The following is a 57671-nucleotide window of genomic DNA, read 5'->3' as shown; positions in this document are numbered from 1 at the left end:
GCATAATCTATCCCAATTCTTTTAGTTGTTATTATATTAAAATCTTTAAATTTATCATAGGTTAAGTATAAATCACCCTTTTCATAAAGCTTACACCAATTTAAATCCCTTTCTATTGAAAAAGCCTTACATAACTTCCCAGGACCATTTGTAAGTGCAACTTTTTGAGAGTTTTTTAATTCATCATATCCTTTATTAAACCTTTTTTTAGAAATATAGTCAAACTCATTAAGAGGTTCAATAGCTCTAATTAATACAGCCCCTGCTTCCTCCCTTATTCCTGAAACTATATTTAGACAATTATACATTCCATATATGAGATAAATATAAGCTACTCCACCTTCTGAATAAAGTATTTCAGTTCTTTTAGTTCTTCTTCCATTATAAGCATGACAAGCTTTATCTCCATTACCAATGTAAGCTTCAGTTTCAACAATTCTACCCTTTATTATTTTACCATCTATCTCTCTAACTAAAACTTTTCCAAGTAAATCCTTTGCCAAATCTAAAGCATTATTTTTAAAATAATCTTTATTTAATACCATACTATCTTCTCCTATTTATATTAAAATGCATAAACTTATTATATGTTACATTATTTTATTTAATATAACTTTTTATAGTATTTGTAAATTCACTTAAATTATAATAATATATATTACTATTTAAGTATACATTTTGTATAAAAAAGCTTAAGGAACTCTCCTTAAGCTTTTTTTCTAATAGTTTAGAGAAATCTGTGATAAATATTTTTTTATACATTTAATTATATTTACTTGAATTTCTAAACTCTTTATAGAATCACCTTCAACATTTAAAGCATGATTTGCACCACTTATACTTATAAATTTTACTCCATTTATATTCTCTATCTTTTCATCATTTTCTTTTGATAATAAGGGATCAGCTTCTCCTGTAATTACTAATGAATTTTCCTTTATTCCAATATCTACAGTTTTATTTATAGGGCTTATATAAATATTTACCATATTATAACCAACTATGCTATTATTTAATATACTTTGAACGCAAGTTCCTACACTTTTCCCTATAAATACTATATTTTTATATTTACAATTTAATGTGTTTTTAAGTAATGCAAGAGATTCTTCTACAATAATATTAAATTCACTTTCTGGATGAAATGTATCTCTTCCAACTTGGAATCCATATTCTATTTTCAGTAAATCAAAACCAAGTTCTAAAGCTAATGATGATGAATACTCTAGTGTTGCCCTATCTAAAGTATATCCTATTCCAGGTAGCACAACAGCTAATGTATTGCTTCCTTTTCCTACAACTAAAGGCTTTAAATCCATTCCCCAATATGATTTTACTATATTACACATATTCTCATCTTCCTTCTAATATTTATATAATAATATTTTCCTTTTTTAAAAGTATATCATAAATAAATATATAAACTTTAAACATATTGTTTCAAGTTATAATTTATAAATCTTTTTTTAGATTTATAAGATCATCACTAACATCACTTGCTTTTTTTAAGCATTTTAATAATAAAATATTTTCATAAGATTCCTTATGTCTTATATTATTTATATTTATACAATAATCCTTTATTTCCTTTAATTCATTGTTAAAGGATTCCTCCATATAATCAAAAATATCATTTATATTGCTTATACATTCCTCTATATATATTTTATTTAAGTTATGCTTATTTTCATTAGAAAATATAATACAATTGTGAGCTAATAAAGTCACTAATTGATTATTTTCAAGTAATAATTTTTTAAAATTTTCATTACTCCTTTTAGAGTAATGCATTTCTAATTTACCACTTATTAAATAAGAAGAATATATTATAAGCCTTAACTCACTTTTATTAAAATCACCATTTAATATATCTTTAATTTTACTTAAAAGTATTTTATCTAATTCAATTAATTTATTTATCATAGTTATAAGCTCAATGTGATTTCTATTTTTCAATATAAAATTATTAGCAAATAATACAGTAACTGCTGCTATAGCTGTATATAAAAATCTTAATATTATAGCTTCATTATCTCCCATTGATATTGTAGTTATAGCTAAAGAATAACATGTTAAATAAATTGTCATTGTTCCATAATCACTAAATGCATACATTAAAAATGTAGTAATTATAAGTATTATTATATGTGATACTTTTCCTGTAAAAATTGAAAATAATATAAATGAAATACATAAGCCTAAAATTGTCCCATTAAATCTTTGTTTTACTTTAATTTTACTGTCTTCATAAAAAGGTAAAGTTAAAATAAAGATTGTCATAGGTATCCAATATCCTTTAGGAATAGAAAACATCTTTTCTACAGAAAATGATATTGCTATAAGTAAGGCAAGCCTTATTGAAAATCTTATTTTAAATCCATTTAAGGAGAAATTATATTTACTATACTTTTTAAAATATTCCTTTGAATCTTTAAAATTAAGATATCTTTTTAATCCTTCTTTATTTGATTTTTCAGCTTCAATTAATGCCAAAGAATAATAATTTAACATGTAATGAATATAATAATTTATTTCTTCATTATTAAATGAATTTTTTGAGCAAAAGTCTAAAATCATATTACTATAATTTCTTTTGTTTTTAATTAACATTTCAAAATTTAAAAATAATTTTCTAAGATTTTTAATACTCTTTTCATTTAAGTTATCTTTATTTTCTACAAGTTCTGATACTATATTAATCATATGATGAAATACAATTATAAATGGATAGTATTTTTTCTTTCCACTTGAATAAACAAACCTATTAAGCTCTTTACATATTTCAAATAATTCATATTGTTTATTTTTAATATCTTTAAAATTTCTATTAATTATAAACTCTAATTGAATGCTTATATTATCCATACCATCTTTAATTAATTGAAATATTTTAGAATGCACTCCCCTTGGAGATATAATTCTCAATGCAATAAATACTATTATGTAAGATACAAATATAGCTAATAGTCTTCTAGGAATCTCATGTATACTTGTAGGGAATATTTGAAGAAATACAAATGCCATTAAATATGGGAAGTAACTACTTGGATTATATTCATCTGTTAAAAAATATGCTAAAACAAAAACTGCTATTAAATTTATAATAAATGTTCCTGCCGAAAGATCACTTGCAACTGAAGCTAAAACTCCTATAAATAAATGAATAAATAAAGGCTTAAATACATTTTTTTCTATTGTTAGATAATTTTTCATTCTTATAAAAGTTAATGTCATATATGGTGCAATTATAATATTATTTAATCCAAAAAACATTAAATTTACACATAATATTGTAAGTGATACTATAGCTTGTGGATATGCCTCTTTAAGTTTTTCTTGTAAATTTTTAATAATCATTTTAATTTTCCTTTTATTAATTATTCTAATGCTTTATTATACTAAATTTTATGAATTAATTTGTTAACAAATAATTATAAATATGTTAGTTTAGCAAAAATACAATCTTTAATACTATTATTATATGACAAAATAAATTGATTTTTTTCTTTATCTGACATTTCTTTTATAATATAATATTTAATGTAAGCAATTTTGAAGGGAGGCAAGTTACTTTAAGTCTACTTAAGGTAATGACTATTATGAGTAAAGTAAATATCGATTGGGGAAATTTAGGTTTTGATTACATGAAAACTGATTTTCGCTACATATCAATTTGGGAAGATGGCAAATGGGATGAAGGTAAATTAGTAACAGACAATAAACTTACTATCGAAGAAGGTGCACCTGCTCTTCATTATGGTCAACAATGCTTTGAAGGATTAAAGGCATATAGAACAAAAAATGGAGACATTCAATTATTTAGACCTGATAGAAATGCTAAAAGGTTAAATGATAGCTGCAACAGACTTCTTATGCCAGAAGTTCCAGAAGAAAAATTTATTGATGCATGTATGAAAGTTATTAAAGCTAATGAAGATTATGTTCCTCCATATGGAACAGGTGCTACATTATACTTAAGACCATTTATAATTGGGGTTGGAGATAATATCGGTCTTAAGCCAGCTAGTAAATTTATATTTTCTATATTTTGTATTCCTGTTGGACCATATTTTAAAGGTGGCATGAAACCTGTTAACTTTATGGTATCTGATTATGATAGAGCTGCTCCAAATGGAACAGGAGCTCAAAAGGTTGGAGGAAACTACGCTGGAAGTCTTATTGCTCAAAAGAAGGCTAAATCTCTTGGTTTTGCTGATGCAATATTCCTAGACCCTGCAACTCACACAAAAATTGAAGAAGTTGGTTCTGCAAATTTCTTTGGTATAACTAAAGATAATAAATTTGTAACTCCACTTTCACCATCAATACTACCTAGTATTACTAAATATTCTCTTCTTGAACTTGCAAGAGATTATTTCGATATGGAAGTAATTGAAGGAGATGTATTTATAGATAAATTAGATATATTTAAAGAAGCAGGTGCTTGTGGAACAGCTGCTGTTATAACTCCTATTGGTGGAATCTTTTATAAAGATAATCTTCATGTTTTTTATAGTGAAACTGAAGTTGGTCCTATAACTAAGAAACTTTATGACACTTTAATTGGAATACAATTTGGTGATGTAAAGGCTCCAAAAGGATGGATATACAAAGTTAAATAAAAAAATAAATATCAATTATTAATTATAAACCCCAAATGTTAAATTAAAGTATATGTAACATTTGGGGCTTTTACTTTATATAAATATTATTTTCTATTTATAAGAATCTTCTATTATTTTTACTACTTCATCTTCAGTTAATGGTCTTCTATCTTGTGCAAATACCCTTGTCATAGATGACATTGCTTTTTCGGCAAACATTCTACTTTCTTCTTTTTTAATTCCATAGTCTGACATCTTTAAATCATTAACATTACATTTTTCTCTTAAATCATTTAAAGCTTTTATAAATGCTTCCCCACCTTCAACATCACTCATAGAAGATACATCTACACCTGCTGCTCTTGCCATATCTTTCATTCTATTTGGTGCAATTGTATTATAGAATTTATAAAATGCATCTGAAATCATTAAAAGACCTGCTCCATGTTCTAATTTTGGATAAAAAGCACTTAAAGCATGCTCTATTCCATGAGAAGAAATACTTGAAGAAATTGAAAGCATAAATCCTGATAAAGTATTAGCAATAGCTACCTTTTCCCTAGCTTTTATATTATTTCCATCTTCATAAGCTATTGGTAAATATTTAAATATAAGTTCAATAACTTTAAGCGCATACATATCTGATATATCAGAAGCACATTTAGCTAAATATCCTTCTGTTGAATGGAATAATGCATCAAATCCTTGAAATGCAGTTAATCTTTTAGGAACTGTAAGCATTAATTCAGGATCTACAATAGCTATATGTGGGAATAATTTTTCATTTTTTATTCCAATCTTTTCATTAGTTTTGCTATTTGAAATAACTGCAATACCATCTGCTTCTGTACCAGTACCTGCTGTTGTAGTAATAGCAATAACCTTTAATGGATCATTTTCTATTTTACGTCCCTTTACATATTCCCAGAACTCTCCATTATTTGTTGCCATTAAACTAATTGCTTTTGCAGAATCAATTGAGCTTCCGCCACCCATTCCAATTATAAAATCACAATTTTTCTCTCTAGCTAAATTAGCACCTTCTGCTACATGTTCAATAATAGGATTTTGAAGTATTTTATCAAAAACAACATATTCACAATTATTTTTTTCTAAAAGACTTTTTAGTCTATCTAAATATCCAAACTTTTTCATTGATGTACCAGATGTAATTACAATTAAAGCTTTTTTACCTGGTAAATCTATATTACCTATTTCGTTAAGTTTTCCTTCTCCAAAAAGTATTTTTGTTCCAATATAATAATCTAAATTCATATATAAGTCTCCTTTTTAAATGTCTTTTTTTGTATATTATATCACTTGAATATTATTATTTATATAATTTATAAAGATTATATTTGTGAACATTATGTTCATTTTTTATTTTATTACTTCCATAATTTATATTATGGAAGTTTCCTATTAAATTTTATATTTTTTAATTTTTTGTGTTTCTTAGTTTTTTTGTTTTTATTTTAATCATCATTTACGAGTATTTTATTTAAGAAATATAATTGTATTTTTTAATATTAATTAGCTCTTATTAAAATATGCCTAACACACAAAAAACAGATAACACATTATTTTGTGCTATCTGTTTTTTGTGTGTAATTATCATTAAATATAAATGAAGTTACAAAATATAATACTAGTAAACTAGAACCTTTAATTAAAAGCTTCATCTTATCTTCGCCTAATAAATATCCACTAAATATTTTTTCTAAAAATATACAAATTACAATTAATATTACTGATATTAATGCTAATATTATCTTAGTGTTTTTTTTATTTATTATTTTATTTGAAGCTATAGATTTATATAATTTACTATGTCTCCAAAAAAGATCTAGAATATAAAACATTCCAGCTATAGCTAGTACATTTAATACATAATTCATATTACTCTTCTAAAGATTTCTCCTTAGTTCCCTCCTCTTTTTCATTATTTAGTATTTCTAAAATTTTATCCATATTTATATGTTCTTCAAAAAATTCACCTAAATTATCATATTGTTCTAATTTATATTTTTTATAATGTTCTTTTTCTTCCTTGCTGTTTTCAATAACTACATTATATTTTTTCTTTAAATCATTTATCAAATTTTTTCTAAATTCTTCGCCTTCTAATATTCCATGAATATAAGTTCCAAATACATCGCCCTTTTCATTGCAAAGACCTATTACATTATTATTTTTATCAATAATAAATACTTCTCCATTATCTAGCATTTCTCCAAAACCATTATGAACTTCATATCCATAAACTCTTATGTTAGAAAGACTTTTTAATTCATTTTTCATAGAACAGACAATTCCATTTGAAATAGCTGTTTTTTTATCAGAAGATAATGTAGTATTAAGGGGTAACATATTAAAACCCTTTATAATCTTATTATCTTCTTCATTAGATGAGGAGTCAATTATATTTTTACCTAACATCTGGAATCCACCACATATACCCATTACTGTAGCCCCATTTTTTTGTAATTCTATTATTTTATCATATAATCCATTTGATTTAATATATTCTAAATCATAAGTTATACTTTTGCTTCCAGGTAATATTATTAAATTAGCTCCTTCTAGCTCATTTGGAGTTTTTACATATCTTATATTAACATTCTTTTCAAGTTCTAAAGGATAAAAATCTGTAATATTTGATATATGCTGCAATTTTATTATAGCAATATTAAGTCCGCTTCTCTTATTGCTTCTAAGCCTTTTTGTAACTGTTTCCTCATTTTCTATTGTTAATTCTTTATAAGGTAATACACCTAAAACTGGTATATTTAACTTTTCTTCAAGAATAGCTATATTATTCTTAAATTCCTTTATATCACCTTTAACTTTATTTATTATTATTCCTTTTATTAATTTTCTCTCTTCCTCTTTAAGTAACATTACAGTTCCATAAATTGATGGAAGTGCTCCACCTTTTTCATCATTCCCTACTAATATTACATCTGAATTTGTTAAGTTTGCTATATAAAAGTTTGACATTTCATTGCATTTTTCATTTACATCAAAGGCACTTCCTCTTCCCTCAACAATTATATTATCATATTCTTTTGATAATTTTTCAAAACCTTCCTTTAAAAACTCCTTTAAATCTTTGTTTACTTCATCATCATTACAATTTTCTTTATTACAATAGGATTTTCCATTAACAAATATTTTAGCTTTATTATCTGAAGATGGCTTAATTAAAATAGGATTCATTATTCCTTTTGGAGTTATTTCACAAGCTTCTGATTGAATAAATTGAGCTTTAGCAATTTCTTCACCCATTTTATTTTTAGTTGAATTTAAAGATACATTAATTCCTTTAAAAGGTGCTACATCATATCCTTTTTTCTTTAAAACTCTACATAAAGCTGTCAAAACAGTACTCTTTCCTACAGAAGATGCAGTTCCTAAAACCATTATATTCTTTTTCATTATATTCACCTCTATAAATTATCTGTAATTAAAATATGATTATAATTATTATTTTTAAATTTCTCACCTATTTTAAAATTTATTTCATTTTTAAAAATAGGTCCATCATAAACAAAGGTATGATATTCTCCATTTTCACCACAAGGATCTGCACCTGTTTTTTTTATTTTTTCTACAAGAGAATGAGTTAAAACCTTTCCTAAATAGCTTTCATCTAACTCAGTATCATTACAACATTTTATTATGCTTTTAAATCCATTATCTATAAATTCTTTAGTTAGTTTTTCTCTATCTTCCTGCCAAAGAGGAAATTTTGCTTCCATATTTACATTGTTACATCTATCTGTACACCAAGTTCTATGTCTATCTATATCTATATCTCCAAAGGCACAAAACTTAGCTCCCATAGCCTTCCCTTTGTTTAATGCTTCTTCAAAAGCTTTTTCATATTCATCTCCTACACAATTAACCTTTATAAGAGGAATAGACAATGCTTCTGATACTTTGTCTAATATATCACTTGGTATTCCATGGAACCAAGATTTATCTTCATCTTTATTCACCGTTACAATAAGGCCTACTGGAATATATCCTTTTTCTATTAATCTATATAATGATAATGTGCTATCTTTTCCACAACTATATGATAAAATAAACTTTTCCATTTTTTCTTCTCCTTAATTCCACTTTTCTAAAACTTTTAACATAAATTCTCTTATATTTATTCCATAAACATCTTCAAGTTTTTTAGACTTTAAAATATTTTCACTATAATCTATATCTACTATTTTCCCATTATCTATAAGGGCAACTCTATCTGCATATAAATTTACTAAATTTAAATCATGTAAAACACCTATTACTGCTCTGTCTCCTGCTTTACACCACTTTTTTATATTATCCAAAAGTTCTATTTGATGTTTAAAATCTAAATGATTAGTTGGTTCATCTAGTAATATAACTTTTGGATCTTGTACTATTGTTCTTGCCAAAAATACCCTTTGAAGTTGTCCTCCTGAAAGTTCACTAATATATTTATCTTTAATATTAGTTAAAGATAAATCCTTAATTACATTTTCAACAATTATTTTATCATCTAAACTTAAAGTAGAAAAGGCTCCATTTATATGAGAATACCTTCCTAAAGAAATAGTATCATATACAGTATAAGAAAAGTATATTTCTGTTATTTGAGACATTAATGCTATATTCTTAGCTAAATCTTTTCTATTAAAATCCTTTATCTCTTTATTAAATATTTTTATGCTCCCTTTATAATCATTAATATTTGCTATTGCTTTTAATAAAGTACTTTTTCCACATCCATTAGGTCCTATTATACAAAATAATTCATTTTTATTCACTTTAAAACTTATATCTTTAATAATATTAATTTTATTATATCCTGTATATACATTTTTAACTTCTATCACTTTTACACCTACTTCTTTTTAAAATATATATAAGCAAAAAATGGTGCCCCTATTAATGCTGTAATTGCTCCTATTGGAAGTTCTGATGGTGATATTATAGTTCTAGATATTAAATCTGTAATTACCATTAAACTTCCTCCTAATATAAAAGACATAGGTATTACTAAATTATGTTTAGCTCCAAAAATCTTCCTTACAATATGTGGCGCTATTAAATCTATAAATCCAATTATACCACTTAAAGATATTGCACTTCCTGCTAAAACTGCAGTAAAAACAAAAAGCCTTGTTTTTACTTTGTTAGTATCTACTCCAACTGACTTTGCATTATCTTCACCAAAGGTTAATATATCCATTTCCTTTGTATAAAGTGAAATCCCAACCATTCCTATAAGTAAAAAAGGAATAAATGCGCAAACATAGCTCCAGCCTTTCATGGAAAAGGATCCCATCTGCCAAAGTGAAATTGCCTTTAGGCTATCTCCATTTAAAGCTCCAGCTGTTGTAAGTATGGCATTTAAAAATAAGGAAAACACCATTCCTGCTAATATTATAGTGTTATTAGATAAAAATATATCTACTCTTTTTGAAAATGATATTACTATTATAACCGTAAGTAACCCAAATATAAAGCCAACTATTGGTAAAGTAAAATCTCCTAAAAATGAAACATTAAATCCAAAAATTATTACTAAAGCAGCTCCAAGGCCTGCACCTGATGAAACACCTAAAGTATAAGGAGATGCTAATGGATTTTTTAAAATAGATTGAATGGCTGCACCACTTACTGATAAAGCCCCTCCTATTAAAAATGCTAATAAAACTCTTGGAAATCTAAGTTCCCATATAATTGCAACCTCTTGCCCTGTTATTCTATAACCTAAAGGAATATTTAAAACTTTATTTCCTATTATTGAAAAAATATCAAATAAATTAATATTGGAACTTCCAATAGAAGTTCCAATACATATTATTAAAAAAGCTATAGGAATAGTTAATAAAGCTTTTTTTCTCTTACTAAAAGTTCTTGTACTCATTTGGATATATATCCTTTGCCATTTCTTTTAAAGCTTTTATAATATGCTGTGATGGACGTGATGATGAGTTTGTATCTATTTGATATACAGCTTTATTTTTAACAGCCTTTATAGTATTCCATCCTTTTCTTTCTTCAATTTTTTTAACAGGGTCTTTTATATAATTTACATTTGTTAAAATAACATCTGGATTTTTTTCTATAACTGATTCTGCACTAGGTGAAATCCATCCTTTATCGCTACTAAATATATTTTTTGCTCCAATTATATCTATCATTTCATTTAAGAAAGTTCCTTCTCCAAAACTATAAAGTGAAGGACTTGAACCTATTTCAAAATAAACAGTCTTTTTATTTTTTATTTTATCTCCAACTTTTTTTATACTATCTATTTCCTTTTTCATATTAGAAACTAATTCTTTTCCTTTATCTTCTGTATTAGTTAGTTTAGCTAAAAATTCAATATCTCCATATATTCCTTCTATGTTTTCGCTGCTTTTAATATATACAACTGGTATTTTTGCATCTTTAATAGCTTTAAATGGATCGCTACCACCTGCTTTATTATGAGTTGATGCAATTATTATATCTGGTTTAAGGGATACTATCTTTTCAGCATCTGGATGTAAAAAGTCTAATGTAGTGGCATCTTTATTTACACCCTCTATATCTTTTGAATATTTATCTGTTGCAATTATTTTATCTCCAAGACCTAATGCTACTAAAATTTCTGTATTAGATGGTGCAGTAGATATTATTCTATCCATTTTCTTAGGTACATTAAAGTCATTTCCTGCTCTATCTTTCATAGTTTTAGTTTTGTTTGTACAACCTGCAAAAATACCTAAAACTAGTATAAGAGAAAGTATTAAAGCAGATATTTTAAAATTTTTTAAATTTCTCATATATGTAACCTCCTATGTAAAACTTATTTATTTTTAAATATTAGATATACTACTAATTCTAATATTTTCATTATTTATTAATATGTTAAGTACATAACCTCTTCCACAAGGTGGCTGCCATTTAAATAAATCTTTTTCATTACTATAAAACTCTTCTAAAATAGTTCCTATAGTTCCTCCATGACATACTAATATAACATTTTTTTTATTTTCTTTTATAAGTTTATTTATAAAGGATTTAAATGTTAATTTTGTTCTTTCCCTATATTGTTTTTTACTTTCTCCATTTTTAATAATATAATTTCCTTCTGTATCCTCTATCCAATTTATATAATCCTTTAAGGTTTTTAATTCTTCATAACCTTTCATTTCAAAATCTCCAAAATTATATTCTCTAAAACCTTCCTCAACTACATACTTACAGGTATCAAATAATATATTCATTGTTTCATTAGTTCTTTTTAATCCTGTTGTATAATATCCATCTATATCCCTATAAGGCTTTTTTAGTTTTACTAACTCTTCTCTTCCTTCTTTTGTAAGAGATATATCTGTTACTCCACAATATAATCTTTTTTCATTAGCTTCAGTTTTTCCATGTCTTATTAAATATAATTTTAATTTATACATCCTTTAAAACCTTCTCTATTCCTAAAAATACTCTTATAACCTTTTCACTATTTAAAGTTAAATACTGAATAGCTCTTCCATGTTCATCTCTCCATACTCTATCTTTCTTTTCAAGAGGAACTATTCCAGAACCTATATCGTCAGTAATAATTATCTTATCTTTTAAATTCTCTATATTATCTTCTATGTACTTTAAAACATCTTTATTATTTAAAATTCTTTCCCTAACAAATATGTGAAATCCTGATATAACTTTTTTATTAAAGTTAAGTTTGTCACAATTACAGTAAAATATATCTTCATTACTTATTTTATATTTATTTTTTACATAGGATAACTTACCATTATAAGCTCCTCCAAAAACTAATATCATATTTTTCTCTCCTATATTAATGCTAATAATAATAATCCTGTAGCTTCACCAATAATTAACCCATAACCTGCTACATCACCATTTATTCCCCCAAGTTCCTTAATATTTCTATCTGTTTTATATAACATAGCTAAGCACATTATAATTAAAATTCCGTCATATAATATTCCCATAGTAAAAAATATAATAATTAATAGAACTATTAATATTATAACTTGCAGCCCTCTATCAAAGGAATTTGTCTTAGTTTTAAAAATTTTTACTAAGGTACTTTCTTTTATTTCTTTTTTTATTAATATTATAAGTGCCATAAAGCTTCTTGATATTATAGGAATAAATAATAAAAATAAAACATTTTTATTATCACTTAATATTGTATAAATAGATGCAAATTCAATTATTAATAATATTATTACACTTATTACAGAAAAAGCTCCAGTACAAGAGTCTTTAAGTATTCTAAGCTTTTCTTCCCTATCTCTTCTTGATAAAATTGCATCACATATATCCATATACCCATCTAAATGAAGCATTCCAGTAATAAATATAGGAAATATTAAAAGTATAGCACTTATTAGTACAATATTTATATTAAAATATTTAAGTATATTATAAAGTGCAAACCAAAGTATTCCTATTATTAATCCAACTGCTGGATAAAACTTTAATATATGCCTTGTATTTTTATCATCCCATTTATATCTTGGAGCAGGTATTACTGAAAACATTGATACTGCCATAAGAAAACTTCTAATATATTTCATTTATTAATTTTCTCCCTTCTACTTCTCCTTTATGTATTTCATAATTGTTGTAAGTACATTCAATAACAACATCACAAAATTCTATAATATTTCTATTTAAATAGGCAAGCTCTCTTTTATAATTTTCACTAAAAGATTCATATATAATTGAATCACTAAAAATATAATCACTTACAATTACAATATTTTTGCAAAGTTCACTTAATTCTTTTATGTCTTTAGCTATTTTTTTATGTAGCTTTTCTTTTATTCCATCTTTTGTAAACATTTCATTGTTTAATAAAGTTGTAACACTATCTAATAATAAAGTATCATCTTCTTTAATTTTACCTTTTATATTATTTATATCCTTAAAAGCCTCTATAGTTTTAAAGTTTTCCCCTTTTCTTCTATTTAAATGACCTTCTATCCTACTTAAATCTTCACTGCAATTTGGTTTCATTGTTGCAATATATATTATGTTATCTGAAATATTTATTTTTTTACATAATTTTTCACCAAGAAATGATTTTCCACTTCTAGTTCCACCTATTATTCCTATCTTCATTTATATTCTCCTAAATTTTATGTAAATTATATTTTATAACATTTTTCATCTCTTATTTCATCTAAATATTCACAATTAATTCCTGACTCTTCAAAAGTAGCCATATTTCTTAAAATAGCATTTGCTGTATCTATTATAGAAAAGGCTATTGGACATCCACTTCCTTCTCCAAGTCTCATATCTAAGTTAACCATAGGTTTTAATTCTAACTCATTAATTGCCAAAGAATATCCTATTTCCTGTGATAGATGTGATGCAAATAAATAATCTTTTATATTTTCATTTAATTTAACTGCTAAAAGAGCTGCAACTACTGATATAAATCCATCTATAACTATTGGAATTTTATAATAACCAGCTCCAATAAAGGCTCCTGTCATTGCAGCTAAATCAAAGCCTCCAACCTTCATTAATATATCTATTGGATTATCTTTATTTGGTTTATTAATTTCTAAAGCTTTTTTAATAACCATCTTTTTCTTATTAAATGCATCATTTGTAAGACCTGAGCCTCTTCCTACAGCAGCTTCAATATCACATTCTTTTAATGCTATTAAAACTGAACTACTAGTTGTTGTATTCCCTATACCCATTTCCCCAACACCTAGTACATCATAACCTTCATCATAAGCTTTTTTAGAGGCTTCTATACCTGTTAATATAGCCTGTATACATTCATCTTCAGTCATTGCAGGTCCCTTTGCTATATTATTAGTTCCCCTTCTTATTTTTCTATCTATTACCCCTTCAATTTTAAGTGAACTATTTATTCCTACATCAACAATCATAAGGTCACTTCCATTTTCCTTTGCAATTACCCCAACACCTGATAACCCTTTAGTAAAATTAATAGTTTGGGCAACAGTTACATATTGAGGAGTACTTGCAACGCCTTCCTCAAAAACTCCATTATCAGCAGAAAATATAATAACACATTTCTTTTTAAATTTATTTTTAAGAGAACCTGTTATTCCAGTTATTTTAATCCCTATCTTTTCAAGTTCTCCAAGACTTCCTAAAGGCTTTGCTAAAGAATCCATCCTCTCTTTAGCTTCATCCATTATATTTTTATCTGACTTTTCTATATTATTTATTATATTATATAACTCATTTTTTTTATTTTCCATTTTATATTACTCCTTAATAATATATATTCTCATCTTTTAATTAAATTTTTAACATATTTAAATTAAAAATTAGCTGAATACATACCTAATGCATTCAGCTTAAATAGTTATCTTGATTTTATAACTTTACTTGCCAAAACTAAAAATACAAATGTAATTAATATTGATACTGGCATTATAAATACTGCATATTTTATTCCTATTGAATCTGAAATTACTCCTACAAGTAAACTTAATACTGTATTTACAACACTTCCAAGGGCTATTATTATTCCAGTAATATAAGCTGTATTTTTCTTAAATGTATTACTTATAATAACAACTATAGTTGGAAACATTATTGAAAAGAAAAATCCTGCAGATGATACTATGTATAATCCATTTTTACCAACTAATAATCCAATAACAAATAAAATACCTCCAATTAAGGAAAATATTTTTACAGCTTTCATTGAACCTATCTTTTCAACTATAAATCCACCAATTAATCTTCCTATTGTTAATAACAAGAAAAAAATTGATATATATGAAGCTATTTTTGATTCTGTCATATTATTATATGTAGATTTTATATATGTAGGAAGCCATCTTCCTGTACCTTGTTCTGCCATTATATAAAAACCTAATCCTATAAAAAAGAACCAAACTAACTTATCTTGTAACACTACTAATAAGGAAGTTTTCTCCTCTTCTTTTTCTCTTTTTACAGAAGGAAGTTTAATAAATAAAAACATTACAAATACAATTATTGTAAGAATTGCTGCTCCTATATAAATTCTTCTCCAACCTACACCATCTGTCATAAGTACTCCAGACAGCTTTTGTGATGCTGAAAGACCAACTCCATATGCAAAGTGAGTTAAATTCATTGCTATGGCCTGTCCTGTAATCCATATTATAGGTATTACTGTATTTGCAGCTATAGACATTAATCCTAAAAATCCTTGAATAATTGCAAAGGCAATTAAAAATATTGTAAAGTTTGGAGACCAAGCTTGTAGTAAATTAGTTAATGCTGCTCCAAATAATCCTATTAAAAATAATTTCTTTTGACCTATTTTTTCGCAAAGTGCTCCCCCTACATAATTACATATTAAATATGCTATTGTACCAAACATAAACATTAATGATAGCTTTGTATCTGTTATATGAAAATCATTTTTTATTGGAACTGTAAATATGTTTATTAATCCTTCTGTTATTGCAGTTATTATCATAACAAAATAAATTAATGTAGTTGCTATAATTTTACTTTTTTTATTCATTTTTTCATTCCCTCATTTCTATACAAACAAATGTATTATAGCATAGATTTGTTTGTATTATAAAGGGAAAAACTAGAAGTTAAAATATATAACTTCTAGTTTTAATAGTTAATTAAACGTTAATTTCACTTTTAACTTCTATAGCATCTTTGTTCTTATCTATAATTGGAGTTACATATTCATCAATAAATTCTACAACTTGACTTGGAGCTCTACCAATAAATTTATTTGGATCTATAATTTCTCTAATTTCTTCTTCTTTAAGACTAAAAGTATTATCACTAATTATTCTTTCTATTAGATCATTATTAAGACCTTCTCCCTTTACTCTTTGAGCTGCAGCCATTGAGTGAGTTCTTATTTGTTCATGAAGTTCTTGTCTATCTCCACCTCTTTTTACAGCTTCCATCATTATATTTTCTGTAGCCATAAAAGGTAATTCATTATTTACATGAGCTGCAATTACTTTATCATATACAACCATGTTTTCAGCTATATTTATATAAAGATTTAAAACACCATCTAACGCTAAAAATCCTTCAGCTATTGATAATCTCTTATTTGCTGAATCATCTAAAGTTCTTTCAAACCATTGTGTTGAAGCTGTAATTGCTGGATTTAAAGCATCTACTATTACATATCTTGCAAGGGCTCCCATTCTTTCACTTCTCATAGGATTTCTCTTATATGCCATTGCAGATGATCCTATTTGATGTTTTTCAAAAGGTTCTTCAACTTCTTTCATACTTTGAAGTAATCTTAAATCATTACTAAACTTATAAGCACTTTGTGCAACCTCTGATAGTGTGTTTAACACTATTGAATCAAGCTTTCTTGGATAAGTTTGACCTGTTACACCATAGCACTTAGAAAAGCCCATCTTTTTTGCTACTTTTTCATCTAATAATTTAACCTTTTCTTCATCATTTTCAAAAAGATTCATAAAACTTGCCTGTGTTCCTGTTGTTCCTTTAACTCCTCTAAGCTTTAAAGTGCTTAAAAGGAAATCTATATTTTCTATATCCATTACTAAATCTTGCATCCATAATGTTGCTCTCTTACCTACTGTAGTAAGCTGTGCTGGTTGAAAATGAGTAAATCCAAGAGTTGGCATATCTTTATATTTTAAAGCAAACTTGCTTAATCTATCTAATACAGTAACAATTTTCTTTTTAACTAAAAGTAATGCATCTCTCATTATGATAATATCTGTATTATCTCCAACATAGCAACTTGTTGCTCCAAGATGTATTATTCCCTTAGCATTTGGACATTGTAATCCATAGGCATAAACATGGCTCATAACATCATGTCTTACTTCTTTTTCTCTTTTTATAGCTTCTTCATAATTTATGTTATCTACATTATTTTTTAACTCTTCTATTTGTTTATCTGTTATGTTAAGTCCTAATTCTTTTTCACCTTCTGCTAAGGCTAACCATAATCTTCTCCAAGTTGTAAATTTCTTATCATCAGAAAAAATATAACTCATTTCTTTTGATGCATATCTTGAATTTAATGGTGTGCTATATAAATCTCTCATCTAAAAGTACCTCCGTACGAATATATTTTTAATATCACATAATATAGTTCGTATTATAACATAATATTTTTTTATTTTCACCTTTTTGTTAAAAAATTTTTTATAAGGTTATTATTTATTTAATGTTTTCATATATATATTTTAGATAGTAATTGGAGGAGATTTTTATGTGTAAAATAAACATATTAGACAAACTGTCCTTTATACTAGTTGTAATTGGAGCTTTAAATTGGGGTTTTGTAGGTTTATTAAACTTTAATTTAGTTACATTTATAACTTGTGGTATCCCTATAATATCTAGAATAATATATATACTTATCGCTTTATCTGGAATTAATTTAATAAGTCTTTTATTTAGATGCAAATTAATATCTCTAAAATAAAATATATGTAGTTTAATTTATACATATATTTTTACAAAAAGAAAAAGGTTCCTACAAAATAGGAACCTTTTATCTTTAATAATTAATCTTCTAAGTTTTCGATTAATTTTGAAATTTCTTCTACAGCTAAAGCTTCGTCATCTCCTGAAGCAATAACGTTTACTGTTGAATTAGCTGTTACTGCTAATGAAAGAACTCCAATTAAGCTCTTAACGTTTGCTTTCTTTCCGTTGAATTCTATGCTTACATCTGATTTGAATGAAGACGCTTTTTTAACTAATAAAGTTGCTGGTCTAGCATGTAAACCTGTAGCGTTCTTAACTAAAACCTCTTTAGATATCATGTAAATACACCTCTTTGCTTTATTTTTATAGGTTAATTTTCTATTAACCATTTCATTATAAATGTTTTTTAGAAAAATTTCAACCATTGAATAATTTAATTAAACATAATTTAATTAAATATAATTTATTTATAACTTTTAATTATCTAGGTTGTACAATAAGTTTTATTGCAGTTCTTTCTTCTCCATCTATAATAATATCTGTAAAGGCTGGTACACATATTATATCTTTTCCGCTTGGTGCCACAAAGCCTCTTGCTATAGCAATTGCTTTAATTGCTTGATTTATTGCTCCTGCTCCTACTGCTTGAATTTCTACAATATTCTTTTCTTTTATTATTGCAGCTAATGCTCCTGCTACTGAATTTGGGTTTGATTTTGTTGAAACTTTTAATACTTCCATTCTTATTTCTCCTCCTACATTTTACTAATCGTTTACATCAATGCTATATTTGCTATATCACGACACAATATATATTATTCTACTTTTATTTTAAAACTCCTTTATTTTTCTTTTATAATATAAAAAATACATTTTGTAAAACAAAATGTATTTTAATGTTTATTATTTTATTTAGCAAAATCAGTTGCTCTAGTTTCCCTAATAACATTGATTTTAATTTGACCTGGATATTCTAATTGTTCTTCTATACTCTTTGCAAGATTTCTAGCAAGTTCAACTGATCCAGCATCGTCAATTTGATCTGGTTTAACCATAATTCTAATCTCTCTACCAGCTTGAATGGCATATGACTTTTCTACACCTTCATATGAGTTAGCTATTTCTTCTAACTTCTCTAATCTCTTTATATATGCCTCCAATGTTTCTCTTCTTGCTCCTGGTCTTGCTGCTGATATTGCATCTGCTGCCTGAACCAATATTGCTTCTAAAGATTGCATTTCAACATCTCCATGATGGGCTCCTATAGCATTTACTACTAATTTTGATTCACCATATTTCTTAGCAAGGTCTGCACCAATAATTGCATGTGGTCCCTCTTGTTCTTGATCTACAGCTTTTCCTATATCATGTAGTAAACCGCTTCTTCTAGCTAAAGTAACATCTAAACCTAATTCTGAAGCCATCAAACCAGCTAAGTATGAAACTTCTATGGAATGCTTTAACACATTTTGGCCATAACTAGTTCTATACTTTAATCTACCAAGTAATCTTGTAAGCTCTGGATGAAGTCCATGAACAGCAGTTTCAAGTGTTGCTTGTTCTCCTTCTTCCTTAATGTCGTTTTCAACATCTCTTTGAGCTCTTTCTACCATCTCTTCGATTCTTGCTGGATGTATTCTACCATCTACTATTAACTTTTCTAGTGCCATTCTAGCAACTTCTCTCCTAATTGGATCAAAACTTGATAAAATTACTGCCTCTGGAGTATCATCTATAATTAAGTCAACTCCTGTTAAAGTTTCTAGGGTTCTAATGTTTCTTCCTTCTCTACCTATTATTCTACCCTTCATTTCATCATTTGGTAATGCTACAACGTGTACAGTAGTTTCTGAAACATGATCAGCAGCACATCTTTGTATTGCTGTTGTAACTATTTCTCTCGCCTTTTTATCAGCTTCTTCTTTAGCCTTGCTTTCAATCTCTTTTATCATGATAGCAGATTCATGAGAAACTTCTTTCTTTACTTCATCTAAAATGATTTGACGAGCTTCTTCACTTGAAAGATTAGCAACTCTTTCAAGTTCCTCTCTCCTCTTTTCATGAAGATTATTAGCTTCTTTCTCTAACTGTTCAATGTCATTCATTCTACCATTAATGGTTTCTTCTTTCTTTTCAAGAAAATCACTCTTTTTATCAAGAGATTCTTCTCTTTGTAAAACTCTTCTTTCAAGCCTTTGGATTTCATTTCTTCTCTCACGAGAATCTTTTTCTAAATCACTTCTTAATCTATGAACCTCTTCCTTTGCTTCAAGGATAGCTTCTTTCTTCATAGCTTCTGCTTCTCTTTTTGCATCTTCTACAAGCTTTTCAGCCTCTCTCTCAAGAGATTCTACTTTGTTTTTTGATGTACTTTGTATTGTTTTGTAAAGTACTATTCCTAATATTAACAGCACAACTATATCAATTATAATCATTGGTACAATTTGTGGCATATTAACACCCCCTCGCTTATTTTTAAGTGAAAGCGTAGTAGGTGTCATAATGTGTTCTCACTGTTATCTTTGGAATATGATAAACCAGTATTTGTTATTATTGTATAGTAAAAATAAAATTATGTCAAGTTGAGTAACTTTAAGTACTAAACCTACCTTCTTCTTTATTATTCTCACAAATTCTCTTTTTTACTCAACATTTCAACTTCTTATATTTAATTTAAGTAAACCTTTACCTTATAATTTTTATCCTTTTCTATAAAAAAAGTAAGGCTAACCTTTTTAGGACGCCTTACTTTAAAAATTTTATTTTATTAGTTAACTAATAAATTTATTTATTCTCTTTTTCTTTTGCCTTTGTTTCCTCTTTTGGTTGCTCTACAGCTTTAGCAAGAGGAAGATTATGTTTAGCTCTAATTTGATTTTCAATATCTAAAGCTACTTCTGGATTTTCCTTTAAATATCCTTTTGCATTTTCTCTACCTTGGCCTAATCTTATATCTCCATATGAGAACCATGCCCCACTTTTTTGTACAATTTCTTCTTTGACACCGACATCAATTATATTTCCTTCTCTTGAAATACCTTCATTGTACATAATATCGAATTCTGCTTGTCTAAATGGTGGTGCAACTTTATTCTTTATTATCTTAACTCTTGTTCTATTACCTACAATATTTTCACCTTGTTTTATTGAATCTATTCTTCTTACATCCATTCTAACTGATGCATAGAACTTTAAAGCTCTTCCACCTGGAGTTGTTTCAGGATTACCAAACATTACTCCAACTTTTTCTCTTAATTGATTTATAAATACTGCAACACAGTTTGTTTTACTTATTGTTCCTGCAAGTTTTCTAAGTGCTTGTGACATAAGTCTTGCTTGAAGACCTACATGGGCATCTCCCATTTCTCCTTCAATTTCAGCTCTTGGAACAAGTGCTGCAACTGAGTCAACAACTATAACATCAATAGCTCCTGAACGAACTAACGCTTCAGCTATTTCTAATCCTTGTTCTCCTGTATCTGGTTGAGATACTATTAAATTTTCTGTATCAACACCAATTTTTCTAGCATATGAAGGGTCTAAAGCATGCTCAGCATCAATAAAACCAACTGCTCCTCCTTGCTTTTGAGCTTCAGCTACAATATGAAGTGCAACTGTTGTTTTACCTGAACTTTCAGGTCCATATATTTCAATAATTCTTCCTCTTGGAACTCCACCTATTCCAAGTCCAATATCTAAATCTAAGCAACCAGTTGATATACAATCTACATTTAAAGTAGATTCTTCTCCTAATTTCATAACTGATCCTTTACCAAATTGTTTTTCTATTTGCCCCATGGCAGCTTCAATTGCTTTTAATTTATTTGAATCTATATTATTCATAAATACACCATCCTCTCATCGAACTTATGTTCTGTATATAATTATAAATTACTCATTATATATAGTCAACCATAAATATAGATAAAAGTTCCAACTTTTTAGTAGGAACTTTTTATATCATTGACATATATTATATTTTTTAATCACTTTATCTTTTAGTTGATATAACTTTTTTATTTTTTATAAAATAATCATATCCAGAAATTATAGTTATTATAACTGCTGCATATAAAGCTATAGTTGGAACATATTTAAAGAAATTGATTAAAAACTTACTATTCATTACAAAATTATTTAAAATTTCACTTTGTGCTATGTTAACCTTTATTAAAAGTAATATTATAGCAATTATTTGTATAACTGTTTTAATCTTTCCCCACCAGCTAGCGGCAATAACTTTGCCATCTGCTGCTGCTAATGTTCTAAGTCCTGAAACTGCAAATTCTCTTGCAATAATTATTATAGCTGCAAAACTTGGAACAACTCCAAACTCTACAAGTGCAATTAATGCAGTTGTAACTAATAATTTATCCGCTAAAGGATCCATAAATTTACCAAAATTAGTTATTTGATTTCTACTTCTTGCAATATATCCATCAAGCTTATCTGTTATTGAAGCAATAACGAAAATGAAAGTTGCAACAAAAGTTCCATAAGGTATACCTTTAACAACAATAAATATTAAAAAAATTGGTACTAAAAGCATTCTTAATATTGTTAATTTATTTGCAAGATTCACATATACCAACTCCTATTAAATCATACTCTGTATTCTCTAAAACTTTAACTGTAACAATATCTCCATTATTAACCTTGCAATGTTTTTTGAAGAATACATTTCCATCTATTTCAGGTGCCATTTCATAATTTCTTCCATAGTAATATTCACCATTATATCCTTCAACAAGAATATCATATATCTTACCTATTTTCAAACTATTTATTTCTTTTGAAACTTCTCTTTGAATTAACATAAGTTCATTTTCTCTTAAATCCTTTATGTTTTCTAAAATTTGTCCTTCCATTTTGGCAGCTGGCGTTCCTTCTTCCCTAGAATATTTAAACACTCCAACCTTTTCTAGTTTATATTCCTTTAAGAATTCTTTAAGTTCATTAAAGTCTTCTTCTGTTTCATTTGGAAATCCTACTATTAATGATGTTCTTAATGCTATTTCAGGCATTTCTTCTCTTAATTTATTAATTTTATTTATTATATCTTCTTTTGTTGTTTTTCTTCCCATAAGTTTTAATATATTATTACTTATATGTTGAATTGGAAGATCTAAATACTTTAATACTTTATCATTATTTGCCATCTCTTTAATAAGTTCATCATATATTTCTTCTGGATAACAATATAAAACTCTAATCCACTTAATTCCGTCTATCATTGATAATTTATGTAGGAGGATATGAAGACTCTTCTTTCCATATAAATCACTACCATAAAGAGTTGTGTCTTGGGCTATTAATATTATTTCTTTAATTCCTTTTTTAGCTAAATCTTCTGCTTCTTTTAAGATGCTTTCCATTTCTCTACTTCTAAATTTTCCTCTTATTTTAGGAATTATACAGTAAGTACAGAAATTATTACAACCTTCTGCTATTCTTATATATGCAGTACCACTATCTGTTGTAAGTACTCTTTCACCTTCATTTATATTTTCATCTGAATAATTTACTTCTGTAAATTTATTTTCAATATTTTCTTTTGTTATAAATTCTTTTATTAATTTATCTATTTTAGTATAATCATTTACTCCAAGCATTATATCTATCTCAGGCATTAAATCCTGAAGTTCCTTACCATACCTTTGAGTTAAACAACCAGTTGCAATTAATAATTTACAATTATTTTCTGTCTTGTACTTTGCCATTTCTAAAATAGTATCAATTGACTCTTGCTTTGCTTTTTCAATAAAACCACAAGTATTAACTATAATTATATCTGCTTCTTTTGGATTGTTTGTTATTTCATATTCTTTGTTCATTACTCCAAGCATTATCTCAGAATCTACTCTATTTTTGTCGCATCCTAAGCTAACCATTCCTACTTTATATTTTGCCAAAACTTTTTTCCTCCTATGTTTTAAAAAAATACTTTCATACCTAAATATTTTATAACTGTTTTTATTCTATTACAAGATAAAATTTATTTACATCTATTTAAATATTATCTTCTGTATTATTTGTTCCTACTAAATCATTTTTTGTAATTAACACCTGTCTTGGTCTGCTTCCATCTTTAGGAGATATTATACCCCTATTTTCTAAATCATCCATTATTCTAGCTGCTCTATTAAATCCAATTCTTAATCTTCTTTGTAAAAATGATGTTGATGCTTGTCCATAATCTACAACTATATTAATAGCTTCATCTAAAAGTTCATCTACATCATCCCCTTGTAAGTTAGAACTTGTTCCTTCAGCTTCATTATTAATATGTTCTATAATATCTTCTTTATAAACAACTTCATCCTCTTTATTTTTTATAAAGTCAACAACTTTTTCAACTTCCTCTTCTGAAATAAAACATCCTTGAACTCTAAGAGGTTTACTTTCTCCAACTGGATAATAAAGCATATCACCTTTTCCTAAAAGTTTTTCTGCTCCTCCACTATCTAATATTGTTCTAGAATCTATTTGAGAGGAAACAGCAAAGGATATTCTAGATGGTATATTAGCTTTAATTACTCCTGTAACTACATCAACTGATGGTCTTTGAGTTGCTATAACTAAATGCATTCCAGCGGCTCTTGCCATTTGAGCTAATCTTCCTATATAATCTTCCACATCATTTGGACAAACCATCATAAGATCTGCAAGCTCATCAACAATAATAACGATATATGGTAATTTTTCTTCAATTGTTCCTTTATCATAAAGGGCATTATATGAATCAATATTTCTTGCGCCTGAATCTGCAAAAAGCTTATACCTTCTAGTCATTTCATTTACAGCCCAATTAAGGGCTCCTGCTGCTTTTTTAGGATCTGTTACAACTGGTATTAAAAGGTGAGGTATTCCATTATATACACTTAACTCAACTACCTTTGGGTCCACCATTAAAAGTTTAACTTCATCTGGAGAATATTTATAAAGTAAACTTATAATTAATGTATTTATACATACACTCTTACCAGAACCTGTTGCACCAGCTATTAATGTATGTGGCATTTTACTTAAATCACCAACAACACATTGCCCTCCTATATCCTTTCCTAAAGCAAAGGCTAATTTTTTATTAGTATTTAAAAACTCCTGAGATTCTAAAACTTCTCGTAAAAAAACAGGAGTCTGTTCCCTATTTGGAACTTCTATCCCAACAGCTGCCTTTCCTGGTATTGGAGCCTCTATTCTAACTCCTGAGGCAGCAAGACCTAATGCTATATCATCAGAAAGATTTACTATTTTACTTACCTTAACTCCAGGACTTGGCTGAAGTTCAAATCTTGTTACTGAAGGTCCCTTAGTAACTTGAGTAACCTTTGCATCTACCCCAAAACTTCCTAGTGTTTCTGATAATTTATTTGCACTATCTATTAATTCTTGTTTATCATTACTATTTAATTTTGTGCCACTATTAATATTAAGAAGAGCAGTGTCTGGATAAACATATTGTGTTTTTTCCTCTTCTTTTCCTTCTAAAATACTATTTTCAATTTCATCGTGAACTACAGCTTTAACTGAATTTTCTAATTTTTCTTTATTAGATTTTATACTTTGCTTTTGAATAGGCACCTTTGGTACAGGGTTTATAATTTCCTCTTTTTCTTCTAAATATGGATCAGCCTCTTCATTTTTATATAAATCATCACTATTTTCATCATCTAAAGATGAATTTTTCATAAAATCTAGTATTTTAATTTTATTATTTACTCCATTTAAAAATTCTTTTTTATCTACATTTTTCTCTTCATTTTTTTCAACTACTTTTATAAATGTATCATCTATATAATCATCTTCTAGATCTCTTTCTTTTTTTCTAGATTTTTTAATTTCCTTACTTTTATTTTTAACACTAACGCCTAAATCATAAAGTGTAATATCAAATGTAAGAATAGTTGCTATTCCAATAAGTGCTACATAAATAATATATGACCCTACACTTCCAACAAATTTAAATAAAGGGTAAGATATAACATAACCTATTACTCCTCCATTTAAAGTAGATTTCATATCTAATATATCTTTAATTCCATCACTAAAAGAGTCCATTCCATTAAGCCTTTGAATGTATATAGTTGAACATATTAATATTATTATTACTGAATATATAGTTATTCCATAAAAATTTTTATTTAAAGAAATTTTACCTTTAGATTTTATATATTCATATCCTAAATATAATAAGTATATTGGTAATATATATGCTCCAACTCCTATTAGAAAATGAGATAATCTTTGAGAAATCTTTGATAATGCTCCTATGAAATCTGTATATATAGCTACAGATAATAATATACCGACTGCAATATAAACTATTCCACGTATGTCGGTATTTTTATTACTTTTATTATTTTTTCTTCTACTTTTTTTCTTAGCTCTGCTCAAAAACAATCACCTCACTTTATTATTTTCTACAAACATACTAAAATTCCTTTTATAACATAACAAAATCAGCTATAAAGCATTTACAGCTGATTTATAATTTAATAATACTATAATATTATTTTTCTTCATCTATTAAAGAATTTAGTTTTGAAATAGCCTCTTTAAGTCCACCTACTTCATTTATTAAGCCACATTCTACTGCTCCATTTCCAATTAAAATTGTACCAACATCATTTAGTAGTTCTCCCTGTTGTCTTAAAAGTTTTTCAAGTTCATCCTTTTTGATTTTAGAAGTTCTAATTATAAATTCATTTATTCTCTCCTGCATCTTTTTTAAATATTCAAAAGTTTGTGATACCCCAATTATAAATCCATTCATTCTAATTGGATGCACAATCATAGTTGCAGATGGTGTTATAAATGAATATTTAGATGAAGTTGCAAGGGGAACTCCTATAGAGTGTCCTCCACCTATAACTATAGATACAGTTGGTTTTGATAGAGAATTTATCATTTCTGCAATACCAAGTCCAGCTTCCACATCTCCTCCAACAGTATTTAAAACAATTAGTACACCTTTAACATTTTCATTTTGCTCCATTTCAATAAGCTGTGGTATTACATGCTCATACTTTGTAGCTTTATTTTGGGCTGGAGAAACTATATGCCCTTCAATCTGCCCTATAATAGGTAAAACTCTAATCCTTTCATTTGGATTAATTACTCCTGTATTTCCAAATTCCTTAATAGCCTCAACATTTTTATCTAATTTTTCTTTTTCATCATTATCATTTTCATTATTTAAAAAACTTATATTCATAAACATTCCTCCTATACATTTTTATTTTGTACAGGAGCCTTTAAAATATACTTATATAATGTATATTTTAAATTATGATAATTCAAATGACTTATGTAAAGAATTTATAGCTTCTTTAACATTATCTGAATGTATTAGACACCATATAGTCATATGTGAATCTGCTGTTTGTAAAACCTCAATGTTATTATCATTTAATGTTTTTACTATACTTGCTATAACACCAGGTATTCCTTTCATCTTAGAACCTATTAGTGCTATTTGACTACAATTTTCTATTAATGAATATTTTATATTAATTGCATTTAATATATTTTCTAAATCCTTTTTCTTATCTTCTCCAATTGTAAAGATTTGTTGATCTGGGAAAATATTTATTAAATCTAAACTTATTTTATTTGCAGCAAGTAAACTTAATAAGTCTCTATATTTTTCATTATTTGCATTTTCATCTGCTTTAATTTTAACTTGTATTCTATTATTTTGATGAGTTATACCTGAAATTATCTTACCATTATTAATATCACCATTATTATTAATTAATGTTCCCTTTGCATCACTCATTGTATTTTTTATGAAAAGTGGTACGTTACTCTTCATTGCAATATCTACAGCCTTTGGATGAATTACTTTAGCTCCCTGTTCTGCAAGTTGGAAAACTTCATTATAACTAATAACATTTATTAATGATGCATCCTCTACTATTCTTGGGTCTGCTGTCATAATTCCATCAACATCAGTATATATTTCTATTCTTTCTGCATTTAATGCAACTCCTAATATAGCTGCACTTGTATCACTTCCGCCTCTTCCAAGAGTTGTAAAGAATCCATCTTCATTCATTCCTTGAAAACCTGTTACTACAGGAACTTTTCCTTTAGCTACAGCATCTAAAATTTGTTTAGGATTAACTTCTAAATGTTTTGCATTTGTAAAAACACTATCAGTTTTTATTCCAGCTTGACCTCCAGTTAATGGAAGTGAGTCTATACCTTCATCAAATAAATCATTGCTCATAACTACTGAACTTATTATTTCTCCACAACACATTAAAAGATCTGATGCTAATTTATTTTTTCCTTTAAATTTATCTCCAACTAATGAAAGAAGGGTATCTGTTGCATATGGTTCTCCATATCTTCCCATTGCTGATACAACAACAACAGGAGAAAGTCCTTCTTCAATAGCATTTTTTACTTTTTCAATTACTTTCTGTCTTCTCTCTTTTGTAGATACAGATGTGCCACCAAATTTTTGTACTACAATTTTCATTGCCTTTCCCCCTTAAAAATCATACCTTTGCTCTTTTTATGCTCTTTTCATCAGCATCTAGTATTATTGTTTTTGCTCCAACTTTTTGAACTGCATTCCAATCTATTTCAAGTATCTCTCTAGCTCCCCCAAAAATACTAAATTTTGAAGAAGAAGTATCAATTAGAAGATATCTTATATTTCCTTCATCATCTATTACTAAATCATTGTTTTGCAAGCAATCATACTTCTCCCCATCATTAATATTTATAAGTTCATATTTTTCAAGTTCACTAAGATACTTTATATTTTTTTCACCTTGAACATACATATAAACACATCCTTCCTAACTTTTATAGATAAAATATAATATGAGTTAGCAAGGAGTTTTATTACTTATTATCATAAGCTTCTATTGATTTATATATACATGAATCTAAATAGTCTTTATTTATTTCACTTCCAACATAAGCAGTATTTATAACACCTTTTCCAAAGCAATTTTTAAGTACATAATCAATATCTTCTTTACTTATGTTATCTATTTTTTCTATTACTTCTTCTTGAGTTCTAATTTTATTTCTTAATAATAAAGATTTAGCATTTGCAAACATTTTTGAACTAGTACTTTCTAGTCCTAAAATATAATTTGCTTTTATTTTTTCTTTATTAATTTTTAACTGTTCTTCTGTTATACCATTTTTTGAAAACTCTTCAAGCTCTCTTTTAATAACATTTAAAGCCTTATCTGCATATTCTTTACTTAATCCAACATATATGTTTATTAAACCAGCTTTTTGAAATGGCTGTATATAAGAATAAATTGAATAGCAAAGACCTAACTCTTCTCTAACCTTTTGAAATAAAATAGATGAAGCTCCACCGCCAAAAATATTATTAAGAAGAACTAAAGCATATCCTTTATCATCATCAAAAGGTAAACCTTGAAGTCCTAAAGCAATATGCAACTGTTCAATTTCTTTCTTTGAAAAAACTGAGTTAGATTTAATGATAGATGGTTCATATTTAGGTTTATACACCTTTTTACTTTCCCATTTTCCAAAAAATCCTTCTATTAATTTAATAACTTCTTCTTCATTAAATTTACCACATATTGATATGACTGAATTATATGGAGTATATTTTTCTTCTATAAAATTAATAATATCTTCTCTCTTTAAGTTTTTTATTTTATCTATAGTTCCTAAAATAGGATATGATAGAGAATTTTCTTCAAAGGATGCTTTTGAATGTATATCATCTAATACTTCCTCTGGATTATCTTCATTCATATTTATTTCTTCAATTACTACTCCCTTTTCCTTTTCCATATCATTTTCATCAAACTTTGAATTTAAAAGCATATCTGACAGCACATCTAAGGAAAGGTCTATATGAGTACTTAAGGTTTTTATATAATAGCAGGTAGCTTCTTTGCTTGTAAATGCATTTATCTGGCCACCAACATTTTCAATTTCTTCTGCAATTTCCTTTGCATTTCTTTTATAGGTACCTTTAAAAAACATATGTTCAATAAAATGAGATATACCATTAAGTTCTAATGTTTCATTTCTTGAACCATTTTGGATCATTACTCCTACACTAACTGAATTAACCCCATCCAACTTCTCTGTTACAACTCTAAGCCCATTTTCTAGTGTAAAAATTTTATGCATGAATGCCTCCCTTTAGTAAAAAAAAGGCAATTATATTGCCCTTTTAGTATTACTTATCTTCTTTTTCTTCATTGTCTTGAAGTGCATCTTTTCTTGAAAGATTTATTCTTCCTTGATTATCTATTTCTGTAACCTTAACAAGAATTTCATCTCCAACTGAAACTACATCTTCAACTTTATTAACTCTATTCTTATCAAGCTTTGAAATATGAACTAATCCTTCTTTGTTTGGAAGAATTTCAACAAAAGCTCCAAAAGTAGCTATCTTAGTTACTTTTCCTAAATAAACTTCTCCAGCCTTTACTTCCTTTGTTAAACCTTCAATTATTTTTAAAGCTTCATTTACACCTTCATGATCTACAGAAGATACAAATACTGTTCCATCTTCTTTTATATCAATTTTAACTCCAGTGTCTTCGATTATCTTATTAATAACCTTTCCACCAGCTCCAATTACATCTCTAATCTTTTCTGGATCAATTTTTATAATTGATGTCTTTGGTGCATATTCTGAAACATCTTTTCTTGGTTCAGCTATACATTCATGTATTTTTTCTAAAATTGTCATTCTAGCTGTTCTTGCATTTTTTATTGCTGTATTAACAACATTAAAGCTTAACCCTTTAAGTTTTGTATCAACTTGAATTGCAGTTATTCCCTTTTCAGTACCTGCAACTTTAAAGTCCATATCTCCAAAGAAATCTTCTATTCCTTGAATATCTGTAAGAACTTCTTCTTCACTTAAATCTTCTGAAGTTATAAGTCCCATTGCAATACCAGCAGCTGGTCTTTTTATTGGAACTCCAGCATCTAATAATGCTAATGTTGATCCACAAACTGCAGCTTGTGATGTTGATCCATTTGAGCTTAATACTTCTGAAACTAATCTTATAGTATATGGGAATTCTTCCTCTGAAGGAATTAATGGTGCAAGTGCCTTTTCTCCAAGAGCTCCATGACCAATTTCTCTTCTTCCAGGTCCTCTAAGTGGTCTAACTTCTCCAACACTGTATGCTGGGAAATTATAGTGATGCATATATCTCTTTGATTCTGCTTCATCTATACCATCTAAAATTTGAATATCTCCAACTGAACCTAATGTTGCAACAGTCATTACTTGAGTTAATCCTCTTGTAAATAATCCTGTTCCATGAGTTCTTGGTAAAAGTCCTACTTCACAACCAAGATGTCTTATTTCATCAAAAGCTCTACCATCTGGTCTTCTCTTATCATTTAAAAGCATGCTTCTTATAACTTTCTTTTGCATTGTGTAAAGAACTTCTTTTATATCTCCTTCTTTACCTTCATGCTTTTCTTCGAATTCAGCAAATACTTTATTATTTACTTCTTCCATTGCAGCATTTCTTTCATCTTTATCCATGATATACATTGCTTCTTTTACCATTTCACCTGCAAAAGCTTTAACATCTTTTTCTACTTCTTCATCAACTTTGAAAAGAACTGGTTCTTCTTTTTGCTTACCAAACTTAGCCATAGCTTCCTCTTGGAATGCTATTATTTGCTTACATGAATCAAATCCAAATTTGATAGCTTCTATCATAGTATCTTCTGGAATTTCATCTCCACCAGCTTCAAGCATCATAACCTTTTCTTTTGTAGCACAAACAGTAAGGTCTAGAGTACTCTTTTCTCTTTCTTCTGATGTTGGATTTAAAATGTATTTACCATCGATAAAACCAACCTGAACTCCTGCAACTGGAATATCATATGGTATGCTTGATAAACATAAAGCCATTGAAGCTGCATTAATTGCTAATATTTCTGGCAAGTTATCTTTTTCAACTGAAACAACTGTGCAAACAACTTGAACATCATTTCTATATCCTTTAGGGAATAGTGGTCTTATTGTTCTATCAACTGCTCTTCCATGAAGAATTGCCTTTTCTGATGGCCTTCCTTCTCTTTTTATAAATCCTCCTGGTATTTTACCAACTGCGTATAATCTTTCTTCATAATCTACGCTTAAAGGAAAGAAGTCAATACCATCTCTTGGTTCCTCTGATTTGTTTACATTAGTTAATATTACAGTATCACCGTAACTAAAAAATATTGCTGCATCTGATAACATACCAAATCCACCAAATTCAACCTTCATCTCTCTTCCAGCTACTACTGTACTAAGTGTGTTCCTCATAAAGGGACCTCCTTTCGTCTCTGTTTACAAATTTTGCTAATAATTTTAAAATAATAGAGCGGTTTTACCCGCTCTAAGCTATCTTCTTAAACCTAATTTTTTGATTATAGCTCTATATCTTTCGATATCTTGCTTTGCTAAATAATTTAGAAGACCTCTTCTTTGTCCAACCATCATTAATAGTCCTCTTCTTGAGTGGTGGTCTTTCTTGTGAACTTTTAAATGTTCAGTTAATTCATTAATTCTTTCGCTTAATAATGCGATTTGAACCTCTGCTGATCCTGTATCTTGTTCACTTCTTCCAAATTCTTTAATTATTTCTTGCTTTCTTGCCTTATCCATAAGTGCACCTCCGTGTAAAATATCCCCTTAGCTCCATGTAATGAGATGGCACCTCATAACATAGGACTAGGTTTCCGCTATTATTATAACAAAACAATATAGTATTGTAAATAATATTTATATAATAACAGCTAATTCTTTTGATCTTGCATATTTTTCATCTTCTTTAAGCTGCTCTTTTAAGCAGTCAATAGAATTAAATTTCTTTTCATTTCTAATTTTATCTATAAAATATATACTTATTTCATCATCATAAATATCATTATCAAAATCTAATATAAATGTTTCAATAGTTAATTTATTACCATTAACTGTTGGATTACTTCCAACTGATGTTATACCTTTATAAATATTATTTTTCCATTTAACATTAGTATAATATACACCTTTTGCTGGTATAATTTTTTCATCTAAAACTTTTAAATTAGCAGTAGGAAACCCAATTAATGTTCTTCCAATATTCTTTCCATGTTCTACTATTCCAGTAAGACTATATGGTCTAGTAAGCATTTTATTTGCTTCACTAACTTCTCCATCACTTAATGCATTTCTAATTCTAGTACTACTTATAACATCATTTTTAAATAGCAATGGACTTATAACTTCTAATTTATAATTGTACTTTGATGAAAATTCTTTTAAAAGATTTATATCTCCTAAATTTTTATGTCCAAATCTATAATTAAATCCAACTACAATTCCTTTAATCTTATAATCACTGCAAAGTTTTCTTATAAAACCTTCTGGTGATAGCTCCATAAATTCCTTATTAAATTCTTTAAGAACAACTTTGTCTATCCCCTCTTTTTTTAAAATATCTAATTTTTCTTTATTATTCATTAAATATTTCATTTTAGCATTTGGATTTATTACAGTTCTTGGATGATTACTAAAGGTGAAAACCATACTTTTACAATTATCTTTTTTTGAAAGTTCTATACACTTGTGAATTAGTGATAAATGTCCTTTATGAAGTCCATCAAAACTGCCAAGTGCAACGTAATATTCATCATTTTTATCTAAATTATCTTTATTAAATACTTTCATATCCTTCTAGTCTTCTCCTAAGCTATATTAATAACTTTTCAAGCTTAAATCCTTCTTCATCTTTTTTACCAAGTCCAATAAAAAATTCTTCTTCATCATAAACTCTATATAATATATTATTTTCAATATTTTCTTTTAATAATCTTTTGTCATAAACCTTTGCACCATTTATTAAAAGATTTTTAAATTTACTATTAATAATTACTTTAGGATATGAATCTAAAGCTTTTTCAATTGGTATTAAATAGTCTTTAATATTTTCCTCTGTTAACTCATCTATATTTATGCTATCTTCTTCTTTGAAGATTGATGTAGCTGTTCTTCTTAACTTTACCATAGTACCATATACTTTAAGCTTTTCTCCAATGTCATAACATAAACTTCTTATATATGTTCCCTTTGAACAAGTTACTGTCATTGTAATTTCAGGTAAGTTTATATTAATATCTCTTATTTCATAAATAGTAATATCTCTTCCTTCCCTTTCAATTTCAATTCCTTGTCTTGCTAGTTCATAAAGCCTAACTCCATTTTTTTTAATGGCAGAGTACATAGGTGGAACCTGATTATATGTTCCTACAAAAGAATTAATAGCTTTTAATACATCATCTTCTTTTATATTAGAAATATCTTTTTTATCAATAATATCTCCTTCTAAATCATAGGTTGTTGTTTTAAACCCTAATTTAAAAGTTACCTCATATGTTTTAGGAGCCTTCATTATATAGTCTATTATTTTTGTAGCTTTTCCTAAACATACCGGAAGCACCCCAACTGCTTCCGGGTCCAGAGTTCCTGTATGACCTACCTTTTTTTCATGAGCAATTTTTTTTACTCTTCTTACAACATCAAATGATGTCATTTTAGAATTTTTAAAAATATTTATTACTCCTTGCATAGGTCAATCTCTCTTTCAATTTCTTTTAAAATATTATCTTTTACAATTTGAAGTAAAACGCCCTTTTGCATTAAACCAGCTGCTTTAGGATGGCCTCCTCCTCCAAATATTTCTGCTATCTTTCTAACATCAAAATCATATTTAGATCTAAGGCTGCCTTTAACCCCTTCATCTACTTCTTTTAAAAGAACTGCAACTTCTACAGTCTTTAAACTTAAAAGATTACCAATAATATCAGAAGTATCTTCTTTTTCACTATCAAATTTTTTAAGTGTATTATTATCTAAAACTGTTAATACAACTTTTCCATCAAAATATAATTTAGCATTTTCAAAGGCATAACCCATAAGATTTAACTTGTTTATACTTCTATTATCAAACAAGTTATTATATATCATTGAGTTATTTACTCCTACACCAATTAATATACCAGCTATTTCATGAGTTCTTTTAGTAACATTAGAGTGTCTAAAAGATCCTGTATCTGTTATTAATGATGTATATAAACATCTACCTATCTTTTCTAATATATCTTCTTTAACGGAAAATTCATATCCCATTTCTCTTAATAATAAAAATACTATTTCAGCTGTTGCTGCTGCTTTAGTGTCTACGTAATTAATAAAACCATATTTATCATTAGATACATGATGATCTATATTAATTATCATCCCATTAAAACCTGAAAGGTCAGCTGAAATTCTTTCTACATTACCACAATCTAATACTATAACTAAATCAGTACCATCTATAGGTTCTGTTACTTCTCCATTTATCTCCTCTGAATATGGTAAAAATGAGAAGTCTTTTGAAAGTGTATCTTTTGAAATTACATACACTTCCTTTCCAAGTTCTCTTAAACCACTTAAAAGACCTAATGCACTTCCTATAGCATCTCCATCTGGAGAAGTGTGAAAGGTAATTCCAATTTTATTAGCCTCAATGATAATTTTCTTTATATCTTTAAGTGACATAATATTATTGCTCCTTAGCCTTTCTTATTAGTCCATCAATCTTCATTCCATAGTCAATTGATTCATCTAATTCAAAAATTATTTGAGGAGTAACTCTTAATTTAACTTTTTTGCCAACTTCTCTTCTAATAAATCCACTAGCACTCTTTAATGCCTTTAAGTTATTTTCTTTTTCTTCTTCACTATTTGCAAATATACTTACAAATACTTTAGCATATCCTAAGTCTCTAGTTACTTCAACTGCTGTTACAGATATCATAGCAGTTAATCTTGGATCTTTTATTTCATTTTGAATTAAATTACTCACTACTTTTTTAACTTCTTCGTTTATTCTTCCACTTCTATAATTAGCCATAAGTATCACCTCTTATCAATTAAAGTTCTTTTCTTTCTATGGCTTCCATAGTGTAGGCTTCGATAATATCTCCTTCTTTAAGATCATTGAATTTTTCAACGCTTAATCCGCATTCATATCCACTTCTTACTTCTTTAACATCATCTTTAAATCTCTTAAGTGAAGCTAAAGTTGATTCAAATACTACAATACCATCTCTAATTACTCTAATATCGGAATTTCTTGTGATTTTTCCATCAAGAACATAACATCCTGCAATTGTTCCTACACTTGAAATTTTGTAAGTTTCTCTAACTTCTGCCTTACCTTCAACAACTTCTTTATATTCAGGTTCTAGCATTCCTACCATAGCTGATTTAACATCTTCTATAGCATCATAGATTATTCTGTAAGTTTTAACATCTACGCCTTCTTTTTCAGATGCTGCCATTGCATTTGAATCAGGTCTTACATTAAATCCAATTACTATTGCATTTGATGCACTAGCTAATGTAATATCAGTTTCTGTTATAGCTCCAACTCCACCATGAATAACTCTAACTTTAACATCATCTGTTGAAAGTTTTTCAAGTGATTGTCTTATAGCTTCTACTGAACCTTGAACATCAGCCTTTACAATTATATCTAGCTCTTTTACAGTACCTTCTTTTATTTGGCTATATAAATCTTCAAGAGATACTCTATGTCTAGCATTTAAGTTTTCATTTTTTACTTTTTCTTTTCTAAGGTCAGCCATATTTCTTGCAGTCTTTTCATCTTTAACTTGGTTAAATCTATCTCCTGCAGCTGGCACTTCTGAAAGTCCTAATATTTCAACTGGAATTGATGGTCCTGCTGATTTAATTTTCTTTCCAGTATCATCAAACATAGCTCTTATTCTTCCGTATGTTGATCCAACAAGTATTGAATCTCCTACATGTAATGTACCATTTTGTACAAGTAAACTTGCAACTGGACCTCTACCTTTATCAAGTTTAGCTTCTATTACAGTTCCTTTTGCTTTTCTATTTGGATTTGCTTTAAGTTCTAACATTTCTGAAGTTAAAAGAACCATTTCAAGTAATGTGCTAATTCCTTCTCCTTGTTTTGCTGAAACTGGAACACATACTGTATCTCCGCCCCAATCTTCTGCAATTAATCCAAACTCAGTTAATTCTTGTTTAACTCTATCTATATTAGCATTTGGTCTATCAATCTTATTTATTGCAACAACCATTGGAACACCAGCTGCTTTACAGTGATTTATAGCTTCCTTTGTTTGAGGCATTATACCATCATCAGCTGCAACAACTAAAATAACAACATCTGTTATTTGAGCTCCTCTAGCTCTCATAGCTGTAAAAGCTTCGTGACCTGGTGTATCTAAGAATGTAATTTCTTCTCCATTTACATTAACAGTGTAAGCACCTATATGTTGAGTTATTCCACCTGCTTCTGTTGCTGTAACTTTTGCTTTTCTTATAGCATCTAAAAGTGATGTCTTACCATGGTCAACGTGACCCATTACTGTTATAATTGGAGGTCTCTTTTGAAGGTTTTCTTCGCTATCATCTTCCATTTCTAAAACATCTAATTCTGCTGATTCTTCTTTTTTTCCTATTAAAACTTCATATTTTTCACATACCTTTTCAGCTGTTTCAAAATCTATTTCTTGATTAATTCCAGCCATAACGCCAGTGAAAATAAGTGTTTTAATTACATCTGCTGTTGGTTTGTTTAACTTTTCAGCTAGTTCTTTAACTAATATTGTTTCTCCAACTTCGATTACCTTTTCAACTTCACCTTCTGATTCTTTTTCTTCATCAGAATTCTTCTTATATTTTTTCTTTTTCTTAGGTCCTTTATTCACTTCTTCGTCAACAATTTTTTCGTACTCTTCTACTACTTCATTGTCACTTATAGGTTCACCTGTTATATTTCCTAAAAGCTCCTTTATAAGCTCTGCATCTTCGTCCTCTATTACGCTCATGTGATTTTTGACCTCTATGTTAAATTCATCCATTAACAATTCGATTAATTTCTTTGAACTTATATTAAGTTCCTTTGCTAGTTCATATACTCTAATTTTTGACATACAGTCACCCCCGGTTAATTTCTACATATATTTTCCTCCTCGTAAAGAGATATTAGCTTTTTCGCCATATTTTCATCTTGCACAGCTAGAATTTTTATTTCATCTCTTCCTATGCTAATGCCTAAATCCTCTTTAGAGAAATTTTCAATACATGGTATTTTATTTTCATTACAATGTTTTTTAAATTTATTTTTTGTTGATTCTGACGCATCATTTGAAATAATAAAAAGATACATCTTTTTTTTATTTCTTAGTTCATTACATTTACTGTAACCTTCAACTAGATTGCCAGCTCTTTTAGCTAAGCCTAGAAAATTGAAAAACTTATTCATCATCCATCTCTTCCCTTAGTCTGTCATATATTTCTTCATTTATTTGAGTATCAAGATTTCTACTTAATCTCTTTGTTTTAAAAGCCTTTTCTAAACATCCATGAGATTTGCAAACATATGCTCCTCTACCTGCTTTTTTACCTGTTAAATCAACTGAAACTTCTCCTTCTTTTGACTTAACAACTCTAATAAGCTCTTTTTTAGGCTTCATTTCCATACATCCAGTACACATTCTTAAAGGTATCTTTTTTGTTTTCATTAAAACACCTCTCTTATTCTGATATTTCTTCTGAATCTATTTTTTCTGATACTTCTTCTATTAAAGATTCTTCCTCTTCTAATTCTGCTTGACTTTTGCTTTTTATATCTATCTTCCAATTAGTAAGCTTTGCTGCTAATCTAACATTTTGACCTTCTTTTCCAATTGCAAGAGAAAGTTGATTATCATCAACTACAACTTTAGCTGATTTTTCCTCTTCATTTACCTTAACATCTAAAACTTTTGCTGGACTTAAAGAATTTGCTATAAATTCTGCTGAATCCTTGCTCCATTTTATTATGTCTATTTTTTCATTTTTAAGTTCATTTACTATGTTTTGAACTCTTATTCCCTTAGGTCCTACACATGCACCCATAGCATCAACTGATTCATCATTTGAATATACTGCTATCTTACTTCTTGAACCTGCTTCTCTTGAAATACTCTTTATTTCAACTACTCCATTATATATTTCTGGAACTTCAAGTTCAAATAATCTCTTTACTAATCCTGGATGAGTTCTTGACACATGAATTTGAGCACCCTTTGAAGCATTTTTAACTTCAACTATATATAACTTTAATTTTTCATTAAACTTATATTCTTCTCCTTTCATTTGTTCATTAGGACCTATAACTCCTTCAATCTTTCCAAGATTAACAAATACTAAGCCTTTATCTTTTCTAAGAATTGTTCCTGTTATTATGTCAAATTCTTTTTCCTTATATTCATTATACACTATATTTCTTTCGGCTTCTTTTATTCTTTGAGTTACTACTTGTTTTGCAAGTTGTGCTGCAACTCTTCCAAAGTTTCTAGGTGTAACTTCAATATCAACAATATCATCAACTTCATACTTAGGATTTATTTCCTTAGCTTCTTCTAAACCTATTTCAGTTACTTCATCATAAACTTCATCTACTACTACCTTTTGAGCATAAACTCCAATTTCTCCACTTTCTCTGTTAATTGTAACCTTAACATTTTGAGCTGAAGTATATTGATTTGCATAATTTTTCTTATAGGCTGCAACCATAGCATCCTCAATTGTTGTAAATATTAAATCTTCACATATTCCTTTTTCTTTAACTATCTCTTTAAGAGCACCTATAAACTCTTCGTTCATCTTCTTATCCTCCCTACTTTATAATTCACCCTCTAAATTAGCTGACTTTATTTTGTCTTTTGGTAATTTTATTATTTCATCACTTTCTATTTCTAAGAAATCTCCATCACAGGATTTTAAAATACCTTTTACATTTTTACGTCCATTTAATGATCCTGTAAATTTTATAAATACTCTACTTCCTATAAATCTTTTAAAGTGTTCTTCCTTATATAAACCTCTGTTTATACCAGGTGAAGAAACTTCTAAAAAATATGAAGTAGAAATTGGATCTTCTAAGTCTAACATTTCACTAACTCTTCTTGAAACTTTTTCGCAATCAGTAAGTGTAATGCCTGATTCTTCATTATCTATATATATTCTTAAATAATTTTCTCCGTTTTCTTTAACAAACTCTACATGATATAATTCATAACCTAATTCATCAGTTATTGGTATAACTAAATTTTCTAACTTTTCTATTAAGGCATCTTTTTTCATATGTTAACCTCCTTCTTCACTATTCAATTTTATAATTATATTATCTCCAATATCTAAAAATCTATTTTAATTAAAAACGCAACTAAAGTAGTTGCGCTTTAAACAGAAAGAGCGGGTAAATAATTTTCCCACTCCTTTAATCTAGCTATTAGTAATAATCATCATTTTAAATTTTAACATACAATATATTTTTTTTCAAGTATATTTAAATAAATTGTAAATCTCTATCATAACTAAAATAATGATAGCTGGTTTGTTTCTGGTAATCCTTCTAAACAACCATGATTTCCTAATGTTTCTACAGCAGTCTTTGTAATTTTTGCTCTAAGTCTTAAATCTTCTTTTGATATAAATTCTCCAAAAGCTCTAGCTTCTACAATAGCTTTTGCTGCATTATCTCCAACCCCTTGAAGTGCATTAATTGGAGGTCTTAAACCATCTTCTTCAATTATAAATTTTGTCGCCTCTGATTTATAAAGATCTACCTTTAAAAATTTAAATCCTCTCTTATACATTTCAAAAGCCATTTCTAAAGATGTTATCATTCCTTTTTCTTTTGTTGTAATTCCATTTCCTAAATCATATAGTTCATGAAGTTTTTCATAAACTGCACCTTCCCCTTTACAAATAAGATCTGCATCAAAATCATCTGCTCTTACTGTAAAATAAGTTGCATAATAAGCTTCAGGATAATATACCTTATAATAGGCAATTCTAACTGCCATCATTACATATGCAACAGCATGCCCTTTAGGGAACATATATTTTATTCTTTTACAAGATTCAATATACCAGTCAGGAACATTATGTTCCTTCATTAACTTTTCATGCTCTTCACTAAGACCTTTACCTTTTCTTACCTTTTCCATTATTGTAAAGGCCATTTTAGGTGGAAGTCCTCTGTGCATTAAGTAAACCATTATGTCATCTCTTGTTGCAATACAGTCTTTAAGTGTAGTATAACCTTCTTTAATAAAATATTGTGCATTATTAAGCCAAACATCAGTACCATGAGAAAGTCCAGAAATTCTAACTAAGTCTGCAAAACTTTTTGGCTTAGTATCTACAAGCATTTGACGAACGAATTTTGTACCAAACTCTGGAAGTCCATAACTTCCAACTTCACATTCTAATTCTTCTTTTGTAACTCCAAGAGCATCTGGCTTTGTAAATAAACTAATTACCTTCTCATCATTTAAGGGAATAGTTTTTGGATCAAGTCCAGTTAAATCCTGAAGCATTCTAAGTACTGTAGGATCATCATGGCCTAGTATATCAAGTTTTAAAAGTCTACCACTTATTGAATGATAATCAAAATGAGTAGTAATTATATCAGTATCATTATCATCAGCTGGATGTTGTATTGGTGTAAAATTGTAAATTTCATTATCACTTGGAACAACCATAATTCCCCCTGGATGTTGCCCTGATGTTCTTTTTATTCCAGTACATCCAATGGTAAGTCTTTCTATTTCTGCACTTGATGTTCTAATATCTCTTTCATCTAAATATTTTCTAACATATCCATAGGCTGTTTTTTCTGCAACAGTACCAATTGTACCTGCCTTAAATACATATCCCTTGCCGAATAAAACTTCACAGTATTTATGAACAACCCCTTGATACTCTCCAGAGAAGTTAAGGTCAATATCTGGTTCTTTATCTCCTTCAAATCCTAAGAATGTTTCAAAGGGAATATCATGACCATCCCTTTTATATTCCGTTCCACACTTTGGACATTTCTTATTAGGTAAATCTGCACCAGAACTTACAGAACCATCTAAGAAAAATTCTGAATTCTTACATTTAGGACAAACATAGTGTGGTGGAAGTCCATTAACTTCTGTTATATCTGACATAGTAGCTACAAAAGACGATCCAACAGATCCTCTAGAACCAACTAAGTATCCATCTTTAAGAGATTTTGCCACAAGTTTTTGTGCTATAAGATATAAAACTGCATATCCATTATTTATAATAGAATTTAATTCTTTATCTAATCTTTTTTGTATAACATCTGGTAATTTTTCTCCATATATTGAATGAACCTTTGTTTTAACCATATTTCTAATTTCATCTTCAGCACCTTCTATTTTAGGAGGAAATGTTTCATCAGGAATTGGTTTTATATTTTCAATTTCAGAAGCTATTTTATTTGGATTTATTATAACAACTTCCCTAGCCTCTTCTTCACCTAAATAGGAAAATTCCTTAAGCATTTCATCTGTAGTTTTAAGATATAGAGGCGGCTGATCATCTGCATCTTTAAATCCTTTTCCAGCCATTATTATTTTTCTAAAGGCTTCATCCTCTGGCTCTAAAAAATGCACATCTCCTGTTGCAACAACAGGTTTATTTAACTTTTTACCAATGTTATATATTTTTCTATTTATTTCTCTTAATTCATCTTCATCTTCTACATTACCCTTTTTAATTAAGAAATTATTATTTGCAATAGGTTGTATTTCTAAGTAATCATAAAATTCTGCAACCTTAATAACCTCTTCATCACTTCTTCCATCTAATATAGCTCTATATAATTCTCCAGCTTCACAAGCTGAACCAATTATAAGTCCTTCTCTCATTTCTTGAAGTCTACTTTTTTTAGTTCTTGCACTTTTAAAGAAGTTTTCAAGATGAGCCTCTGATACTAATTTATAAAGGTTCTTAAGACCTTTTTGAGTTTTTGCTAATATTATTATATGGAAGGTAGGTTGCCTTTTAATATCAACATGTGATAAAAATTCTTCATTTAAGCTTTTCAAATCGTATATTTCTTTTTCTTCTTTTAACTTTTCAAAACATTTTAATAATATATCGCAGGTAGCTTTTGCATCATCTACAGCTCTATGATGATTTTCTAAAGATATTCCTAAATGTTTAGCTACAATATTTAGTTTTACCTTTTTAAGTTCTGGATATAAAAATCTAGCTAAAGGCACTGTATCTAATATAGTAAAATCAAAATCTAATCCTAATCTTCTACAATTTCCTTTAATAAATCCAGTATCAAAAGCAGCATTATGTGCAACTAAAACACTACCTTTAGAAAACTCTAAAAACTTTGGAAGTAATGTTTCTATATCATCACTATTCTTTACCATATCATCTGATATTCCTGTAAGTTCAGTAATTTTATATGGAATATTTCTTTTTGGATTTACAAACTCACTAAATCTATCAATAATTTTTCCATTTTCTATTTTAACTGCACCAATTTCAATTATTTTATCATTTTTAGGAGAAAATCCTGTAGTTTCTAAATCAAAGACTACATAAGAATGATCTAAAGTTTCTCCATTTTCATGAAGAGCTATTGGAATACCATCATCAACTAAATATCCTTCAACTCCATAAAGAACCTTTATTCCAAATTTCTTTGAAGCACTTTGGGCATCTGGGAAAGATTGAACTACCCCGTGATCTGTAATAGCTATAGCTTCATGCCCCCACTTTGCAGCTCTTTCAATAAGTCTACTTGCAGATGTCATTCCATCCATAGTACTCATATTTGTATGTAAATGAAGTTCTACTCTCTTTTCTAAAGAACCATCCATTCTTTCTATTTTTTTCATTTTAACTATATCTCTACCCATTATTACTACTTCTCTAGCATAAGTATCATATATAGCTTCTCCTCTTACTTTACAGTAAAGTCCCTTTTTAACATTTTCTAATACTTCATCTTTATCCTTTTCTTTTAAGAAACATTTAACTGTTATAGAACTTGTATAATCTGTTATAAAGAATGTTAAAATTGTTTTTCCTGTTCTAGTTTCAATTATTTCAGTTTTAAATACTTCTCCAATTATTGCAACATAACCTGAGGTTTCATCAATATCACATATTTTCATTGCCTCTTGACTTATATTTCTTCCTAAAATGGTATTTTCACCTTTAGGCTCTCTTTTATATTTTTGATATCCTTCATTTTTATTCTTTTTAGGAGCTTCCCTCTTTTCTTTTTTCTCTTTGTTTCCTTCTGAAGAGGATGAATTCATTTGAACTATCTTTCCTTGTAGTACATCTTCAACTATTTTTTTGTTTTCTTTTGCTTTATTTTCTTCATAATTATTATCTTCAAGCAAACTATCATACTTTAATTCAATTCTTACATGAACTCCAAAAATATCATGAATTCTCGCTGAAACTTTTCTCTCAATATCCTTATTCTTTAAATGTTTTACTATAGCCTCACTACCATATCTAATTATAATTACGTCTTTATCTATATCTTTGTGTTTGGAATATAAAACATTTTTAGATAAAGGATTTTTCTTAACTATATTTAAAACAACATCAGACCAATATTTTTCTAATATATCCTTTATACTAGCCCCTTCTACATCTTTATAAACTAGTAATTCTACATTTATATTCATGCCTAGGTTTTTTACTATTAATTTTTTAAGAAATTCTTCTTCACTTTCAGTTAAACTTTCCTTGCATTTTAATATAACTTTTAAAACATTACTTTTTTTATAAAATTGAAATCTATTTAATTTTATTTCTTTATCTTCTAAATTTTCCTTTTTATTTATTTCTTTATTAAGCCTCTTAATGAACTCTTCGCTCAAAGGATTCCCTCCTTTTTTCTATTAAAAATATTAACCCTCAAAATAAATTTAATTTTGAGGGTTATTTTATAGTATGAGCCTTATAATGATTCTATTTCCTTTATAAGTTCATCAACTAAATCTTCTTCTTTTACCTTCTTTACTATTTCGCCTTTTTTAAAGATTATGCCAACGCCTTTTCCGCCAGCAATACCAATATCAGCTTCCCTTGCTTCTCCTGGGCCATTAACAACACACCCCATAACAGCAACCTTTATATTCTTTTTTGAGCCTTCAAGTCTTTTTTCAACTTCATTTGCTATTTTAATTAAATTTATTTCAGTTCTTCCACAAGTAGGGCAAGACACAAACTCTATTCCTTCCTTTATATATCCTAAAGATTTAAGTATTTCCTTTGCAACTTTAATTTCTTCAATAGGATCTGATGTTAGTGATACTCTTATAGTATTTCCTATTCCTTCTGCTAAAAGAGTTCCTATACCTACACTTGATTTTATTGTTCCTTTAAATGTTGTTCCAGACTCTGTAACACCTAAATGTAATGGATAATTACATTTTTCACTCATAAGTCTATAACTTTCTATCATCATAGGAACATTTGAAGATTTTATTGAAATAACTATATCATAAAACTCTAAATCTTCCAATATCTTAACATGTCTTAATGCACTTTCAACTAATCCTTTAGCTGTTGGCTTACCATCTCTTTTTAAAATATCCTTTTCTAAAGAACCTGAATTAACTCCAATTCTTATTGGAATTTTCTTCTCCTTTGCCTTTTCAACAACTGCTTTTATTCTATCTATGCTTCCAATATTACCTGGATTTATTCTAAGTTTAGCTACTCCATTATCAATAGCTTTAAGAGCTAATCTATAATCAAAGTGAATATCTGCAACTATTGGCACCTTAGATTTTGCTGTAATTTCTTTAAGTGCCTCGCAAGCTTCCATATCAGGCACTGCACATCTTACAATTTGACAGCCTTCACTTACTAATTTATCTATTTGATTTAATGTTTTTTCTACATCTCTTGTATCTGTGTTAGTCATTGATTGTATAACAACTGGTTCTTCTCCACCAATTAAAACGCCACAAACATTAACTACCCTTGTTATCTTTCTATCCATTTATTTTCTCTCCTAAAATTTTATTGGAAATAATATATCCTTAACTGTTACTAGAACCATAAGTCCCATAAGCATTGCAAATCCAACAAAGTTTAAAGAATTTACTACTTTTTCTGGAACTTTTCTTCTAGTTATAAGTTCTATTAAAAGTATTACTGTCCATCCACCATCTAAAGCTGGGAATGGTAATAAATTAAATACAGCAAGATTTATACTTATAAGTGCTGTAAAGTTTAATAAATTCCATATTCCTGTTTTTGCAACTGCACCTGATAACCTTATAATAGTTACAGGACCTCCAACATCAGTTTTTAAATTTGCTTTACCAGTAACTATCATTTTAAGTCCATTAAAGGTCTGACTTACTGTTGATGCTGTCTGATTAAAACTTTCTCTAAAGCTTTGACCTATTGTTGGATTTTTTACTGTTTCAAAGCCAAATCCTATTAAATCTCTTTTTTCTTTTTTATTATATTCTGGTTTTACATCAAAATTAAGTAACTTTCCATCTCTCTCAACCTCTAAATTTACAGCCTTACCCTTTGCAAGACCTACTCCAATTGTAATATCTTCTGATGTAAAAATCTTATGACCATCTATTTTTTTAAATTCGTCTCCTGGTTTTATACCAACTTTGTAAGCTGGACTTCCATCTACTACAGTTGCTACCTTTGGTAATGCAAAACCAAAATGTGCTGATAATGCAGTATAAATTACTAATGCAAGAACTATGTTCATTATAGCACCTGCTAAAATAATTGTAATCTTTCTAAGTGGAGATTTAGAAGAAAAACTTTTATCATCATTAACATCCTCTTCTTCTCCAAGCATTTTTACATATCCACCTATAGGTAATATACCTAATGAATATTTTGTTTCCTTGCCTTCTATAGAAAATATCTTAGGTCCCATACCTATAGAAAATTCTTCAACCTTTACTCCATTTATTTTAGCAAGTATAAAATGACCAAATTCATGAACTATTATAAGTACGCTAAACGCTATTACTGCATATAATATATACATTAAGTTTCCTCCTAATTATATTTCTTTCTTACATATTCTTTAACTTTCTTATCTAAAAGGATAACATTTTCTAAAGTTACTTCCTTTTTACCTTCTTCTTTAAAGTGTTCCATACATTCCTCTATTATATCTGCTATTTTAATATAAGGAATTCTTTCATTTAAAAATAAATCTACAACTTCTTCATTTGCTCCATTTAAAATTGTAGGCATAAGACCTCCAGCCATTCCTGCTTTAAAGGCTAATTTTAAACATTTAAATGTATCCATATCAGGTTTTTCAAAGGTAAGTTTTGATATTTCATAAAAATCTATTCCCTTTGCAACAGAATTTTTCCTATCTGGATAATTAAGTGCATATTGAATAGGAAGTCTCATATCAGCTGAACCAAGCTGAGCAATTATACTGTTATCAGAATATTCTACCATAGAGTGAATAACACTTTGAGGATGAACTAAAACTTGAATATTTTCGTAAGGACAATTAAATAACCAATGAGCTTCTATTACTTCAAGTCCTTTATTCATAAGTGTAGATGAATCTATTGTTATCTTTCTTCCCATACTCCAATTTGGATGATTTAACGCTTCTTCTACTTTAATATTTTCTAAGTCCTCTACCTTTTTGCCTCTAAAAGGTCCTCCTGAAGCTGTAAGTATTATTTTCTTTAATGTATTTAAAGAATTTCCTCTAAGACTTTGAAATATTGCACTATGTTCTGAATCAACTGGAAGTATTTGTACTCCATACTTTTTAGCTTCCTTCATAACAAGTTCTCCTGCAACTACTAAAGTTTCTTTATTTGCAAGGGCAATATCTTTCTTATGTCTTATTGCTTCAATTGTTGGTTCTAATCCTATCATACCAACAACAGATGTTACAACTGTGTCAATTTCATCTAAAGAAGCTATTTTTTTAAGACCTTCTATCCCATAAAGAACCTCTATATTTAATCCTTTGTATTTTACATATTCTTTTATTTCATTTTTTGAAATTTCATCCATCATAGCTACATATTTTGGTGAAAATTCATCAATTATTTCTTTTATCTTATTAACAGAAGTATTTGCAGTTACCCCTATTAAGTTTATTCCTTCTGAATGTCTAATTACATCTAAAGTTTGTGTTCCAATAGAGCCTGTAGCTCCTAATATTGAAATATTTCTCATTTTATCTTCCTCCGCCTGTTTCTTAATCCTCACAAAATATATCTCTAACCATCATACTATATAAAGGCCCTATAATAATTCCAAGAATACCAAAAACCTTTATTCCAATATAAATTGAAAGAAATATAATTAAAGGATGTACATTGAATTTATTGCTTAAAAGTTTTGCCTCTAATATTTCTCTTATAACTTGAACTAATATATAAAGACATATAAGTCCAAAAGCAATCAAATAATCTTTTACTATAATATTGTATATTATAATTGGTATAAATACAATTATGGTTCCTACATATGGAAGTAAATCTAAGATACCACAAATTACACCTAAAATAAAAGAATTTTTTATATTAAATATTATAAATCCTACAATAATTATTAAGGTTGATATTAAAACTAATATAATTTGAATAGATATAATACTTTTTATGTTATGACTTCCCTTATTGATCCTTTTAAAAAGATTTCTTGGAATAATTCTATTCATATATCCTATAAGTTTATCTTTATCTGTCAAAATAAAAAATGAACATATATTACCTATAAAATAACTTATTATTCCTTCACCTACATTAAAAGCTCCTGCTGTTATAACTCTAGGATGGAGAAGTTTAACAGCTTCTCCGCTAATATTAATATTTCCAATTATACTTTCTAAAACTTCACTTATATCTAATAAAAATTTATTCATTATGTTTATATTGCTAATATAAATATTGTTTACTAATTCAAAAATATTTCTTCCTAAATAATAAATAAATAAAAAAACAATAATATTTAAAAATAATAAACTTAAAGTTGCAGATATTTTTTTACTTATTTTAAGTTTTGTAAAAATATTATATAAAGGACTACTTAATACAAATATTATTATTATCCATAAAAATGGTTTAAAATAATTTCTAATAATAATTACAAAAATAAATATTCCTAATAATACTATTAAGGATTCTAAAAGCTTTTTTTGATCTTCTTTTAATTTCACATTTACTATCCTCCTTTATTTTATATTTATATGCAGCAAAAAAAGCCTTAGAATTTATCTAAGACTTATAAATTTTATATTTTTTAATTAAATGAAAAATTTACATTACTCTTCCAGGTAGTATTGCATCTATTATGCCAATAACTACAGCAGCTAATAAAGCACCTATTATTGATACTCTCATATGTGGCACTAAAAATTGTGCTAAATATATTATTACAGCAGCTATAACAAATCCTTTTATGCCTTTTCCAAAGGGAGATGCATCAACACCCATAAATGATTCTATTAAATAATCTACTACAGTTATTATAAATGCAGCTAATAAAAATGACCACAATCCCTTAATAGAAAAACCTGGTGTAAAAAATGATGTTACTCCAAGAACTATTGCAAATAATATAAGCCTTATTATCCATCCAAAAAAGCTATTACCATTTGAATGTTTTCTTTCAGTATATTTATTATCTTCCATTAAAATTCCTCCTTTATAAGTTTTTGTTATCATAAATATATTGTGCTCTTATAAATAATAAATATACTATTAATAATGAAATAGTAATTTAACCTTCATATATATAAAAAATCAAATTTATAATATATACTTTTAATTTTTACATAGAAAAAAGAGCTCTAAAAGTTTTACTTTTAGAACCCTTATTTTATATTACCACAATAAAAGTTAAATAATAAAATACTACAAGACCTGAAAAAAGTATACTGTCAAATCTATCTAATATACCACCGTGTCCAGGTATTAAGTTACTATAATCTTTTATTCCAACATATCTTTTTATTGATGATGCAACTAAATCTCCAAATTGGCTAAATATACCACATAAAGCTCCTATTATAAAATAATTATATACTGGCATTATATAAATATACTTAGATACTATTATCCCAAATAATCCACAAAAAATTGTAGAACCAATCATTCCACCAATTGAACCTTCTATAGTTTTTTTAGGACTAACTTTAGGACATAATTTATGTTTTCCAAAAAATCTTCCTGCATAATATGCTGAAGTATCTGTCATCCAAGAACCTATAAATATAAGCCAAACTAAATATTGTCCACCAAACTTCATATTTACTAAATGTAAAAAACTAAATAAAATTCCTACATATAAGAATCCAAGAAGTGTAATAGCAACATCTATAAAAGTATATTTTAAATTTATAACAGGTATCATTAAAAGTATAAAGGTTGCAAAAACAACTATATAAGTTAATGTATTAAAATTAGTATTTGTAAGATAATAAACAATTATTAATATATATCCTACAATTGAAATTGGATGAAAATCCTTTTGTTTTAACGCATTATAAAATTCATACATTCCAAGTATTGATAATACTACTGTAAAGGCTTCTAACCACAAACCACCTAAAAATACAAATATAATAAAGGGAGCTATCATTAAAGCGCCAAGATATCTATTGTTTGATTTCACTTAAAAACCACCTCGTTTATTTTATTTTACCCCACCAAACCTTCTATCTCTCTTTTGAAAATCATAAATAGCTCTATGAAGGTCTTCTTCTTTAAAATCTGGCCAACAAATATTTGAATACCAAAATTCTGAATAGGCACATTGCCATAAAAGAAAATTACTTAATCTTTGCTCACCTGATGGTCTAATTATTATATCTGGATCTGGTATTCCTTTTGTATATAAATAATTTTCAAAAATATTTTCATCAATTTCTAAAGGATTTATATTTCCCTTTAAAACTTCCTCTGAAATTAATTTAGTTGCTCTTAATATTTCATCTCTTCCGCCATAATTTAATGCAATATTCATAGTTACACCTTTGTTATCTTTTGTTTTAATAACAGATTTATCTATTTCTTCTTGACACTCTTTAGGAAGTCTTGAAATATCTCCTAAAACATTTATTTTAACGCCATTTTTATGTAGCTCATTAATTTCTTGTCTTAAATATTGTATTAATAATTTCATTAATGCATTAACTTCATCCTTTGGTCTCTTCCAATTTTCAGTTGAGAATGCATAAAGAGTCATATATTTGATTCCAAGTTTATCTGATTCTTTTAAAATTCTACGAATTGTTTCAACACCAGCTTTATGACCCATAGTTCTTGGAAGTTTTCTCTTTTTAGCCCATCTACCATTACCATCCATTATAATGGCAACATGTTTAGGAATATTGTCCATATCAAGACTTATATCCTCATTTTCACTAATCTTTTCCCCTTTAAAAAACTTAAGCATGAGTTTTCCTCCCCACTCTTTTGTTAGTATAAAAAACCTGCTAAAGAGCAGGTTTTTTACTTAAACTAAATTGACATTATCTCTTTTTCTTTTTCTTCTATTATTTTATCAATTTCTTTTACAAATTTATCTGTAACCTTTTGAATATCATCTTCTAATCTCTTAGTTTCGTCTTCTGTAATATCTCCGTCTTTCTTTAAAGACTTGATTTTATCATTAGAGTCTCTTCTAACTGATCTTAAAGCAATTTTTGAATCTTCTCCAGCTTTTTTAACGTTTTTAACTAAATTCTTTCTAGTTTCTTCTGTTAATTCTGGTATTATTAATCTAATAACAGCACCATCATTTGAAGGATTTAATCCTAAATCTGAAGTAAGTATAGCTCTTTCAATGTCTTTTAAAAGTGTTGTTTCCCAAGGAGTTATTTGAAGAACTCTTGGTTCTGGAGCTGATATGTTTGCCACTTGATTAACTGGGCACATACTTCCATAATATTCAACTTGAATTCTGTCAAGCATTGTTGGATTAGCTCTTCCAGCCTTCATTGTTGATAAATCACTTTCTAAAACACTTATTGTTTTTTTCATTTTCTCTTCAGCATTTTTAAGAATGTCTTTACTCATAAATATCCTCCTTTTATTTTGACACTAGTGTGCCTATCTTCTCTCCACTAATAGCTTTTTGAATATTACCTGGTTCATCTAAACCAAATACTAATATTGGAATTTCATTATCCATACATAAAGAAGTTGCAGTAGAATCCATTACTTGTAATCCTTGTTCTAAAACTTCTATATATGATAGTTTATCATATTTTTTTGCATCTGAATACTTATGAGGGTCCTTATCATAAACGCCATCAACTTTTTTAGCTAAAAGAATAACATCAGCTTCTATTTCTGCTGCTCTAAGAGCTGCTGTTGTATCAGTTGAGAAATATGGATTTCCAGTTCCTGCTGCAAATATAACAACTCTTCCCTTTTCTAAATGTCTCATAGCTCTTCTTCTTATAAACGGTTCCGCAATTTCTTTCATTTCAATAGCAGTTAAAACTCTAGTATCTACTCCAACTTGTTCTAATGAATCTTGAAGAGCTAATGCATTAATACATGTTGCCATCATGCCCATGTAATCAGCAGTGGTTCTATCCATTCCTTCCCCACTTCTTCCTCTCCAAATGTTTCCGCCACCAACAACACAACCAACTTCTACGCCAGCCTCTATTAATTGCTTTATTTCTAAAGCTATTCTTGTTGCAACAGTAAAATCTAATCCAAATCCATTAGTTCCAGCAAGAGCTTCTCCAGATAATTTTAGTATTACTCTATTATATTTACAATCTGCCATTATAATCCCTCCGAAATATTCATTATTATTTTTAAAAAAAGAGAACACAAGGTGTTCTCTTTTTTAAGGTTACTATTTACCCATTTGTCTTGCAACTTCTTCAGCAAAGTTTTCTTCTTTCTTTTCGATTCCTTCGCCTCTTTCAAATCTAACAAACTTTGTTATAGTCATTGGAGCACCTGCTTCTTTTGACTTTTCTTCTAATAACTTAGTTATTGTCTTATCTCCATCTTTAACCCATACTTGGTCTACTAAGCAAACTTCTTTGAAGTACTTTTGGATTCTTCCCATAACCATTTTGTCAACGATTTTTTCTGGTTTTCCTTCATTTAAAGCTTGAACTCTATAGATTTCTTTTTCTTTTTCTAAAGATTCTTGATCTACTGAATCTCTATTTAAGAATAATGGATTTGCAGCAGCTACTTGCATACAAACTTCTCTAGCTACCTCAGCAGCTACTTTAGCATCTCCTTCAGTTGCAACTTCAACTAAAACTCCGATTCTTCCACCACCGTGAATGTAGCTTTGGATAGCTCCCTTTTCAACTGATAATCTTTCAAATCTTCTAACTGTCATGTTCTCACCAAGTTTAGCAACTAAAGCAGTAAGAACTTCTTGTACAGTTGAATCTCCCATTTTCTCATTTAATAATTCTTCTACAGTTTGAACTGAAGTATTAGCAACTAATTTTGCTAAATCATCAGCAAATCTTACGAATTCTTCGTTAGCAGCAACGAAATCTGTTTCACAGTTTACTTCTACTATTGAAGCCTTCTTATTATCTTCTGATATAAAAGTCTTAACTAAACCTTCAGCAGCAACTCTTCCTGCCTTCTTAGCAGCAGCAGCTAATCCTTTTTCTCTTAATACTTCAACAGCCTTTTCCATGTCTCCATTAGTTTCTGTTAAAGCCTTTTTGCAGTCCATCATACCTGCACCAGTTTTTTCTCTTAACTCTTTAACTAGCTTTGCAGTAATCATTTAAATTCCTCCTTATTTTAAAAAAAGTAACCCTTATCACCTAGGTTAAAAGGTAAATGAAGAGCACCTTCACCTACCTTTTCATACTTACCTTTTGATATTATTCAGCTATTTGTTCACCTTGTCTTCCTTCAATAACAGCATCAGCCATCTTAGCAGCTATTAATTTAACCGCTCTTATAGCATCGTCATTACCTGGAATTACATAGTCAACTTCTTCTGGATCACAGTTAGTATCTACTATAGCTACTACTGGAATTCCTAATATCTTAGCTTCTGAAATAGCATTCTTTTCTTTTCTTGGATCTACAACGAACATAGCTCCAATGTTTCTTGAATCTAAGTTCTTTATTCCGCCAAGGTTCTTTTCAAGCTTTTCCATTTCGCCTTTTAATTTAATAACTTCTTTCTTAGGAAGAACATCGAATGTTCCATCTTCTTGCATTCTTTCTAAATCTTCTAATCTCTTGATTCTTGTTCTTATAGTTTTGAAGTTAGTTAACATTCCACCTAACCATCTGTTGTTAACGAAGTGCATGTTTGATCTTATTGCTTCTTCTTTGATAGCTTCTTGAGCTTGCTTTTTAGTTCCAACGAATAATACGTCTTTTCCTTCTTCTGAAACTTCTTTTAAGAAATTATAAGCTTCTTCAGCCTTCTTAACTGTTTTTTGAAGATCTATTATATAGATTCCATTTCTTTCTGTGAAGATATAAGGAGCCATTTTAGGGTTCCATCTTCTAGTTTGGTGTCCGAAATGTACACCAGCTTCTAATAATTGTTTCATTGATATAACTGACATTTTGTTACCTCCTGGTTTTTTCCTCCATTATCGTTGCACTTGTAAGAAACCTTAAAATCAAAGGCACCTATCTTACAGATTCGACAATGTGCGTATTTTGTTACCTATGATAGTATAACATAAGGTTTTTTTTCTATCAACATAATTTTATGTTTTTTTATATTTTTCTATATTAAAAATAAAAGCGACTAAAATTAATTAGTCACTTATAAATTATTATTTTATTTTCTTTAACTCATCAAGCAATCTATCATTTAATATTTTTATATGAGTTCCCTTCATTCCTAATGATCTTGATTCAATTACTCCAGCACTTTCAAATTTTCTTAAAGCATTTACTATAACACTTCTTGTTATTCCTACTTTATCTGCAATCTTTGATGCTACAAGTAATCCTTCATTTCCTCCAAGTTCATTAAAAATATGTTCTACTGCTTCTAATTCTGAATAGGAAAGAGTTCCTATTGCTAATTGTACAACAGCTTTCTTTCTTGTTTCTTCTGCAAGTTCTTCTTGTTTTGCTCTTAACATTTCCATTCCAACTATAGTTGCACTATATTCACAAAGAACTAAATCATCATCTGTAAATACCTCTCCAAATCTTGCTAAAAGAAGAGTTCCAAGCCTTTCTCTGTTCCCAATTATAGGAACAATTGTTGAAAGCTTGTCTGCCATAGTACAATTTCCCATTCCCTCAAAGACACATTCTCCTTTATTAGGTAAATTGGATAAAGTTTCCGATACCTTTAATAATTTTTCATTGTATTCATTAGGGAACCTTTTTTCATCAAGAACCTTTTGTTTCATTATTTCACATTCAAAACTTTCTGAGAAACTATGACCTATAACGCTTCCATTCTTACTTACAATGTAAACATTACAAGCTAATACTTCACTTAAAAGCTGACAAACATCTTCAAATGCTACTGGTTCAGTACCTGATTTTTGTAATATCTTGTTTAATCTTCTTGCTTTATTAAGTAATGATGACATTAAAAATCCTCCTCGTTATCTATATAATTTCAGATTCATATTGCCATTTGTTATAACATTCAAAATTCTTTTAATTTTTAACAAATCCGTAATACTAATACAGTTTATCATACTAAATAGCATATTTCAATAATATTCTTCTTTTTTAGCAAAGGGATTTTTTTAAATGACATTATCACACTCATAATTATTTATTCTTTGCTTTCTGGCTTATCGCTCTTAATTTCTTCTTTATATTTACATTCTTTATTTGAACATTCAATATAATCACCTGATTTTTTTGAATATTTTTTTACCATGTAGGAATTACACTTTGGACATTTTTCTTCAACTGGTTCATTCCAACTTATAAAGTCACAATCAGGATATCCTGAACATCCATAAAATCTTTTTCCTTTTTTGCTTCTCTTTGCAAGTACCTTTCTTCCACACTTTGGACAAGGTGCCTTTATTTCCTCTACTATAGGCTTAGCGTTTTTACATTCTGGATAACCAGGACAAGCAAGAAATTTTCCATATCTTCCTCTCTTTATAACCATCATTCTTCCACATTTATCACAAGGAACATCACTTACTTCATCTTCAATAACTACTTTTGCCATTTCTTTTTCAGCTTTTTCTAATTCTACTTTTAATGGTTTGAAGAATTCTCCAACAACAGCTTTCCATTGAATTTCTCCTTCTTCAATATGGTCTAAATTTCTTTCCATACTTGCTGTAAAATCAACATCTGCTATTTGCTTGAAATATTCGCAAATTATATTATTTACAATAAACCCAAGTTCCGTAGGTATTAAATTTTTCTTTTCTCTATTTACATAGTCCCTACTTAATAATGTAGAAATTGTTGGTACATAAGTACTTGGTCTTCCAATTCCCTTTTCTTCAAGAAGTTTAACAAAAGAAGCTTCTGTATATCTTGCAGGTGGCTGAGTAAAATGTTGCTTACCCTCAAGAGATGCTGCTTTTAATATTTCTCCTTCTTCAAGTTCTGGTAATGAAGTATCATCCTCATCACTCATTGCATATTCATATATTTTCATAAATCCATCAAACTTAATTGTAGATCCACTAGCTTTAAATTTATAATCACCATTTAATATATCAATTGAATTGGTATTAAGTATACATGATGCCATTTGAGATCCTATAAACCTCTTCCAAATTAATGTATATAATTTATATTGATCTGATGTAAGGTTTGCCTTTGCAACCTCTGGTGTTATATCTATATTACTTGGTCTTATAGCTTCATGGGCATCTTGTATATTTTTCTTTCCTTTATATATTCTAGTTTCTTTTGGAATATATTCTTCTCCATAACTATTTAGTATAAAGTTCTTAGCTGCCTCTTGTGCTTCCTTAGATATTCTAACTGAGTCTGTTCTCATATAAGTAATAAGACCTACTGTTCCATATCCTTTAACTTCTACCCCTTCATATAACCCTTGTGCCACTGACATTGTTTTCTTTGTCATAAAATTAAGTTTTTTACTAGCTTCCTGTTGAAGGGTACTAGTTGTAAATGGTGCCATAGGATTTTTAAGTTTGCTACCTTTTTTAATAGTTTTAATTAAAAAGTTATCCTTATCTATTTCACTAATAACTTTATTAGTTTCTTCTTCATTTTTTAAATCTATCTTTTTATTTTTATATGTTGATAATTTTATAGGGAATTTTTTTCTTCCCTTTTTTAATGAACAATCAACTGTCCAATATTCTTCTGGAATAAATTTTTTTATTTCTTCTTCTCTTTCACAAATCAATTTAAGAGCTGCAGATTGAACTCTTCCTGCACTTAAACCCCATTTAACATTTTTCCAAAGAATTGGGCTTATTTCATAACCAACTAATCTATCTAGTATTCTTCTTGCTTGCTGTGCATCAACTAAATTTTGATTTATTTTTCTCGCATTTTTTATTGAATTTTTAACTGCACTCTTTGTGATTTCATTAAAAACTATTCTGCATTCTTCTCCCTCTTCAATGTTTAAAAGATTTGCTAAATGCCAAGATATTGCTTCCCCTTCACGGTCAGGGTCAGTTGCAAGATAAACTTTATCAGCTTTTTTAGCTGCTTTTCTTAAAACTTTAAGAAGTTCACCTTTTCCTCTTATTGTTATATATTTTGGTTCAAAATCATCATCTATATCAACACCTAATTTACTTTTAGGTAAATCTC

At 28.1% G+C, this 57671-nt stretch carries 55 protein-coding genes (2 of these 55 cut by a window edge); 2 read left to right on the top strand and 53 right to left on the bottom strand.

Going from position 1 to position 57671, the window contains the following annotated elements; all coding sequences use genetic code 11:
* From J2S18_RS04530 to J2S18_RS04520, 3 genes are all read right to left on the bottom strand, one after another.
* Nucleotides 1-545 carry the 5' portion of a DNA-3-methyladenine glycosylase gene (locus J2S18_RS04530; protein WP_307483812.1) on the bottom strand. Its footprint begins 67 nt before the window's first position, so 545 of the gene's 612 nt are visible here — the first part of the coding sequence; its start codon is at nt 543-545; the stop codon falls past the left edge of the window.
* Between the two features lie 174 nt (nt 546-719).
* Nucleotides 720-1349, bottom strand: coding sequence for an alpha/beta hydrolase (locus J2S18_RS04525; RefSeq protein WP_307483810.1), 630 nt, complete (start codon nt 1347-1349; stop codon nt 720-722).
* 103 nt (nt 1350-1452) lie between these two features.
* A complete protein-coding gene (locus tag J2S18_RS04520) occupies nt 1453-3357 on the bottom strand; it encodes an FUSC family protein (RefSeq protein WP_307483808.1) in 1905 nt (634 codons plus the stop codon).
* Nucleotides 3358-3599: 242 nt separating this feature from the next.
* Here J2S18_RS04520 and J2S18_RS04515 point away from each other — a divergent pair, with 242 nt between their 5' ends.
* Nucleotides 3600-4622, top strand: coding sequence for a branched-chain amino acid aminotransferase (locus J2S18_RS04515; RefSeq protein ID WP_307483806.1), 1023 nt, complete (start codon nt 3600-3602; stop codon nt 4620-4622).
* Between the two features lie 93 nt (nt 4623-4715).
* Here the strand turns inward: J2S18_RS04515 and J2S18_RS04510 are convergent, their stop codons facing one another.
* The 14 genes from J2S18_RS04510 to purB all read right to left on the bottom strand — a co-directional run bounded on the left by J2S18_RS04510 (nt 4716) and on the right by purB (nt 17665).
* Complete coding sequence (locus J2S18_RS04510; protein ID WP_307483803.1) at nt 4716-5879, bottom strand: iron-containing alcohol dehydrogenase; 1164 nt, start codon at nt 5877-5879, stop codon at nt 4716-4718.
* A 305-nt stretch (nt 5880-6184) separates the two neighbouring features.
* Nucleotides 6185-6502 (bottom strand): hypothetical protein, encoded by a 318-nt coding sequence (locus tag J2S18_RS04505; RefSeq protein WP_307483800.1) that lies wholly within the window; start codon nt 6500-6502, stop codon nt 6185-6187.
* 1 nt (nt 6503) lies between these two features.
* Nucleotides 6504-8042, bottom strand: coding sequence for a cobyric acid synthase (locus J2S18_RS04500; protein ID WP_307483798.1), 1539 nt, complete (start codon nt 8040-8042; stop codon nt 6504-6506).
* Nucleotides 8043-8053: 11 nt separating this feature from the next.
* On the bottom strand, nt 8054-8707 hold the full coding sequence (locus J2S18_RS04495; protein WP_307483796.1) for a Dph6-related ATP pyrophosphatase: 654 nt from the start codon (nt 8705-8707) through the stop codon (nt 8054-8056).
* Between the two features lie 12 nt (nt 8708-8719).
* The gene (locus J2S18_RS04490) at nt 8720-9475 is read right to left on the bottom strand and encodes an ABC transporter ATP-binding protein (protein WP_307483793.1); all 756 of its coding nucleotides are present in this window, start codon (nt 9473-9475) and stop codon (nt 8720-8722) included.
* A gap of 8 nt (nt 9476-9483) precedes the next feature.
* The gene (locus tag J2S18_RS04485) at nt 9484-10512 is read right to left on the bottom strand and encodes a FecCD family ABC transporter permease (protein ID WP_307483788.1); all 1029 of its coding nucleotides are present in this window, start codon (nt 10510-10512) and stop codon (nt 9484-9486) included.
* Nucleotides 10493-11416, bottom strand: coding sequence for an ABC transporter substrate-binding protein (locus tag J2S18_RS04480; protein WP_307483786.1), 924 nt, complete (start codon nt 11414-11416; stop codon nt 10493-10495). Before J2S18_RS04480 ends, J2S18_RS04485 begins: the two co-directional genes overlap by 20 nt.
* A 33-nt stretch (nt 11417-11449) precedes the next feature.
* Nucleotides 11450-12046, bottom strand: coding sequence for a histidine phosphatase family protein (locus J2S18_RS04475; protein WP_307483785.1), 597 nt, complete (start codon nt 12044-12046; stop codon nt 11450-11452).
* The gene (locus J2S18_RS04470; RefSeq protein WP_307483784.1) at nt 12039-12419 is read right to left on the bottom strand and encodes a bifunctional adenosylcobinamide kinase/adenosylcobinamide-phosphate guanylyltransferase; all 381 of its coding nucleotides are present in this window, start codon (nt 12417-12419) and stop codon (nt 12039-12041) included. Before J2S18_RS04470 ends, J2S18_RS04475 begins: the two co-directional genes overlap by 8 nt.
* Before the next feature lie 11 nt (nt 12420-12430).
* On the bottom strand, nt 12431-13183 hold the full coding sequence (locus J2S18_RS04465) for an adenosylcobinamide-GDP ribazoletransferase (protein WP_307483781.1): 753 nt from the start codon (nt 13181-13183) through the stop codon (nt 12431-12433).
* Complete coding sequence (locus J2S18_RS04460) at nt 13170-13730, bottom strand: bifunctional adenosylcobinamide kinase/adenosylcobinamide-phosphate guanylyltransferase (RefSeq protein ID WP_307483777.1); 561 nt, start codon at nt 13728-13730, stop codon at nt 13170-13172. Before J2S18_RS04460 ends, J2S18_RS04465 begins: the two co-directional genes overlap by 14 nt.
* 26 nt (nt 13731-13756) lie before the next feature.
* Nucleotides 13757-14857 (bottom strand): nicotinate-nucleotide--dimethylbenzimidazole phosphoribosyltransferase, encoded by a 1101-nt coding sequence (cobT, locus tag J2S18_RS04455; protein ID WP_307483774.1) that lies wholly within the window; start codon nt 14855-14857, stop codon nt 13757-13759.
* A 107-nt stretch (nt 14858-14964) separates the two neighbouring features.
* On the bottom strand, nt 14965-16122 hold the full coding sequence (locus J2S18_RS04450) for an MFS transporter (protein ID WP_307483771.1): 1158 nt from the start codon (nt 16120-16122) through the stop codon (nt 14965-14967).
* A 112-nt stretch (nt 16123-16234) separates the two neighbouring features.
* Nucleotides 16235-17665, bottom strand: a complete 1431-nt coding sequence (gene purB, locus J2S18_RS04445) for an adenylosuccinate lyase (protein WP_307483768.1) — start codon at nt 17663-17665, stop codon at nt 16235-16237.
* 167 nt (nt 17666-17832) lie between these two features.
* On the opposite strand from purB, the gene J2S18_RS04440 reads away from it, so the two are divergent.
* Nucleotides 17833-18048: a DUF378 domain-containing protein gene (locus J2S18_RS04440; RefSeq protein ID WP_307483766.1), complete on the top strand. Its 216-nt coding sequence runs from the start codon at nt 17833-17835 to the stop codon at nt 18046-18048.
* Nucleotides 18049-18130: 82 nt separating this feature from the next.
* On the opposite strand, the gene J2S18_RS04435 is transcribed toward J2S18_RS04440, so the two are convergent.
* From J2S18_RS04435 to topA, 36 genes are all read right to left on the bottom strand, one after another.
* Entirely contained in the window at nt 18131-18391 is a 261-nt protein-coding gene (locus tag J2S18_RS04435; RefSeq protein ID WP_209795230.1) for an HPr family phosphocarrier protein, read from the bottom strand.
* Nucleotides 18392-18533: 142 nt separating this feature from the next.
* Nucleotides 18534-18794 carry a stage V sporulation protein S gene (locus tag J2S18_RS04430; RefSeq protein ID WP_204595302.1) on the bottom strand — a complete coding sequence of 87 codons (261 nt, stop codon included), beginning with the start codon at nt 18792-18794 and terminating at the stop codon, nt 18534-18536.
* 167 nt (nt 18795-18961) lie between these two features.
* Complete coding sequence (rny, locus tag J2S18_RS04425) at nt 18962-20506, bottom strand: ribonuclease Y (protein ID WP_307483760.1); 1545 nt, start codon at nt 20504-20506, stop codon at nt 18962-18964.
* Nucleotides 20507-20837: 331 nt separating this feature from the next.
* Nucleotides 20838-21896, bottom strand: coding sequence for a recombinase RecA (recA, locus tag J2S18_RS04420; protein ID WP_307483758.1), 1059 nt, complete (start codon nt 21894-21896; stop codon nt 20838-20840).
* 148 nt (nt 21897-22044) lie between these two features.
* Nucleotides 22045-22635, bottom strand: a complete 591-nt coding sequence (pgsA, locus tag J2S18_RS04415) for a CDP-diacylglycerol--glycerol-3-phosphate 3-phosphatidyltransferase (RefSeq protein WP_307483756.1) — start codon at nt 22633-22635, stop codon at nt 22045-22047.
* Nucleotides 22619-23965, bottom strand: coding sequence for a 30S ribosomal protein S12 methylthiotransferase RimO (rimO, locus tag J2S18_RS04410; protein ID WP_307483754.1), 1347 nt, complete (start codon nt 23963-23965; stop codon nt 22619-22621). The genes pgsA and rimO overlap by 17 nt, the downstream gene beginning before the upstream one ends.
* A 97-nt stretch (nt 23966-24062) precedes the next feature.
* The gene (locus J2S18_RS04405) at nt 24063-26450 is read right to left on the bottom strand and encodes an FtsK/SpoIIIE family DNA translocase (RefSeq protein WP_307483751.1); all 2388 of its coding nucleotides are present in this window, start codon (nt 26448-26450) and stop codon (nt 24063-24065) included.
* Nucleotides 26451-26565: 115 nt separating this feature from the next.
* Nucleotides 26566-27270, bottom strand: coding sequence for a ClpP family protease (locus tag J2S18_RS04400; protein WP_307483747.1), 705 nt, complete (start codon nt 27268-27270; stop codon nt 26566-26568).
* 72 nt (nt 27271-27342) lie between these two features.
* The gene (gene dapG / locus J2S18_RS04395; protein WP_307483744.1) at nt 27343-28542 is read right to left on the bottom strand and encodes an aspartate kinase; all 1200 of its coding nucleotides are present in this window, start codon (nt 28540-28542) and stop codon (nt 27343-27345) included.
* 19 nt (nt 28543-28561) lie between these two features.
* Complete coding sequence (locus J2S18_RS04390) at nt 28562-28852, bottom strand: YlmC/YmxH family sporulation protein (protein ID WP_307483741.1); 291 nt, start codon at nt 28850-28852, stop codon at nt 28562-28564.
* A 61-nt stretch (nt 28853-28913) separates the two neighbouring features.
* Nucleotides 28914-30197 (bottom strand): M16 family metallopeptidase, encoded by a 1284-nt coding sequence (locus J2S18_RS04385; RefSeq protein ID WP_307483738.1) that lies wholly within the window; start codon nt 30195-30197, stop codon nt 28914-28916.
* Between the two features lie 49 nt (nt 30198-30246).
* Nucleotides 30247-32352 (bottom strand): polyribonucleotide nucleotidyltransferase, encoded by a 2106-nt coding sequence (locus J2S18_RS04380; protein WP_307483735.1) that lies wholly within the window; start codon nt 32350-32352, stop codon nt 30247-30249.
* Between the two features lie 78 nt (nt 32353-32430).
* Nucleotides 32431-32694 carry a 30S ribosomal protein S15 gene (gene rpsO, locus J2S18_RS04375; RefSeq protein WP_209795242.1) on the bottom strand — a complete coding sequence of 88 codons (264 nt, stop codon included), beginning with the start codon at nt 32692-32694 and terminating at the stop codon, nt 32431-32433.
* A gap of 117 nt (nt 32695-32811) precedes the next feature.
* On the bottom strand, nt 32812-33741 hold the full coding sequence (locus J2S18_RS04370; protein ID WP_307483732.1) for a bifunctional riboflavin kinase/FAD synthetase: 930 nt from the start codon (nt 33739-33741) through the stop codon (nt 32812-32814).
* A gap of 22 nt (nt 33742-33763) precedes the next feature.
* Nucleotides 33764-34639, bottom strand: coding sequence for a tRNA pseudouridine(55) synthase TruB (gene truB, locus J2S18_RS04365; RefSeq protein ID WP_307483730.1), 876 nt, complete (start codon nt 34637-34639; stop codon nt 33764-33766).
* Nucleotides 34627-35613: a DHH family phosphoesterase gene (locus tag J2S18_RS04360; RefSeq protein ID WP_307483727.1), complete on the bottom strand. Its 987-nt coding sequence runs from the start codon at nt 35611-35613 to the stop codon at nt 34627-34629. The genes truB and J2S18_RS04360 overlap by 13 nt, the downstream gene beginning before the upstream one ends.
* Nucleotides 35614-35617: 4 nt before the next feature.
* The gene (rbfA, locus tag J2S18_RS04355; RefSeq protein WP_307483725.1) at nt 35618-35968 is read right to left on the bottom strand and encodes a 30S ribosome-binding factor RbfA; all 351 of its coding nucleotides are present in this window, start codon (nt 35966-35968) and stop codon (nt 35618-35620) included.
* A 19-nt stretch (nt 35969-35987) separates the two neighbouring features.
* On the bottom strand, nt 35988-38042 hold the full coding sequence (gene infB, locus J2S18_RS04350; protein ID WP_307483722.1) for a translation initiation factor IF-2: 2055 nt from the start codon (nt 38040-38042) through the stop codon (nt 35988-35990).
* 14 nt (nt 38043-38056) lie between these two features.
* Complete coding sequence (locus J2S18_RS04345) at nt 38057-38374, bottom strand: ribosomal L7Ae/L30e/S12e/Gadd45 family protein (RefSeq protein WP_307483720.1); 318 nt, start codon at nt 38372-38374, stop codon at nt 38057-38059.
* Nucleotides 38367-38633: an RNase P modulator RnpM gene (gene rnpM, locus J2S18_RS04340; RefSeq protein WP_307483717.1), complete on the bottom strand. Its 267-nt coding sequence runs from the start codon at nt 38631-38633 to the stop codon at nt 38367-38369. Before rnpM ends, J2S18_RS04345 begins: the two co-directional genes overlap by 8 nt.
* Before the next feature lie 13 nt (nt 38634-38646).
* Nucleotides 38647-39759, bottom strand: coding sequence for a transcription termination factor NusA (nusA, locus tag J2S18_RS04335; protein ID WP_307483714.1), 1113 nt, complete (start codon nt 39757-39759; stop codon nt 38647-38649).
* Nucleotides 39760-39777: 18 nt separating this feature from the next.
* A complete protein-coding gene (gene rimP, locus J2S18_RS04330) occupies nt 39778-40239 on the bottom strand; it encodes a ribosome maturation factor RimP (protein ID WP_307483712.1) in 462 nt (153 codons plus the stop codon).
* Nucleotides 40240-40472: 233 nt separating this feature from the next.
* Nucleotides 40473-44816, bottom strand: coding sequence for a PolC-type DNA polymerase III (locus tag J2S18_RS04325; protein WP_307483710.1), 4344 nt, complete (start codon nt 44814-44816; stop codon nt 40473-40475).
* 80 nt (nt 44817-44896) lie between these two features.
* Nucleotides 44897-45946, bottom strand: coding sequence for a flavodoxin-dependent (E)-4-hydroxy-3-methylbut-2-enyl-diphosphate synthase (gene ispG, locus J2S18_RS04320; RefSeq protein WP_307483708.1), 1050 nt, complete (start codon nt 45944-45946; stop codon nt 44897-44899).
* 12 nt (nt 45947-45958) lie between these two features.
* A complete protein-coding gene (gene rseP, locus J2S18_RS04315) occupies nt 45959-46972 on the bottom strand; it encodes an RIP metalloprotease RseP (protein WP_307483705.1) in 1014 nt (337 codons plus the stop codon).
* Between the two features lie 11 nt (nt 46973-46983).
* On the bottom strand, nt 46984-48141 hold the full coding sequence (gene dxr, locus J2S18_RS04310; protein WP_307483702.1) for a 1-deoxy-D-xylulose-5-phosphate reductoisomerase: 1158 nt from the start codon (nt 48139-48141) through the stop codon (nt 46984-46986).
* A 22-nt stretch (nt 48142-48163) separates the two neighbouring features.
* Nucleotides 48164-49126, bottom strand: coding sequence for an AI-2E family transporter (locus J2S18_RS04305; protein ID WP_307483701.1), 963 nt, complete (start codon nt 49124-49126; stop codon nt 48164-48166).
* A 100-nt stretch (nt 49127-49226) separates the two neighbouring features.
* Nucleotides 49227-49601 carry a phage holin family protein gene (locus J2S18_RS04300; RefSeq protein ID WP_307483698.1) on the bottom strand — a complete coding sequence of 125 codons (375 nt, stop codon included), beginning with the start codon at nt 49599-49601 and terminating at the stop codon, nt 49227-49229.
* A gap of 187 nt (nt 49602-49788) precedes the next feature.
* Nucleotides 49789-50583, bottom strand: coding sequence for a phosphatidate cytidylyltransferase (locus J2S18_RS04295; RefSeq protein WP_307483696.1), 795 nt, complete (start codon nt 50581-50583; stop codon nt 49789-49791).
* A 21-nt stretch (nt 50584-50604) separates the two neighbouring features.
* Complete coding sequence (gene uppS / locus J2S18_RS04290) at nt 50605-51366, bottom strand: undecaprenyl pyrophosphate synthase (RefSeq protein WP_307483694.1); 762 nt, start codon at nt 51364-51366, stop codon at nt 50605-50607.
* 65 nt (nt 51367-51431) lie between these two features.
* Nucleotides 51432-51989, bottom strand: coding sequence for a ribosome recycling factor (gene frr, locus J2S18_RS04285; protein ID WP_307483692.1), 558 nt, complete (start codon nt 51987-51989; stop codon nt 51432-51434).
* A gap of 13 nt (nt 51990-52002) precedes the next feature.
* Nucleotides 52003-52713 carry a UMP kinase gene (gene pyrH / locus J2S18_RS04280; protein ID WP_307483689.1) on the bottom strand — a complete coding sequence of 237 codons (711 nt, stop codon included), beginning with the start codon at nt 52711-52713 and terminating at the stop codon, nt 52003-52005.
* Nucleotides 52714-52785: 72 nt separating this feature from the next.
* Nucleotides 52786-53694, bottom strand: a complete 909-nt coding sequence (gene tsf, locus J2S18_RS04275; protein WP_307483686.1) for a translation elongation factor Ts — start codon at nt 53692-53694, stop codon at nt 52786-52788.
* A gap of 100 nt (nt 53695-53794) precedes the next feature.
* Complete coding sequence (gene rpsB, locus J2S18_RS04270; RefSeq protein WP_307483683.1) at nt 53795-54496, bottom strand: 30S ribosomal protein S2; 702 nt, start codon at nt 54494-54496, stop codon at nt 53795-53797.
* 216 nt (nt 54497-54712) lie between these two features.
* Nucleotides 54713-55489, bottom strand: coding sequence for a GTP-sensing pleiotropic transcriptional regulator CodY (gene codY / locus J2S18_RS04265; RefSeq protein ID WP_307483680.1), 777 nt, complete (start codon nt 55487-55489; stop codon nt 54713-54715).
* 191 nt (nt 55490-55680) lie between these two features.
* Nucleotides 55681-57671, bottom strand: partial view of a type I DNA topoisomerase gene (gene topA / locus J2S18_RS04260; protein WP_307483677.1) — the 3' portion only. The gene runs 103 nt beyond the window's last position; 1991 of the gene's 2094 nt are visible here — the last part of the coding sequence; its start codon lies off the right edge, out of view; its stop codon occupies nt 55681-55683.

This window comes from Eubacterium multiforme (assembly GCF_030813415.1).
Taxonomy (GTDB): Bacteria; Bacillota; Clostridia; order Clostridiales; family Clostridiaceae; genus Clostridium; species Clostridium multiforme.
Note: the sequence above shows the minus strand (reverse complement) of the source record. Positions and strands in the feature narration are given on the sequence as shown.

Excerpts from the sequence above, each read along its gene's own strand:
- J2S18_RS04525 (WP_307483810.1), bottom strand. The coding sequence starts at position 1,349 with ATGTGTAATATAGTAAAATCATATTGGGGAATGGATTTAAAGCCTTTA.
- J2S18_RS04520 (WP_307483808.1), bottom strand. The coding sequence starts at position 3,357 with ATGATTATTAAAAATTTACAAGAAAAACTTAAAGAGGCATATCCACAA.
- J2S18_RS04515 (WP_307483806.1), top strand. The coding sequence starts at position 3,600 with ATGAGTAAAGTAAATATCGATTGGGGAAATTTAGGTTTTGATTACATG.
- J2S18_RS04510 (WP_307483803.1), bottom strand. The coding sequence starts at position 5,879 with ATGAATTTAGATTATTATATTGGAACAAAAATACTTTTTGGAGAAGGA.
- J2S18_RS04505 (WP_307483800.1), bottom strand. The coding sequence starts at position 6,502 with ATGAATTATGTATTAAATGTACTAGCTATAGCTGGAATGTTTTATATT.
- J2S18_RS04500 (WP_307483798.1), bottom strand. The coding sequence starts at position 8,042 with ATGAAAAAGAATATAATGGTTTTAGGAACTGCATCTTCTGTAGGAAAG.
- J2S18_RS04495 (WP_307483796.1), bottom strand. The coding sequence starts at position 8,707 with ATGGAAAAGTTTATTTTATCATATAGTTGTGGAAAAGATAGCACATTA.
- J2S18_RS04485 (WP_307483788.1), bottom strand. The coding sequence starts at position 10,512 with ATGAGTACAAGAACTTTTAGTAAGAGAAAAAAAGCTTTATTAACTATT.
- J2S18_RS04480 (WP_307483786.1), bottom strand. The coding sequence starts at position 11,416 with ATGAGAAATTTAAAAAATTTTAAAATATCTGCTTTAATACTTTCTCTT.
- J2S18_RS04475 (WP_307483785.1), bottom strand. The coding sequence starts at position 12,046 with ATGTATAAATTAAAATTATATTTAATAAGACATGGAAAAACTGAAGCT.
- J2S18_RS04470 (WP_307483784.1), bottom strand. The coding sequence starts at position 12,419 with ATGATATTAGTTTTTGGAGGAGCTTATAATGGTAAGTTATCCTATGTA.
- J2S18_RS04465 (WP_307483781.1), bottom strand. The coding sequence starts at position 13,183 with ATGAAATATATTAGAAGTTTTCTTATGGCAGTATCAATGTTTTCAGTA.
- J2S18_RS04460 (WP_307483777.1), bottom strand. The coding sequence starts at position 13,730 with ATGAAGATAGGAATAATAGGTGGAACTAGAAGTGGAAAATCATTTCTT.
- cobT (WP_307483774.1), bottom strand. The coding sequence starts at position 14,857 with ATGGAAAATAAAAAAAATGAGTTATATAATATAATAAATAATATAGAA.
- J2S18_RS04450 (WP_307483771.1), bottom strand. The coding sequence starts at position 16,122 with ATGAATAAAAAAAGTAAAATTATAGCAACTACATTAATTTATTTTGTT.
- purB (WP_307483768.1), bottom strand. The coding sequence starts at position 17,665 with ATGAGAGATTTATATAGCACACCATTAAATTCAAGATATGCATCAAAA.
- J2S18_RS04440 (WP_307483766.1), top strand. The coding sequence starts at position 17,833 with ATGTGTAAAATAAACATATTAGACAAACTGTCCTTTATACTAGTTGTA.
- J2S18_RS04435 (WP_209795230.1), bottom strand. The coding sequence starts at position 18,391 with ATGATATCTAAAGAGGTTTTAGTTAAGAACGCTACAGGTTTACATGCT.
- J2S18_RS04430 (WP_204595302.1), bottom strand. The coding sequence starts at position 18,794 with ATGGAAGTATTAAAAGTTTCAACAAAATCAAACCCAAATTCAGTAGCA.
- rny (WP_307483760.1), bottom strand. The coding sequence starts at position 20,506 with ATGCCACAAATTGTACCAATGATTATAATTGATATAGTTGTGCTGTTA.
- recA (WP_307483758.1), bottom strand. The coding sequence starts at position 21,896 with ATGAATAATATAGATTCAAATAAATTAAAAGCAATTGAAGCTGCCATG.
- J2S18_RS04400 (WP_307483747.1), bottom strand. The coding sequence starts at position 27,270 with ATGAATATAAGTTTTTTAAATAATGAAAATGATAATGATGAAAAAGAA.
- dapG (WP_307483744.1), bottom strand. The coding sequence starts at position 28,542 with ATGAAAATTGTAGTACAAAAATTTGGTGGCACATCTGTATCTACAAAA.
- J2S18_RS04390 (WP_307483741.1), bottom strand. The coding sequence starts at position 28,852 with ATGTATGTTCAAGGTGAAAAAAATATAAAGTATCTTAGTGAACTTGAA.
- J2S18_RS04385 (WP_307483738.1), bottom strand. The coding sequence starts at position 30,197 with ATGCATAAAATTTTTACACTAGAAAATGGGCTTAGAGTTGTAACAGAG.
- J2S18_RS04380 (WP_307483735.1), bottom strand. The coding sequence starts at position 32,352 with ATGAGGAACACACTTAGTACAGTAGTAGCTGGAAGAGAGATGAAGGTT.
- rpsO (WP_209795242.1), bottom strand. The coding sequence starts at position 32,694 with ATGGATAAGGCAAGAAAGCAAGAAATAATTAAAGAATTTGGAAGAAGT.
- J2S18_RS04370 (WP_307483732.1), bottom strand. The coding sequence starts at position 33,741 with ATGAAAGTATTTAATAAAGATAATTTAGATAAAAATGATGAATATTAC.
- truB (WP_307483730.1), bottom strand. The coding sequence starts at position 34,639 with ATGCAAGGAGTAATAAATATTTTTAAAAATTCTAAAATGACATCATTT.
- J2S18_RS04360 (WP_307483727.1), bottom strand. The coding sequence starts at position 35,613 with ATGTCACTTAAAGATATAAAGAAAATTATCATTGAGGCTAATAAAATT.
- rbfA (WP_307483725.1), bottom strand. The coding sequence starts at position 35,968 with ATGGCTAATTATAGAAGTGGAAGAATAAACGAAGAAGTTAAAAAAGTA.
- infB (WP_307483722.1), bottom strand. The coding sequence starts at position 38,042 with ATGTCAAAAATTAGAGTATATGAACTAGCAAAGGAACTTAATATAAGT.
- J2S18_RS04345 (WP_307483720.1), bottom strand. The coding sequence starts at position 38,374 with ATGAATAAGTTTTTCAATTTTCTAGGCTTAGCTAAAAGAGCTGGCAAT.
- rnpM (WP_307483717.1), bottom strand. The coding sequence starts at position 38,633 with ATGAAAACAAAAAAGATACCTTTAAGAATGTGTACTGGATGTATGGAA.
- nusA (WP_307483714.1), bottom strand. The coding sequence starts at position 39,759 with ATGAACGAAGAGTTTATAGGTGCTCTTAAAGAGATAGTTAAAGAAAAA.
- rimP (WP_307483712.1), bottom strand. The coding sequence starts at position 40,239 with ATGAAAAAAGATGCCTTAATAGAAAAGTTAGAAAATTTAGTTATACCA.
- ispG (WP_307483708.1), bottom strand. The coding sequence starts at position 45,946 with ATGGATAGAAAGATAACAAGGGTAGTTAATGTTTGTGGCGTTTTAATT.
- rseP (WP_307483705.1), bottom strand. The coding sequence starts at position 46,972 with ATGTATATATTATATGCAGTAATAGCGTTTAGCGTACTTATAATAGTT.
- dxr (WP_307483702.1), bottom strand. The coding sequence starts at position 48,141 with ATGAGAAATATTTCAATATTAGGAGCTACAGGCTCTATTGGAACACAA.
- J2S18_RS04300 (WP_307483698.1), bottom strand. The coding sequence starts at position 49,601 with ATGGAAGATAATAAATATACTGAAAGAAAACATTCAAATGGTAATAGC.
- uppS (WP_307483694.1), bottom strand. The coding sequence starts at position 51,366 with ATGCTTAAGTTTTTTAAAGGGGAAAAGATTAGTGAAAATGAGGATATA.
- frr (WP_307483692.1), bottom strand. The coding sequence starts at position 51,989 with ATGAGTAAAGACATTCTTAAAAATGCTGAAGAGAAAATGAAAAAAACA.
- pyrH (WP_307483689.1), bottom strand. The coding sequence starts at position 52,713 with ATGGCAGATTGTAAATATAATAGAGTAATACTAAAATTATCTGGAGAA.
- tsf (WP_307483686.1), bottom strand. The coding sequence starts at position 53,694 with ATGATTACTGCAAAGCTAGTTAAAGAGTTAAGAGAAAAAACTGGTGCA.
- rpsB (WP_307483683.1), bottom strand. The coding sequence starts at position 54,496 with ATGTCAGTTATATCAATGAAACAATTATTAGAAGCTGGTGTACATTTC.
- codY (WP_307483680.1), bottom strand. The coding sequence starts at position 55,489 with ATGTCATCATTACTTAATAAAGCAAGAAGATTAAACAAGATATTACAA.